This is a genomic window from Halomonas sp. KAO (assembly GCF_015595025.1).
GTDB lineage: Bacteria > Pseudomonadota > Gammaproteobacteria > Pseudomonadales > Halomonadaceae > Halomonas.
In genome coordinates, this window is record NZ_JADNRL010000024.1 from 1 (window position 1) to 43488 (window position 43488).

At 62.2% G+C, this 43488-nt stretch carries 44 protein-coding genes, 3 pseudogenes and 1 other annotated feature; of the genes and pseudogenes, 16 read left to right on the plus strand and 31 right to left on the minus strand.

Annotation, left to right across the window (positions count from 1 at the left end):
- Positions 1-111 precede the first annotated feature (111 nt).
- From IOC61_RS10945 to IOC61_RS10970, 6 genes are all read right to left on the minus strand, one after another.
- Entirely contained in the window at positions 112-498 is a 387-nt protein-coding gene (locus tag IOC61_RS10945; protein ID WP_195688889.1) for a copper chaperone PCu(A)C, read from the minus strand.
- Complete coding sequence (locus IOC61_RS10950; RefSeq protein WP_229333092.1) at positions 476-1360, minus strand: cytochrome c oxidase assembly protein; 885 nt, start codon at positions 1358-1360, stop codon at positions 476-478. Before IOC61_RS10950 ends, IOC61_RS10945 begins: the two co-directional genes overlap by 23 nt.
- A gap of 147 nt (positions 1361-1507) precedes the next feature.
- Complete coding sequence (locus IOC61_RS10955) at positions 1508-2569, minus strand: L,D-transpeptidase family protein (protein WP_195688890.1); 1062 nt, start codon at positions 2567-2569, stop codon at positions 1508-1510.
- Between the two features lie 29 nt (positions 2570-2598).
- Positions 2599-4101, minus strand: coding sequence for an apolipoprotein N-acyltransferase (lnt, locus tag IOC61_RS10960; RefSeq protein WP_229333093.1), 1503 nt, complete (start codon positions 4099-4101; stop codon positions 2599-2601).
- Positions 4102-4105: 4 nt separating this feature from the next.
- The gene (lspA, locus tag IOC61_RS10965) at positions 4106-4588 is read right to left on the minus strand and encodes a signal peptidase II (RefSeq protein ID WP_023007119.1); all 483 of its coding nucleotides are present in this window, start codon (positions 4586-4588) and stop codon (positions 4106-4108) included.
- A 17-nt stretch (positions 4589-4605) separates the two neighbouring features.
- Positions 4606-6801, minus strand: a complete 2196-nt coding sequence (locus IOC61_RS10970) for a heavy metal translocating P-type ATPase (RefSeq protein WP_195688891.1) — start codon at positions 6799-6801, stop codon at positions 4606-4608.
- Between the two features lie 84 nt (positions 6802-6885).
- On the opposite strand from IOC61_RS10970, the gene IOC61_RS10975 reads away from it, so the two are divergent.
- Positions 6886-7344 carry a MerR family transcriptional regulator gene (locus IOC61_RS10975; protein ID WP_089680911.1) on the plus strand — a complete coding sequence of 153 codons (459 nt, stop codon included), beginning with the start codon at positions 6886-6888 and terminating at the stop codon, positions 7342-7344.
- A 21-nt stretch (positions 7345-7365) separates the two neighbouring features.
- Here IOC61_RS10975 and IOC61_RS10980 read toward each other — a convergent pair whose 3' ends face one another.
- The 4 genes from IOC61_RS10980 to IOC61_RS10995 form a co-directional block, all read right to left on the minus strand.
- A complete protein-coding gene (locus IOC61_RS10980; RefSeq protein ID WP_089680909.1) occupies positions 7366-8148 on the minus strand; it encodes a ZIP family metal transporter in 783 nt (260 codons plus the stop codon).
- Between the two features lie 107 nt (positions 8149-8255).
- Entirely contained in the window at positions 8256-9329 is a 1074-nt protein-coding gene (locus tag IOC61_RS17900) for a M23 family metallopeptidase (protein WP_176475857.1), read from the minus strand.
- Between the two features lie 182 nt (positions 9330-9511).
- Positions 9512-10189: a DsbA family protein gene (locus IOC61_RS10990; RefSeq protein WP_195688892.1), complete on the minus strand. Its 678-nt coding sequence runs from the start codon at positions 10187-10189 to the stop codon at positions 9512-9514.
- A gap of 101 nt (positions 10190-10290) precedes the next feature.
- Entirely contained in the window at positions 10291-11205 is a 915-nt protein-coding gene (locus IOC61_RS10995) for a cation diffusion facilitator family transporter (protein WP_195688893.1), read from the minus strand.
- A 152-nt stretch (positions 11206-11357) separates the two neighbouring features.
- Here IOC61_RS10995 and IOC61_RS11000 point away from each other — a divergent pair, with 152 nt between their 5' ends.
- The 3 genes from IOC61_RS11000 to IOC61_RS11010 all read left to right on the plus strand — a co-directional run bounded on the left by IOC61_RS11000 (position 11358) and on the right by IOC61_RS11010 (position 15828).
- Positions 11358-12794, plus strand: coding sequence for a DegQ family serine endoprotease (locus tag IOC61_RS11000; protein ID WP_420706338.1), 1437 nt, complete (start codon positions 11358-11360; stop codon positions 12792-12794).
- Positions 12795-13744: 950 nt separating this feature from the next.
- Positions 13745-14671 carry a multicopper oxidase domain-containing protein gene (locus IOC61_RS11005; protein ID WP_229333094.1) on the plus strand — a complete coding sequence of 309 codons (927 nt, stop codon included), beginning with the start codon at positions 13745-13747 and terminating at the stop codon, positions 14669-14671.
- Positions 14671-15828: a ZIP family metal transporter gene (locus IOC61_RS11010; protein ID WP_133483786.1), complete on the plus strand. Its 1158-nt coding sequence runs from the start codon at positions 14671-14673 to the stop codon at positions 15826-15828. Before IOC61_RS11005 ends, IOC61_RS11010 begins: the two co-directional genes overlap by 1 nt.
- A 509-nt stretch (positions 15829-16337) precedes the next feature.
- Here the strand turns inward: IOC61_RS11010 and IOC61_RS11015 are convergent.
- The 7 genes and pseudogenes from IOC61_RS11015 to merT form a co-directional block, all read right to left on the minus strand.
- Positions 16338-16898, minus strand: coding sequence for a manganese efflux pump MntP family protein (locus IOC61_RS11015; RefSeq protein WP_133483785.1), 561 nt, complete (start codon positions 16896-16898; stop codon positions 16338-16340).
- A gap of 281 nt (positions 16899-17179) precedes the next feature.
- The gene (locus IOC61_RS11020) at positions 17180-17377 is read right to left on the minus strand and encodes a hypothetical protein (protein ID WP_166637557.1); all 198 of its coding nucleotides are present in this window, start codon (positions 17375-17377) and stop codon (positions 17180-17182) included.
- Positions 17378-17541: 164 nt separating this feature from the next.
- A pseudogene (locus IOC61_RS11025) lies at positions 17542-17914 on the minus strand (transposase); the annotation flags it as partial.
- Positions 17572-17688, minus strand: a sequence feature (AL1L pseudoknot). (Overlaps the previous pseudogene by 117 nt.)
- A gap of 117 nt (positions 17915-18031) precedes the next feature.
- Positions 18032-19681 carry a mercury(II) reductase gene (gene merA / locus IOC61_RS11030; RefSeq protein ID WP_081712102.1) on the minus strand — a complete coding sequence of 550 codons (1650 nt, stop codon included), beginning with the start codon at positions 19679-19681 and terminating at the stop codon, positions 18032-18034.
- Positions 19674-19925, minus strand: a complete 252-nt coding sequence (gene merF, locus IOC61_RS11035; protein ID WP_031218777.1) for a mercury resistance system transport protein MerF — start codon at positions 19923-19925, stop codon at positions 19674-19676. Before merF ends, merA begins: the two co-directional genes overlap by 8 nt.
- 2 nt (positions 19926-19927) lie before the next feature.
- A complete protein-coding gene (merP, locus tag IOC61_RS11040; RefSeq protein WP_023007333.1) occupies positions 19928-20206 on the minus strand; it encodes a mercury resistance system periplasmic binding protein MerP in 279 nt (92 codons plus the stop codon).
- Between the two features lie 13 nt (positions 20207-20219).
- A complete protein-coding gene (gene merT, locus IOC61_RS11045) occupies positions 20220-20570 on the minus strand; it encodes a mercuric ion transporter MerT (RefSeq protein WP_023007334.1) in 351 nt (116 codons plus the stop codon).
- Between the two features lie 73 nt (positions 20571-20643).
- Here merT and merR point away from each other — a divergent pair, with 73 nt between their 5' ends.
- Complete coding sequence (gene merR, locus IOC61_RS11050; RefSeq protein ID WP_195688896.1) at positions 20644-21138, plus strand: Hg(II)-responsive transcriptional regulator; 495 nt, start codon at positions 20644-20646, stop codon at positions 21136-21138.
- Positions 21139-21448: 310 nt separating this feature from the next.
- Here merR and IOC61_RS11055 read toward each other — a convergent pair whose 3' ends face one another.
- The 9 genes and pseudogenes from IOC61_RS11055 to IOC61_RS11095 form a co-directional block, all read right to left on the minus strand.
- Complete coding sequence (locus IOC61_RS11055; protein ID WP_195688897.1) at positions 21449-21685, minus strand: thioredoxin family protein; 237 nt, start codon at positions 21683-21685, stop codon at positions 21449-21451.
- 18 nt (positions 21686-21703) lie between these two features.
- Positions 21704-22714: a permease gene (locus tag IOC61_RS11060; protein WP_195688898.1), complete on the minus strand. Its 1011-nt coding sequence runs from the start codon at positions 22712-22714 to the stop codon at positions 21704-21706.
- 91 nt (positions 22715-22805) lie between these two features.
- Positions 22806-23060 (minus strand): sigma factor-like helix-turn-helix DNA-binding protein, encoded by a 255-nt coding sequence (locus tag IOC61_RS11065; RefSeq protein ID WP_195688899.1) that lies wholly within the window; start codon positions 23058-23060, stop codon positions 22806-22808.
- A gap of 118 nt (positions 23061-23178) precedes the next feature.
- A pseudogene (locus IOC61_RS17950) lies at positions 23179-23358 on the minus strand (hypothetical protein); the annotation flags it as partial.
- 174 nt (positions 23359-23532) lie between these two features.
- A complete protein-coding gene (locus IOC61_RS11075) occupies positions 23533-23826 on the minus strand; it encodes a CC/Se motif family (seleno)protein (RefSeq protein ID WP_195688900.1) in 294 nt (97 codons plus the stop codon).
- Between the two features lie 3 nt (positions 23827-23829).
- Complete coding sequence (gene arsB / locus IOC61_RS11080) at positions 23830-24930, minus strand: ACR3 family arsenite efflux transporter (RefSeq protein ID WP_195688901.1); 1101 nt, start codon at positions 24928-24930, stop codon at positions 23830-23832.
- Positions 24931-24943: 13 nt separating this feature from the next.
- A complete protein-coding gene (gene arsH / locus IOC61_RS11085; RefSeq protein WP_025733932.1) occupies positions 24944-25657 on the minus strand; it encodes an arsenical resistance protein ArsH in 714 nt (237 codons plus the stop codon).
- 11 nt (positions 25658-25668) lie between these two features.
- Entirely contained in the window at positions 25669-26082 is a 414-nt protein-coding gene (gene arsC / locus IOC61_RS11090) for an arsenate reductase (glutaredoxin) (protein ID WP_008958327.1), read from the minus strand.
- Positions 26083-26088: 6 nt separating this feature from the next.
- Positions 26089-26439 carry an ArsR/SmtB family transcription factor gene (locus tag IOC61_RS11095; protein WP_008958326.1) on the minus strand — a complete coding sequence of 117 codons (351 nt, stop codon included), beginning with the start codon at positions 26437-26439 and terminating at the stop codon, positions 26089-26091.
- A gap of 131 nt (positions 26440-26570) precedes the next feature.
- Here IOC61_RS11095 and IOC61_RS11100 point away from each other — a divergent pair, with 131 nt between their 5' ends.
- The 4 genes from IOC61_RS11100 to IOC61_RS11115 all read left to right on the plus strand — a co-directional run bounded on the left by IOC61_RS11100 (position 26571) and on the right by IOC61_RS11115 (position 30915).
- Entirely contained in the window at positions 26571-26996 is a 426-nt protein-coding gene (locus IOC61_RS11100; RefSeq protein WP_008958325.1) for an arsenate reductase ArsC, read from the plus strand.
- A 46-nt stretch (positions 26997-27042) separates the two neighbouring features.
- Positions 27043-28074: an ArsJ-associated glyceraldehyde-3-phosphate dehydrogenase gene (locus tag IOC61_RS11105; RefSeq protein WP_008958324.1), complete on the plus strand. Its 1032-nt coding sequence runs from the start codon at positions 27043-27045 to the stop codon at positions 28072-28074.
- Positions 28067-29302: an organoarsenical effux MFS transporter ArsJ gene (arsJ, locus tag IOC61_RS11110; protein ID WP_008958323.1), complete on the plus strand. Its 1236-nt coding sequence runs from the start codon at positions 28067-28069 to the stop codon at positions 29300-29302. Before IOC61_RS11105 ends, arsJ begins: the two co-directional genes overlap by 8 nt.
- Positions 29303-29613: 311 nt before the next feature.
- Positions 29614-30915 carry an ISL3 family transposase gene (locus tag IOC61_RS11115; RefSeq protein WP_195688902.1) on the plus strand — a complete coding sequence of 434 codons (1302 nt, stop codon included), beginning with the start codon at positions 29614-29616 and terminating at the stop codon, positions 30913-30915.
- 25 nt (positions 30916-30940) lie between these two features.
- Here the strand turns inward: IOC61_RS11115 and IOC61_RS11120 are convergent, their stop codons facing one another.
- The 4 genes from IOC61_RS11120 to IOC61_RS11135 form a co-directional block, all read right to left on the minus strand.
- Positions 30941-31576, minus strand: a complete 636-nt coding sequence (locus tag IOC61_RS11120) for a class I SAM-dependent methyltransferase (protein ID WP_229333096.1) — start codon at positions 31574-31576, stop codon at positions 30941-30943.
- Positions 31577-31631: 55 nt separating this feature from the next.
- Positions 31632-33284 (minus strand): multicopper oxidase family protein, encoded by a 1653-nt coding sequence (locus IOC61_RS11125; RefSeq protein WP_023007337.1) that lies wholly within the window; start codon positions 33282-33284, stop codon positions 31632-31634.
- 38 nt (positions 33285-33322) lie between these two features.
- Complete coding sequence (locus tag IOC61_RS11130) at positions 33323-35722, minus strand: heavy metal translocating P-type ATPase (RefSeq protein WP_133483784.1); 2400 nt, start codon at positions 35720-35722, stop codon at positions 33323-33325.
- 100 nt (positions 35723-35822) lie between these two features.
- Positions 35823-36545 (minus strand): cytochrome c biogenesis CcdA family protein, encoded by a 723-nt coding sequence (locus IOC61_RS11135; protein WP_133483783.1) that lies wholly within the window; start codon positions 36543-36545, stop codon positions 35823-35825.
- Positions 36546-36795: 250 nt separating this feature from the next.
- Between IOC61_RS11135 and IOC61_RS11140 the strand changes: the two genes are divergently transcribed.
- From IOC61_RS11140 to IOC61_RS11160, 6 genes are all read left to right on the plus strand, one after another.
- Positions 36796-37428 (plus strand): peroxiredoxin, encoded by a 633-nt coding sequence (locus IOC61_RS11140; RefSeq protein WP_023007340.1) that lies wholly within the window; start codon positions 36796-36798, stop codon positions 37426-37428.
- A gap of 82 nt (positions 37429-37510) precedes the next feature.
- A complete protein-coding gene (locus tag IOC61_RS11145; protein ID WP_087720525.1) occupies positions 37511-37918 on the plus strand; it encodes a heavy metal-responsive transcriptional regulator in 408 nt (135 codons plus the stop codon).
- Positions 37919-38006: 88 nt separating this feature from the next.
- On the plus strand, positions 38007-40496 hold the full coding sequence (locus IOC61_RS11150; protein WP_195688903.1) for a heavy metal translocating P-type ATPase: 2490 nt from the start codon (positions 38007-38009) through the stop codon (positions 40494-40496).
- Between the two features lie 26 nt (positions 40497-40522).
- Positions 40523-40657: a hypothetical protein gene (locus tag IOC61_RS17810; RefSeq protein WP_023005305.1), complete on the plus strand. Its 135-nt coding sequence runs from the start codon at positions 40523-40525 to the stop codon at positions 40655-40657.
- 63 nt (positions 40658-40720) lie between these two features.
- Positions 40721-41551, plus strand: a complete 831-nt coding sequence (gene dsbG, locus IOC61_RS11155; RefSeq protein WP_161629668.1) for a thiol:disulfide interchange protein DsbG — start codon at positions 40721-40723, stop codon at positions 41549-41551.
- Between the two features lie 105 nt (positions 41552-41656).
- Complete coding sequence (locus IOC61_RS11160; protein WP_299241265.1) at positions 41657-42307, plus strand: TVP38/TMEM64 family protein; 651 nt, start codon at positions 41657-41659, stop codon at positions 42305-42307.
- 114 nt (positions 42308-42421) lie between these two features.
- On the opposite strand, the gene cadR is transcribed toward IOC61_RS11160, so the two are convergent.
- On the minus strand, positions 42422-42829 hold the full coding sequence (gene cadR / locus IOC61_RS11165; RefSeq protein WP_004364961.1) for a Cd(II)/Pb(II)-responsive transcriptional regulator: 408 nt from the start codon (positions 42827-42829) through the stop codon (positions 42422-42424).
- Positions 42830-42924: 95 nt separating this feature from the next.
- On the opposite strand from cadR, the pseudogene IOC61_RS11170 reads away from it, so the two are divergent.
- Positions 42925-43488 (plus strand): annotated as a pseudogene (locus IOC61_RS11170) (sodium:proton antiporter); the annotation flags it as partial.

Here is a 43488-nt window from a genome sequence, read left to right on the forward strand (position 1 = left end):
CAGCCCGATGACGACGACCCGGCCCCCTACAGCGTGGTGAACTTCCCGACGCTATCGGCGGCAGGTGCCACCGCGACGAAATCGACACTAATTTTTAACGATCTGTCCGAATCAGGTTGACAGGTTCCGGGGGCGAACCCGCTTCATGAGCATGAGATGGTAGCCACCCGGGGCGAATTCGACCTGCTCCCCCGCCGCCAGCTCCAGTTGGGCGACGGGCTCCATGCGGGTGACGCCATCCTGATTGACACTGCGGTGCATCATGACATTACCGAAAGCGGGGCTATCCGCTCCTGTCAGGGTGACGCCCTTCTCGCTGGTATTGGTGAGGGTGAAATAGCCTGCCGCGGGCAGGTCCCCGGGTAGGAGCCGCAGACGCGCCTCGCTGACCTCCAGTTCGGCAGCCGCCAGCGTGCCGGACGTCGCGATCAGCAGCAGGAAGGTCGAGCACCAGCCCTTCGCTAGTCGCGGCAGACTAGGGTGTGGCGTGAGAGACATCAGCGGCATCCTCCTTGCGGGCATCACGGAACAGAAAGCTGAGAATGATCAGAACCCCGATGGCACTCATCATCGTGGCCGGTACCCAAGTCAACAGGCCACCGAGGAGCTGGTCAGTCAGAGGGTCCAGCGGCCAGGCGCGCCCGCATACCTCATAGACATCGAAAATGACACTCCGGCTGAAGACGATATAGGCCCCCAGCACGATCTGCGGCGGAATCACCACCAGCAGGATGGCGATGCGCTTGCCGTAACCGAGGCCGCCCTGCTGCGGCGTGCGGCGATCCAGGATCAACCACCAGAACAGCAACCCATCCAGCGCCATGCTCCAGTTCATCACTTGATACAGGTCGGTACTCAGCATCGCATCGAAGTGGACCTCGGGAATCAACCAGAAATAGATCAGCCCGACGAACAGTACGGGAGCGATCAGTGGATGCTGAAGCGTCCGGTATACAGGGCGCAGCAGGCGCGCGACCGGCCTCCATCCTGAAAAGTGTCTGATTCGGGTCGGCAAGCCGTCCGTCAGTACCGGCAGGGGGGCGGCCAGGGCAATCAGGAAGGGACCGGCGTGATGCAATACCAGATGCTGAGCCCGATGGGTAAAGAACATGTACTGGGCGAGGTAGTCGTAATGGGTCTGAGTGACGCCATAGATGGTGGCGACACCCAGCAGGTAGGCAAGGACTCGACCTGCGCCGGTGGCCTCGCCTCGCCGTCGGCACTGCCGGAGGCCACGCAGATAGAGCACGATGGCCAGCAGGCAGGCCCCCGACCAGGCCAGCGAGAACTCCCACGGCAGCAGGTAGCCCAGAGCAACGTCGAGGTCGATAGCCCGTCCCTCCCCAGAATCGGCATGCAAACGGTGAGACTAGGAGCCCACCGCGCCATGCGGCAAGGTGGGGCTATAAACGCAACGCCAATGGTCATGTAGAGCGCTATAGATCCTGGATCATCCGCGACCGACGTCAACATCACGAGACTGACAGGACCCGCCATGTTGTCGTCGTCATGGCCTGCGCAGCGCAATTTCTGCGTAGATACCCTGGTAGTCAGGGTCAGGTGTTTTATCCGGCTCCGGCTTCGGATTCAGGGCTACCATGCGACCGCTGGGGTCATCCAACAGGCCGCGAAGCTGTTCATAATCGAAGCTCCAGCCCTCGGCCTTGCGCTGGTTGAGACGGGTGACGGTCTCTACCAACGTGGACATGCTGTGCCCCTCCCCCTCCAGGGGCGGGAATGCCTGAACCAGCGGTTGCCCTTCATGCCAGCCGATCTTGATGGGCTGGTTGACGATTCGGACCTGGGTGCCGGCGGGCACGCGGTCGAAGATCGACTCGATGTCCCCAGGGAACATGCGAATACAGCCACGACTGGCACGCATGCCGATACCATCCGGCTGGTTGGTCCCATGGATCAAGTAGCCATCGAATCCAAGGATAATGGCATGGTCTCCCAGCGGATTGTCCGGGCCTGGGGGCACCACGCTGGGTGCCTCTTCACCACGTGCCCTGGCTTCACGCTGGACCGACTCGGGTGGGTACCAGGCGGGGTTCTTGATGTTCATGGTGGTCTTGGTCACACCGAGGGGCGTATCGAAGCCCTCGCGACCGATGCCGATAGGATAGGTCTCGACACGTGGCGTCTCGTCGTCATCCACCTCGGGATAATAATAAAGGCGCAGCTCGGCGATGTTGATGACGATGCCAGTGCGCTCTGCAGGGGGCAGGATGAAGCGTCCGGGTATGGTCACCTCGGCACCCTCGCCGGGAATCCAGATGCTCACGTCCGGGTTGGCGCGCACGATCTCCCTGTACCCCAGGTTGTGCCGCCTGGCGATATCGAGCAGGGTATCTTCTCGATCCTCCACCGTTATGCGGTAGGTGTCGCCGATCACATTGCCTTGTTCAGGCAGCGGATAGTGGCCGAGGGGCCACTTGTTTTCCTCCTGGGCCTGAGCAACGCCGATGAACGCAAGCCAGCCTGCCAGCGCTCCCACCAGTGTGCGTGTTCGAAGCTGCCACCATGGAGATTTCCTTGCTGTGCCAGAGTGGGATTCGGATAACGCCATCATTCTCTCCCTTTTCGGCTGGACCCTTATCATCCAGACCGACGTGTGTTGAATCGCCATCCAGGCAGCACCAGTAAGGCGGCCAACAGCCAGGTGGGCCAGCTACCGGTTCGGGTGAACGGCGTGTTTCCCACCATGGGCAGCACCTCGCCGCGAAGGCTCGTCGCCTGGAACTGCGGTGCGCGGGCCGTGACACGGCCCTGAGGATCGACGATGGCGGTCACGCCGTTGCTGGTGGCGCGGATCAGGTACCGGCCGTTCTCCAGCGCACGCAGGCGGGCCATCTGCAGATGCTGCAGGGGGCCGATGGAGCGGCCGAACCAGGTGTCGTTGGAGACCGTCAGCAACAGCTCAGCATCGCGCGCCTGCTCGGCGACACGATCGGCATAGATGATCTCGTAGCAGATGGCGTTACCGATGGTGGTTCCGGCGGCGTGGATCGGCCCCTGAGCCTCGGCCCCGGGGGTCATGACCGGCATGGGCAAGTCGAAGAAAGCGATAGTGCCGGCGAGCAGGCGCTTCAGCGGCAGGTACTCGCCGAAAGGCACCAGACGCACCTTACGATACTGGCCCTCGGCGTTACCCAGGCCGATCACGCCGTTGTAGTTAGCGCCGCCGTCGCGCTGCAGGATGCCTGTGAGCAGGGCGGTGTCGGGCGACAGTTTGGACTGCACCCGCTCCAGTATGGGCCGCGCGTTCTCCTCGAACATCGGCAAGGCCGCCTCGGGCCAGACAATCAGGTCGAGGTCGTTGGACTGGGCAAGGGTCAACACCGTGTAGATACTGGCCGCCTCACGCTGGCCCTCGGGCGTCCACTTGATCGACTGGTCCAGGTTGCCCTGCAGCAGGGCGACTCCCAGCGGCTCGCCGGCCGGGAAGGTCCACTGGGCCGGCAGGGCCAGGGGAGTCAGCCAGAGAGCGGCGATGGGCGCCGCGGCCCACCAGCGGCGGCGCAGGAGCTCCACGCCCAGGGTGCCGGTCAGGGCGGTGATCAGCGACAGGAGATAGACGCCGCCTACCGGGGCCCAGGCCGCCAGCGGCGAGTCCACCTGAGAGGTGCCCAGCAGCAGCCAGGGAAACCCGGTAAACAGCCAGGTGCGCAGCCACTCGCTGAGTACCCAGGCGCCGGCGAAGCTGAGGAAGGCCAGGCGTGGGCCCGCGACGCGGCGATAGAGCCAGAAGGGCACGGCATAGAACAGCGCCAGGCCGGCCACGAACAGACCAGTGAGGAAGAGCGCCAGGGGGACCCCGGTATCACCATAGTCGTGGATTGCGACAAAGACCCAGGAGGTCCCCGAGCCGAACAGGCCCACGCCATAGCACCAGCCGCGGAGGGCGGCCTGAGCAGATGTCAGGGCATGGAGGCCGACATAGACCAGAGCCACCGCTATCGGGCCCAGCCACCACAGCGTGAAGGGCGCGGCGCTAAGGGTGGTCAACCCTCCGGCGGTCAGGGCCAACAAACAGCCGAGGACCGGAGAGAGCCGTCCGAAAAGCGTCATGTCCCGGACTGGCGGGTTCTGTGCATCCATGCCGTCACTCGGACAACCTGGGGGAGGGACGTTCATGCAAGGCCGCCATCGCAAAGGTAATGACACCCAGGAACAGGGCGATATCCGCCAGGTTGAAGGCGGGCCAGTGCCACTCTCGCCAGTAGATGTCCAGGTAGTCGACCACATACCCTCGCGCCAGGCGGTCGATGCCATTACCCAGCGCGCCACCCAGCATCAAGCTGTACCCCAGCGCCTCCAGGCGGGGCCTGGGCCTGCACAACAGGAACGTCAGCACGATAGCCGCTATTCCTGTCAGGCAGAGGAAGAGGTAGCGCTGCCAGCCACCTGAATCGGCGAGGAAGCTGAAGGCCGCCCCCGTGTTCCACCAGTGACCCCAGTTGAAGAATGGGGTCAGCGGGATGGTCTGGCCATACGGCATCAGCGCCTGCACCAGTCCCTTGATGACCTGGTCGGCCAGGCCGACCATAACGGCCAGTGCCAACCAGTAGCGGCTCTGCGGCGCCATCGCTATCCGTTTCGTTCTCATGACGTGGCTGCCTGGTAGCGCGGGCTTGCCGAGCCGCTCATGGCGGTCCCTGGTGAGAAGCGATAGCCCAGCAGCCGCATGGCGTTCAGGGTCACCAGCACGGTGGCACCGGTATCCGCCATCACCGCGATCCACATGCCGGTGATGCCCAGCGCCGTGGTCACCAGGAAGATAGCCTTCAGGCCCAGCGCCAGGGCGACGTTGGTCTTGACGTTGCGCAGCGTGGCCCTAGACAGGTCGATCAGCTCGGCGATGCCGGTGACGCGGTTCTTGAGCAGGGCCGCATCCGCCGTTTCCAGTGCCACGTCGGTGCCGCCGCCCATGGCGATGCCGACATCGGCCGCCGCCAGTGCCGGGGCATCGTTGATCCCGTCGCCCACCTTGCCGACCGGCCCGCGTCCGGTGGCCTGCCATTGCTGCACGCGCCGGGCCTTGTCCTCGGGCATCAGCTCGCCATGGGCCTCGATGCCCAGCGAGCCACCGATGGCAGCGGCGGTACGCGCATTGTCACCACTGAGCATGACGGCCTCGACGCCGAGACGTGACAGGGCGGCGAGCCCCTCCCGGGCGTCCTCACGCGGCTCATCGCGAACGGCGATCAGTCCCAGGGGACGCTCGCTCTCGACCAGCAGGGCGAGACTCTTGCCGGCACCCTCCAGCTCGGCGATCCGGACGTTCAGGTCATGATCCAGCGTGACTCGCTCGGCCAGGTGGCGAGGCGTGACCAGGCCCAGCTCGCGCCCCTCGACCCGACCGGCGACGCCCAAGCCCGACAGGGCGCGGCTCTCGCTGGCCAGGGGAAGCGACAGGCCCTGTTGCTGCGCATGGGCGAGGATGGCCGTGGCGATGGGATGGCTAGAATCACGTTCCATCGCGGCTGCCAGCCTCAGGATCTCGTTTTCGCCCTGGCCGGTGGCCCAGTCATCCACGTCGGTGACACGGGGAGTGCCGGCGGTGAGGGTGCCGGTCTTGTCCAACGCCACCGTGCGCAGCTTGCCCAGCTGTTCGAGTACCGCGCCGCCCTTGATCAGCAGGCCCCGCCGGGCGCCCGCCGAGAGGCCGGCAGCGATCGCCGCGGGGGTCGAGATCACCAGGGCACAGGGGCAGGCGATCAACAGCAAGGCCAGGGCGCGATAGACCGATTCCGACCAGGCCATGGTCGAGACCAGCGGCGGCACCACCGCCATCAGCAGGGCGAGCCCCACCACCGCCGGCATGTAGTAGAACGCGAAGCGATCGATGAAGCGCGCCACTGGCGCCTTGGCGGCCTGGGCCTCTTCCACCAGGCGGATCACACGGGCGATGGTGTTGTCCTCGGCGCCGCGGGTTACCTCCACCTCCAGGGCGGCATCGAGGTTGACCGTGCCGGCAAAGACGTCGTCCCCCGGGGCACGCGAGCGGGGCACCGACTCCCCGTTGATCGGTGACTCATCCAGGTCGGATTCGCCGGTCAGAATACGCCCATCGCAGGGCACGCGGTCGCCCGGTCGCACCAGGACTCGCTGCCCAGGCGTGAGCGAGGCGGCCGAGACCTCACGAGTATCCCCATCCTCCATCAGCCTCGCCGTGGACGGCGTCAGGTCCGCCAGGGCCGAGATGCTGCGTCGCGCCCGTGAGGCGGCCACGCCCTCCAGCAGTTCGCCCACGGCGAACAGGAAGACCACCACCGCCGCTTCGGCGGCGGCGTCGATAGCCAGGGCGCCCAGGGCGGCGATGCTCATCAGCATCTCGATGGTGAAGGGGTTGCGCATCTTCAGTGCGCCCCAGGCGCCCTGTGCGATGGGCACCAGTCCCACCAGGGTGGCGGCGACGAAGGGCCAGCCTCCCAGTACCGGCCAGGTCATGCGAAGGACCAAGGCCAGAGCCAGCAGGCCCCCCGTGACGAGCACCAGGCGTCCTTTCGCGGTCTGCCACCAGGGCGCTGGGGGGGTATCTGACCCATCCTTCTCGGTATCGGCGGCAAGCCGGTAGCCAAGCTCGTTAAGGATCCGTTCGATCGTCTGGTGAGACGGGGCCGAGTGTGGTTGGGGGTGTACGGTGACCGACCCGGTCACCGAACTGGCCGATACCGCCTCGATGCCCTCCAGGCGGCCCAGCGCGGCTTCGACCTTGCGCTCGCAGCCACCACAGTCCATGCCTTCGACTCGTAGCGTGAAGCCCACTGACGTTGCCGTGGATGTCGAATTTTCCATGGTGACACTCCTGGCGATGGGTTATCTTCTGAAGGATAAACCTTGTAGCAACTATAGATTCAAGCCATTCAGGAGGGCTTCAGGATGGCGAAGACGAGCGATGCAATCGGCATTGGCGAACTGGCCCGGCGTGCCGGCTGCAAGCCCGAAACGGTTCGCTACTACGAGAGCATCGGGCTGGTGAGCGACGCGACACGTACCGAGGGCGGTCAACGCCGCTACGGAGAGGAAGCGGTCAGGCGGTTGACCTTCATCCGCCATGCCCGGGACTTCGGCTTCTCGGTGGAAGCGGTGCGTGAACTGCTGGCCATGTCAGACCAGCCCGACATGCCGTGTCAGGAGGTCGACGCCATTGCCAAGCACCACCTGGAGGAGGTCGAGTCGCGGTTGCAGCGGCTCTCCGCACTGCGTAACGAGCTCAAACGGATGGTCAGCCAGTGTGCCGGGGGGAAGGTCGAAAGCTGCCGGATCATCGAAGTGTTGAGCGATCATCAGCTTTGTATCAGCGACCAGGCCCACGGAGGCGCTCACGACCTGGGATAGGCATCTGGACGGATCGGTATGCTAGCCCAGCGAGACATCCAGAAACAGCATGAGCACCAATCCCACCGAGAGCCCCAGCGTTGCCTTGTTCTGGTGGCCGCTTCGGTGGGTCTCGGGAATGATCTCATGGCTGATGACATAGAGCATGGCGCCGGCGGCGAAGGCCAGCCCCCAGGGGAGCAGCACTTGTGACATGCTGACGACTCCCGCACCCAGCAGGCCACCTAACGGCTCGACCAGTCCGGTGAGAGAGGCAATGGTCCAGGACCGCCAGCGGGAATAGCCCTCACCGAGCAGTGCCACCGCCACCGCCAGGCCTTCCGGTGCATTCTGCAGGCCGATACCAATGGCGAGAGGAAGGCCACCCTCACGCCCCCCAGCGCCAAAGGCCACGCCAACCGCCAGACCCTCTGGCAGGTTGTGGATCGTGATGGCAATGATGAACAACCAGATTCGGCGCAGCGATGCCGCCTGTGGCCCTTCACGTCCCTGCTCGAAATGCTCGTGGGGGAGTCGCTCATTCAGCAGGGCGACCAGCCCAATCCCCATCAGTATCGACGCGCAGGCAATGGCGGCAGGCAAGACGCTACCGCCATAGCGCAGTCCAGAAGCTTCCAGGGAGGGAATGATCAGTGAAAAGAAGGACGCTGCCAGCATGACACCGGCGGCGAACCCGAGTGCCAGGTCGCGAACGGCACGATCGGGCGCCTTGCTGATCAGGATAGGTAGCGCTCCGATCGCGGTCATCGAACCAGCGGCAAGACTACCCAAAAACCCCAGCGTGACTGGAGAGACACCTTCCATAGACCCTTCCACTTTGGAGGATTGGTACTGCAGGGAATGTTGAGACACACGACGATAGCCATCACATGGCCACCGATGCGTGTCATACAACAAGTCAGCCTGGCGGCCTATCGATTATCCAAGGCGACCAGACCGGACGTACCGATGGCTTTTTGCAGACGCCCACGAGCCTCGAAGAGCACGCTTCGATAATCCTGGGGTGTCGGTGACTCCCCCAGAATGATGCGCTGCCCCTCCTCCAGGGGATCGACAGGACGGTCACCCACTCTCACTTCGTAGTGCAGGTTAGGCCCCGTGGTGAGTCCGGAGGCCCCGACTTCACCCAGCGTGTCGCCGGCATTGATGGCGTCCCCGACCGACAGGCCGGAGGCGAAGCGACTGAGATGCGTATAGCGACTGAGAGTGCCCATCTCGTGCTCTACCTCCACGACACGACCATAACCTCCCCGGCGACCGACGAAGGAGACCCGCCCCGGCGCCGTCGCCATGACTGGGGTGCCGCGAGGGGCGGCAAGGTCGACGCCGTCATGACGACGTACCCCACCGTAAACGGGATGGCGTCGATTGCCGAAGGCGGACGTCAGGCGTGCGCCGAGCACCGGGAACCGCTTCGTCTCCACAAGGCTACCGTCCTTGAAAAGCATCACGGTGGCTCTCTGGTCCGTCGGCCATACCATCTCCAGTCGTGCCGACGGGTCAGCCAATCCCATATAGGTCAGACGGGGAGGCCCGACTCGCGTGCCATCCTCTCGGCGATCCTCTTCCCACAGTAACTGCAGGCGCTCCGCGCCCGAGATATCTCGGGCTGTGTCCATGAGTCCGCCTAGCAGCACCTCGAGGTCCATGGCGAAACGCGTGGGTATCCCCTCTGCCGCCAAGGCGGCATAAAGTGACGTTTCGATGTCCACTTCACGGCCCAGAGTCAGGGTGTCGAGACGAGGCGGGACAATCCGCGTCGACGGCCGCTCCCCCAGCGTAACGACGTATTGAATACCCGAGTCACGCTCGATGGCCACCGACACCGGCTGTCCGGTCGTCAGAGAGGTGACAGTGAGACGGTCTCCAGGCCGCAAGCGTCTTGGGTCGAACCTCTCCGCCAGCGATGTCGACGCTTGGGTGCGCGTCTCGGCATTCACGCCAAGCTGCTGCAGCAGTGCGTTCAGGGTATCCCCAGGCGCCACGGTTAGCTCCTGGGCGACGCTCTCGGGTGGCTGAACGGCCAAGGGCGCTGAGCCCCTCTGTGTGAGAGCCTGTGCCCTGGTCGATGCCGGTTCGCTCGGGGATAGCAAGGTGTTCTCTTGCCAATGGGCCTCGGCCAGCAGAGGGCCCAGACCCACCAATCCTAGCAGCAACCAGCGCCGTGTCATGACGCATCGTCCTCGCCAGCGACCTCGGTCACCTCACGATTGACGGCGTCGACCAGTTCCTGCATGCCGAAGGGGTCCAACAGCTCACCATTGACGAAAAAGGTCGGCGTCTGGCGGATCTGGTTGGCCTTGACGTCTTCCTTGTCCTGGTCAATGACCGCTTGTACCTCGGGGGAGTCAAGTTGTTCCTCTGCTGCAGCCCTGTCCAGACCGGCCTCGCTGGCGATATCCAGAATAGCGGCCTCATCGAAGCTGCCATGAGCCGCCCACTGGCTCTGCCGGGCCAGCAACGCCTCCAGCACCGGCTGGAAGACGTCCTGGCGCCTGGCGACTTCCAGCACGCGAATGGCGGTATCGGACACGTCTCCGTGGAAGGGCGTGTAGCGCACCACCAACCGCACCTGGTCGGGATACTCTTCCTGGATGCGCTTGGTCAGCGGATAGAAGGCACGGCAGGCCTCACAGGCCGGGTCGAAGAACTCCACGATGGTCACCGGCGCTTCTTCCGGCCCCAGAACAGGCGAGTGTGAGCGCACCAGAGAGTTTTCGGCCTGAGCGCCATCCTGGCTGGCCGCCTCGGCGCCCATGCCCAACAACGAGGGTCTCGCTACGATCACGATGAGGGCGGTCAGCATCAACGCGCCAACCAGGATAAACGTCGCTTTTTTGTACATTGACTTCTCCAATTCAAGTGGTTAAACGGAAAGCAAGACCAGAGGACTGCTGAGTGGATCTCAACCGCTGTTGGGTGCCTAAGTCGGCGAATAGTGGCGTGTTATCCATGCCCATAAAGATTGGCTGCCTGATGCGCATGATCAATATGCTCGAATTCCAAGCTGGAGTGGCCAATGTCAAAGCGCGCTTTCAGTTGCGCCTTGATATCCGCCTTGATCGCCTCGAGCTGCTGCCAGCCTGCTTCCGTCGTCACCACGTGGCAATCAAGTGCGGCGGTATTCTCCTGCATTTGCCATAGGTGAACATGATGCACATCCTCAACCCCTTCGACGCTGCGCAGGAGATCAATGACTGATTGACCATCGACATCGGGAGGCGAGCCCAGCATCAGTATCCGGATAGGGGTACCTATTTCCGTAAAGGCAAGATAGAGAATATAGAGTGCAATACCGATCGTGATCGCGGGGTCTACCCAGCGCATATCGTATAGCAGAATCAGCGAGCCCCCAATGATCACAGCGATGGACGCAAACGCATCAGACAGGTTGTGCAGGAAGAGAGCCCGAATGTTGACACTATGTTTTTGCATCGACCAGGTGAGCAAGGCCGTTAGCGCATCGACAAGAAGAGCGACAATCCCGATGATGACGACTATCCAGCCTTGAATCTCTGGCGGGTCGATCATGCGCATCACGCCTTCATAAATTAGATAAAACCCAACAAGAATGAGAGTAGTGTAGTTGATCAGCGCTGCGACAATCTCGATTCGTCCATAGCCAAACGTCATCTGAGAGTCAGGTGGTCGCCTCGCGATCTTGCGGGCAGCAAAGGCAATGACAAGGGCAGCCATGTCGGAAAAATTATGCAGCGCATCCGCGATCAGCGCGAGACTTCCGGCCAGGATGCCCCCAACAATCTGAGCAACGGTCAATATCCCGTTGGCCCAGATGGCGATGCTCACCCGACGGTCACCAGAGGTGGGGTCAAGGTGGGGATGATCGTGATGATGTCCCATGCGTCATCCTTGTGGTGTCACCTGATGACCCGGCAGTATAAAACCTATAGCAACTCAAGCTTCAAGCCCGAATTCTAATGAAGACCGAGCCAAGGCTAAGCGTATGGAACTTTGCATAGTGGGCGCTGTACCAGACATGGTTACCATCTCCCATGCCCCGGAAGGAGCCCATTGTGATACCTAAGCCTCACCCGCACACCTGGCTGATGAGCCTAGCCTTACTCTTGATGCTGGCGACGCCAGCCCTCGCCGAGCCACGGCTGCCAGACTTCACAGAGTTGGTCGACAAGGCCGCGCCAGCCGTCGTCAACATCTCCACCTCACGGGAGATCGAGAGGTCCATGACATCCTCTCGGCAGTTTGGGGGGCAGGAGGTGCCGGAGATCTTTCGAGAGTTCTTCGGCGACCGCATCCCGATGCCACCCGGCGGTGCGCCCAATCGCAATGAGGAGCCACGGCAGTCACTGGGATCGGGCTTTATCTTCGATGAAGACGGCTACATCATGACCAACGCCCACGTGGTCAAGGACGCCGATAAGATCCTGGTGCGCCTGAATGGCCGGCGTGAGCTCGAGGCTGAGCTGGTCGGTGCTGATGAAAAGACCGACGTGGCGGTCCTCAAAGTCGAGGCGGACAATCTGCCGACCCTGGAGCTCGGTGAGTCCACCGATCTCAAGGTCGGCCAGTGGGTCGCCGCCATCGGCTCCCCCTTCGGCTTCGATCACTCGGTGACATCCGGGATCATCAGCGCCATCAACCGCACCCTGCCACAGGACGTCTATGTCCCCTTCATCCAGACCGACGTGGCGATCAATCCGGGTAACTCCGGAGGACCGCTCTTCAACCTGGATGGTGAAGTCGTGGGCATCAACTCCCAGATCTTGACCCGCAGCGGTGGCTACATGGGCCTCTCCTTCGCCATCCCCATCGATGTAGCACTGGATGTCGCCAACCAGCTGCGCGAAGAGGGTTACGTGAGCCGCGGCTGGCTGGGGGTCAGCATCCAGCCGGTGTCCAAGGACCTGGCGGAGTCCTTCGGCATGGAACAGGCCGAGGGTGCCTTGATCGCCCAGCTTGAGCCCGGCAGCCCTGGGGCGGAAGGCGGCCTCAAGGCCGGTGATGTCATCCTTGAGGTGAACGGCCAGGAAGTGGACCACTCCACCACGCTGCCGCGCCTGGTCGGTCAAACGAGTCCGGGGGAAGAGGTCGAGCTCAGGGTGCTGCGCGATGGTCAGCAGGAGACCATCACGGTGGAAGTTGGCGAGTGGCCGGATGCCGGTGCCGATCAGGCCGAGGGCGACCCGGTGCGCCTCGGGATCGTGGTTCAGCCGCTGAGTAGCATGGAGAAGCGCCGGCTTGGCATTGATCACGGGGTGCGCATCGCCAAGGTCGATCCGACCGGCCATGCCGCTGCCGCCGGCATTCGCCCCGGCGATGTGCTGGTCAGCCTGGGCCAGCAACCGATAGAGAGCCCGGAACAGCTGACGGAGTTGCTTACCAACCTGCCGGACGACCAAACGGTGCCGGTTCTGCTCAACCGCGACGGCCGTGCCTATTTCGTGGCCCTGCGAGTGGGCAATGGTGACTGACCGCGACTGAGTAGCGTTCAATACATCAGCACAGCGGCGCCCTGGCGAGTAGGATCGCTGGGGCGCTTCTTCAGAATCTCGTGCATTCTAATGTGCAGCTAGGTGGCCTACTCATTAAAAGAGTACCGCCAACCATCCGGCGGTGTTTCAGTTCAATTTTTTGTGCCCCAATGGCTGATTTCTTGTCAAGCTCCCACGCCACAGGGCACGTTCCCGCAAAGCCATGGTTCAAGCAACATCGAGGCCTTCCCAGGGCCCAATGTAGGCGTGATTTTGCTATGCTGTTGCCGTTGTGATCTCTCCCTTTTGGTAAAGATCAACCCCGACTATGTGCTGGATGAGTGGTTATAAAAAAAACCTTAAACCATGACTGATAAGATGCGTACTCTCGGGGCATTTAGCCGATGATGCCGCGCTTTATTTGAAAAATGAAGCCGATATCTTCAAGGTGCTTTAGGTACTCCCCAGGCGTTTCTCGCTACGGCTTTACTTTTCATATAACCCAGTTCTGGCCGCGACCGGGCAACATGCGATCCCACCAGAAGTTCCTGTATCGGTTGCGGCTGGTGCGGGTGAAGTGGCTGAGATGCCGTCCCAGCGAGCCTACGCCTCGTGGGCAAAACCGGACCAGCTGTTCCAGCTACTGCTCTTACCTGCTGCGCGGATCATGCAGCCGTGCTGAGCCTTCAGCGAAAGTGAAGTGATGATTGAAGAGCCGAGTGCGCTAATCCGAGCGCGATAAACTACAATGCTTATCAGAAGCATCCTTGTTCACCTTAGAGCGATAAGCGATGACAGGACGGCGTTTCGACCGCCGGGGTTTCCTCAAGGCGGGGGGCTGGGGCCTGATGTCAGCGATAGGCCTGTCGTCGGCCCGCGCAGCCACCGTTTCGGCACCAGTGACGACCTCTTCCTCCCCTGCCGGAAGCCACGGGGCTATGACGGGCAACATGATCACCCAAGGCGAGGTCGACCATGCACGCAATGGCTTCGATCCGACCGCCATGCTCACCGACTGGGATACCGGCAGGGTCAGCCGGCTGGCGAACGGGCAACGGCTGCGCGAGTACACGATCACCGCCATCGACAAGGAGATCGAGATCGCACCAGGGCTCTTCTTCCCGGCCTGGACCTACAATGGTCGGGTGCCGGGGCCGTCGCTGAGGGCCACCGAGGGCGACCGGATACGCATTCGCTTCGTCAACGCCGGCAGCCATGCCCACACCCTGCATTTCCATGGCATCCACTCGGCGCGGATGGATGGCGTGCCAGGCGCCGGCGAGGTAGCACCTGGGGAAGCCTTCACCTACGAGTTCGATGCCGAGCCATTCGGCTGCCACCTGTACCACTGCCATTCATTGCCGCTGAAGCGCCATATCCACAAGGGCCTGTACGGTGCCTTTATCGTCGACCCGGATCCGCAGCGGCATCCCGAGAATGAGCAAGCAGCTCGCTCGCGCCTCCTCGGCAGTGAGGAGAACGCGCGCTGGCAGGAGTTCGTGATGGTGATGAATGGCTTCGACACCAATTTCGACGAGGAGAACGAGATCTACGCGGTCAACACGGTGGCGCATGCCTATGTGAATCGTCCGATTCGCCTCGAGCGGGCTCGCCCGGTACGGATATACCTGATTAACGTCACCGAATTCGACCCAGTGAACTCCCTGCACCTGCATGCCAACTTCTTCGATTACTACGATCATGGCACGACCCTGACCCCGACCCTCAGGACAGTGGATACGGTGATGCAGTGCCAGGCGCAGCGGGGCATCCTGGAGTTCTCCTTCGCCGACCACGAGCCGGGGCAGTACATGTTCCATGCCCACCAGAGCGAATTCGTGGAACTCGGCTGGATGAGTCTGTTCGAGGTGGTCTGATGCACCCGCGACTGTGGTTCTCGTTGCTGCTCCCCCCGCTGATGCTCGGCTTGGCGCTCCTGTGGTTCCAGATGACGCAGCCACTCGAATGGCTCGGCGTATCGCCACCGCCGCTCGAGGAACTGACCGTCGAGCGCACCATCATCGACGACGACGGCCTCGCCCTGAAGGTACGCGCGGGGGGATCGGAACCCATGCGCATCGCCCAGGTGCAGGTCGATGGTGCCTACTGGCGCTTCCACCAGGAGCCAGCTGGTGAGCTGTCCAGGGGGCAGGCCGCATGGCTGCAGATCCCCTATCCCTGGGTGGAGGACGAACTGCACGAGGTCACCCTGGTCACCGGCACAGGGGTCACCTTCGGGCACACCATCGAGGTGGCGGAGCCAACCCCACAGCCGAGCATCGAGCAGTTGTCCGGCTATGGCGTGCTCGGCCTCTTTGTGGGGGTCCTGCCGGTGGCGCTGGGCATGTGCCTGTTGCCGGCGCTACAGCATGCCGGCGCGAAGGGGTTCCAGTTCACCTTGGCCCTGACCTTGGGGCTGCTGGCCTTCCTGCTGGTGGACACCCTCGAGGCCGGGCTCGAACTCGCGGCCGAGGCGGCGTCGCTGTTCCAAGGGCCGGCCCTGGTCTGGCTGACGGCGCTGGTCGCCTTCCTGGCGCTGCTGGGGGTGGGGCGGCGCCACGGCCTGCCTCCGGAGGGTCGCATTCTGGCGTGGTATATCGCGCTGGGCATCGGGCTGCACAACCTGGGCGAGGGCCTCGCCATCGGTGGCGCCTTCGCCGCTGGTGCCGGGGCGCTGGGCACCTTCCTGGTGATCGGTTTTACGCTGCATAACCTGACCGAAGGCGTCGCCATCGCTGCTCCCCTGACGCGCCTGTCCATACCTGCCTGGATGTGGGTCGGACTAGTGGCCCTGGCCGGCTTGCCCGCGGTACTCGGCACTTGGCTGGGGGCCTATGCCTTCGCACCGCATTGGTCGGCGCTGTTCCTGGGGCTGGGAGCCGGCGCCATTCTACAGGTCTGCGTCGAAGTCGCAGATTATCTACGGCGAACCGCCGTGGCTGAGGCGATGTCGCCAGTCTCCGGCATTTCAGTGCTGGGTGTCACGGCCGGGGTCGGGATCATGTACGCCACGGCACTGCTCGTGCAGGTGTGACCTCGGGGCCACCTGTCCACTGATCGCCTCATTACACGAGGCTCGATCAACGGGGAGCAGCGACTCCCCAGAAATTGAAGGGTATAAGGAATACCTGGTTGATGTATTTTTTATTGCAAAAAAAAGGGTATCCGGATTAATTGGTTGATAGCTGCTTGGTTTACAAGGTATATCCACAGAGCACCACGGAATAGAGGAGCAAGGGCCTCACCCCGCCGCGAGCCGATGTGCCGTTTCTTTGAGGTGGCTTCCAATCTCATCAATCGCCCTTCTACCTCGCCTGTTATGACGCCCCGACGCCGGCCTCGCTCACCGGGTCATGAACAGCAGCAGAATCAAGTGACCGAGGCGATGGCTTAGCCGATGGACCATGACAAGCAAACCAGCATGACAGCGAAAACCGTGGGAAGCCCCAAAATTCGGAAAAAACGTATTCTAAGCTCCGGTCGATTCTCAGCGTTCTGCGGGCGTAGGTAGTTAGGGTGATCGCTGGGAATGTACTGGTTTTATCAAGCTAAATGCTCATAGAGAACGATCGCACCCACAAAGACTAACACTGTGCCGCCTACAATCTCTGCCCAGCGCCCGACGAGCGTGCCGATAGCCCTTCCAAGCAGCACGCCGACAGTCACCATGGTCATTGTGGCCAAGCCAATGGCCAGCGAAGCGACAAGAATGTTGATCTCAATAAATGCCAAACTCACACCCACTGCTAGAGCATCGATGCTGGTGGCAATGGCGGTGACCATCAGGAGTAACAGGGAATGCTGTTTGGTTTTCTCGGCCTCTTCCTCAGGCACCTTGAAACCGTTGTACATCATGTATAAACCGAGGATTAGCAGCAGCGTGAAGGCAATCCAATGGTCCCAGTTCTCGATAAATTGCGAAGCGGCCTGGCCGACCAGCCAGCCGATGACGGGCGTAGTTGCTTCGACAATTCCGAAGATCATACCCATGCGCAGAGCTTCGGTAATGTGTGGCTTGTCTAGGCTCGATCCTTTACCGACAGCGGCGGCAAAGGCATCTGTAGACATGGCAATAGCGAGCATTACCAGTGAGAACGGATTCATAAACACTTCCAGCCGGGCATAGAGTCCATGGCATCTCCACACGCCCGGCTTTGACGTGGGTATACCGATGGTCTCGCCAACCGAAAGGTGTCCGTACCACGGCAAGTTACCGAGTATGTTGATACGGACGCTTCTGAGCGGTTCAGAAGCAGGCTACTCCCCAAAGGGTGCGAACATTATCAGGTCGAGATAAGGCGAATCAAGCGGCGCCACTGTTAGCAGGGCTGCTCAGCGCAGCCCTGTGAACCGCCTTGGCTTTCTCGGAGACCCGTTGGTTTCAGTCAGGCCGCCTTCTTGGCCTGACCCTGCTGCTCATAATACAGATCTTCTCGCTCGGCCGGTGGCATGTTGCCCGGCTCCAGGAGCCGCCGGTGGTTGAACCAGTCGACGGCATATTCAATCGGCCGTTGCAACATCTCGATATTGGAGGTGTTGCATGGGACGATCACCTGGCTGGGGCGCTGAACAGACGGGGGCACCGATGCGTTCGCCTGGCGGTCCGGACGTCAATCTGCGGGATACCAAGCGCGCGTTCTGGAGACGAATTACCAAGAGGCTATCGAGTGAGGAGGCAGCCGTGTAGTTTATCGCAGCCAACAGTCCCGCTGGACGCGGGGCGGTGCACGGTCAGGTTGAGTCTCGTCTCACGGCCTTTATGCTCGTAGTACCTCAATGGGGTAAACAGCAGCATCCGGTAGATCGGCTCGACCATGTACGACGCCCGGTGACCAACGATGAAGTCGAGCATCTCTTGCCGCGGCGATCGAACTCCACCTAGGCAAAATAGGCAGACGCCTCGCGAAGTATCCCGTTGGCTTGCCCCAACTCTCGGTTCTCACGCTCCAGCGCCTCGATTCGCTCACGCTCTGACGTCGTGGTGCCTTCACGGCGACCCGAATCACACTCGGTCTGCCGGGCCAGCTACGCAGCGTTTCCGGTGTCCAGCCGATCTTGGGGGCGATAATACCGATGGCCACCCACTGGCAGGGGTAGTCGGCCTCGTGATCGAAGACCATGCGGACCGCGCGCTCACGGACTTCAGGGGAGTATCGCTTTCATGTGCTTATGGTTCCATTCTCTCAAGGTTTGGAGTCTCCGGGAATCCCGGTACGGTTCGCTCAATCTCAGCCCGTTCACCCGGCACAGCATGACAACTGCGTCACGTCTTTGGTAAAAGTCTGGGCACAGAGCTTGATGCCTTCCACCATGGTGAGGTAGGGGAACAGTTCGTCGCCGATGGCCTGCACCGTCATGCGCGCGCGCAGCGCCAGAACCGCCGTCTGGATCAGCTCGCCGGCTTCGCCGGCCACCGCCTGTACCCCCAGCAACCGCCCCGTGTCGCGTTCGGCCACCAGCTTGATGAACCCACCGGTGTCGAAATTGACCAGCGCACGTGGCACGTTCGCCAGCTCGAGCACGCGGGACTCTACGCTGAAGCCCTGCTCCAGTGCTTCGGCTTCCGTCAGGCCGACGGTGGCCACCTGGGGGTCGGTGAAGATCACCGCCGGCATGGCACTGAGGTCCAGGGTGGCCTCGCCGCCGGTCATGTTGATCGCGGCGCGGCTACCCCCGGCGGCGGCGACGTAGACATACTCCGGCTGATCGGTGCAGTCACCGGCGGCATACAGGCCCGGTACGGTGGTCTGCAGATGCTCATCCACCAGAATCGCGCCACGCGCGGTCTCCACGCCGATGCTCGCCAGGTTCAGGGCCTCGGTGTTGGGTGTGCGGCCACTGGCCACCAGCAATTGCTCCGCCTGCAGGGTCCCGGCGTGGGTCTGCAGGGTGAACAGCTGGCCGTCGTGGCTCACTTCGCTGGCCTGTGTCTGCTTGAGGACCTCGATGCCCTCACGGCGAAACGCCGCTTCCACGGCCTCACCCACCGCCGGGTCTTCCTGGGACAGCACTCGGCTGCGGGCCAGCACAGTGACCCGGCTGCCCAGACGGGCGAAAGCCTGGGCCAGTTCCAGGGCCACCACCGAGGCCCCGATCACGATCAGCCGCTCGGGAAGGGTGTCCAGTTCCAGCGCACTGGTGGACGTGAGATAGGGGGTCTCGGCCAGCCCCGGCACCGGCGGTTCTGTCGGACGAGCGCCGGTGCCGATGAAGGCGCGATCGAAGCGGACGGTCTGCGCGCCGCCCTCATTCAGCTCGACCGTCAGGCTGCGGGCATCGACGAACCGGGCCTCGCCATGCAGGACCGTGATGGCCGGGTGGTCGCGCAGAATCCCCGCGTACTTGGCATCACGCAGTTCCTCGACACGCCCCAGCTGTTGCCTGAGCAGCTGTGCCCGGTCCACCACCGGTGCCTGGGCGCTCAAGCCGGCATCGAAGGGGCTCTCCTTTCGCAGATGCGCAATATGCGCCGCGCGGATCATGATCTTCGAGGGCACACAGCCGGTATTGACACAGGTACCGCCGAGAGTGCCGCGTTCGATCAGGGTGATCCGGGCGCCGCGTTCGGCGGCCTTCAGGGCCGCCGCCATGGCAGCGCCGCCACTGCCGATCACCGCGATGTGCGGGGCGTCTTCATCACGGCCCTTGGAAACCGATGCGCCTGTCGGGGAGGGTGTTTCACTGTTGGCCAGTCGGGCCTGATAGCCAAGTCGGGTCACGGCGAACGTCAACGCCGAGGCCGGTGTGCCCGGATCAACGGCTACCGATGCCGTCCCCTGAGGATAGGAGACCTCCACCGACTGTACGCCGGGCAGCTTCTCCAAGGCTTCCCTGACATGATCCGCACAGCGGTCACAGGTCATGCCACTCACGTTGAGTTCAATCATCACGTTTCTCCGAGTCTTTATGAGTAAAGCCGGCATCCTGCTTCCGCTTGTGGTGTCGCGCGTAGAGAGGCAAGCCGATGACGATGGCCAGGGCCAGGGCAGCGAAGAGCACGTAGTCGAGATAGCCTGTCAGCGCGGCCAGGCCCGCCGTGCCGGACAGAATCAGGACTATTGGCACGGCGCAACACAATCCCATCAGCATGCTGCCAAGCACGACGTTTGAAAATTTCCTCGGACCTTTCACACTTATTCCTTCACCGTCGAGGGATAACCTACATTGGCCGTGGCCTGGAGCAGGGCCTCAACCGTGGTCTTGGCATCATCGAAGGTGACCACGGCCTCACGATCCGGATAGCTCACGTCGATTTGCGAGACGCCGTCCACCTTGTTGAGTGCAGCCTTGACGGTGATCGGACAGGCGGCGCAGGTCATGCCCGGTACTGAGAGCGTCACGGTCTGCAGGGCCGCCATGGCGGGAGAGCTGAGCAGGGCGAGTATCGCGATGAGGGCGAAACGAGCTTTCATGGAGAACCTCCTCTCAATAGAACCAGGGCAAGGTGTAGGGAAAGACCAGCGCAGTCAGTACCAGTAGCGACACAATCCAGAACATGACCTTGTAGCCCGTCCTGACGCGTGGCACGGCACAAAGCTCACCTGGCTGGCACTTTTCCACTGGCCGGAAGATCCGGCGCCAGGCGAAGAACAGTGCCACCAGCGCCATACCGACGAAGAGTGGGCGGTAGGGTTCCAGGGCCGTCAGGTTGCCGATCCAGGCGCCGGAAATCCCCAGCATGATCAGCACCAGCGGGCCGAGGCAGCAGACCGAGGCAAGGAGGGCAGCAAGCCCACCGGCAGCCAGAGGCCCTTTCCCCGTTTTCGATGTAGACATTGCGCTTGCACCTTTCATGACCTTGTTTACTGGGATAAGGTTACATCCGTAGTCAGATACGGAGTCAAGCGTCATGAAGAGACAGGGGGATAGAGTAGCGGGCACTATGACCATTGGTGGCCTGGCCAAGGCGGTTGGCGTCAATGTCGAGACCATCCGGTATTATCAGCGCCGTGGGCTACTCTCAGAGCCCGAACGTCCTGCCGGCAGTATTCGCCGCTATGGCACAGCCGACGTCGCGCGGCTGACCTTCGTCAAAACCGGGCAGCGGCTGGGCTTCAGCCTGGACGAGATTGCCGAGCTGTTGCGATTGGAGGATGGCACTCATTGCCAGGAGGCCAGCACCCTCGCCGAGCATAAACTGCGGGATGTCCGTGAGAAGGTCGCCAGCCTCCAGCGTATCGAGCGGACACTGGACGAACTTGTACAGGCGTGTCATGAACAGGAGGGAAGTATCACCTGCCCGCTGATTGCGTCCTTACATGAGGGCTCGATCACAGGGGAACAGCGGCTCCCCAGAAAGGGTATCCGGATTAAGTGGTGTATCAGGCCTAGTACCATTACGTGATCCCACTTTGTTCTCTCCGGATTATCTGGTTGCCATGCTCGAAAGCACAGCACTTTCAATGAAGCTGTCGCTTCATTTCCCGGCGGCTCTCAAAGGGCTAAAGAATGAAATGGTCAACATCGGCATTGCCGGCACGCCACCCAGCGTGGCGACCTGTCGTCTGGCCGTCAGCCTGTGCCAAGAACTTCCGGCTTCCCGAGGGCTGACGCTATCAGGGGTCGCTCAGCGAGGCGTTGGGTACGGAAGGCATTGGTAGCAATGAAGCCCCGCGGTGTCGCCCGGATGCCGGGTCGCTACCGCGGGGAGGGAGTCAGCCCTTCAGCAGGCTCTCGATCTTTTCGCGATTCGGCACGCTGCCACTGTGAACGAGGTTGCCGTCGATGGCCACGGCGGGTGTCGACATGACCTGATAGCCCATGATGGCAGCCGGGTCGGTGACCTTCTCCACCTCGACCTCGATACCCAGCTCGCCGGCCACGGCCTCTATCTGCTCGGCGGTGGTGACGCATTTCTTGCAGCCGGTACCCAGCACTTCGATCTTCTTCATGGTCTTGCTCCTTTGCGCTTAGAGAAGCCCGCTGAACAGCCAGGGGCTCAGCAGGTTGATCAGCCAGCCAACGATCATGAAGTTGACCAGCAGGATGACGAAGATGGTGGCCAGCAGTCGCCACTGCATGACCTGCTTGAGCATGATGAACTCGGGGAAGCTGGCCGCCACGGTGCTCATGCAGAAGGCCAGGGTGGTGCCCACCGGCAGCCCCTTGAGGATCAGGCTCTCCATCACCGGGATGACACCGGTGGCGTTGGAGTAGAGCGGAAGCCCCGCCAGCACGGCGGCGGGCACGTTCCACCACTGGCCGCTGCCCAGGTTGTCGGCGAACCAGCCGTCCGGCACGAAGCCATGCAGGCCGGCACCCAGGCCGACGCCGATGATCACCCACTTCCATATCCGCCCGACAATCTCCTTGAGTTCGTCCCGTGCAAACTCATGGCGGTCCTTCAGTGTGAGGGAGGGCGCCTCGGGAGTGGGCTCTTCGCCATGAGGCGTCGCAGCGGCCTGTTGGTAGGCCTTGGCCGCGAAGTCCTTCAGCCAGCGCTCGCCCTTCAGGGCATCGAGGAGCATCCCGCCGCCGATGCCCACCGCCATGCCGATGGCGATGTAGACCAGGGTGAACTCCCAGCCCAGCAGGCTCCACAGCATGATCACCGCCACCTCGTTGATGATCGGCGAGGTGAACAGGAAGGCCATGGTGATGCCCAGCGGGATCCCGGCGCTGGTGAAGCCCAGGAACAGCGGGATGCTCGAGCAGGAGCAGAAGGGGGTGATAGCACCGAAGCCGGCGCCCAGGCCGTAGCCTGACAAACGATGCTTCTGCTGGATGTAGTGGCGCACCCGCTCCAGATTCAGCGAGGCGCGCATCAAGGCGATGACGTAGATCATCACCACCAGCAGCGCGAAGATCTTGGTGGTGTCTTCAACGAAGAAGTGCAGCGAGTCGCCGAGCTTGCTCTCGGAGTCCAGGCCCGCGACGCCATAGATCAGCCAGTCGGCCAGCCGGGTAAAAGCCTCCAGCATGTTCATCCTCTCCCTGTGGATTTAGTTCGGTGTCACCCAGGAAGACGCAGCAGGAGGCAAAAGGATACCGGCGCGATGCAAAAAATCTCGCTTATCCTTGATGGGCGCGATGGCAGCAGATGCCGCCCTGCTCGTCGAAGACGATGCCGCACTGGGCAATGAGACGCTTGCGCAGTCGCTGCCGGGCCCGACGCAGCCGCGCCTTGGTGGCCGGCAGGCCCAGACCATGGTCGTCGGCATAGTCCGCCTGGCGGCGTCCTTCCAGGTCGCAGCGACGCAGAATGTCCCGGTCCTGCGGCTCGAGATGGGGCAGCGCACGTTCGATGCAGTCGACGAGGCTCTCCATGGGTGAGGCCGTCGGCGATTCTGTAGCGATCTCGGGGGGGGGCCTCGTCCGTCCAGTGTTTCGCACGCCGCTGCTGATCGATCCACTGATGGCGGGCCACACGAAACAGCCAGGCACGCGGAGAATCCAGTTCGCAGAACTGACGTCGGTGGGTCAGCGCCTTGGCATAGACGGTCTGCAGGAGGTCATCGGCGGCATCGCGATCACCGCTGTGCCGGATCAGGAAACCGCGGAGCTCGTCCCGGTGGTTTTGCCAGGCAGACTCGATGCAGGGCTGATGATCGGGATCGACCGTCATACGATTCTCTTTGGGCGGCGCTTGGTGCGGGGAGCAGGATAACGCCGCTGGCACGCCATGGCGTGCCAGCGTCCTGTCATCAGAGGCTTTCCAGCGCCAGGGCGATGCCCTGCCCGCCGCCGATGCACAGGGTGACGATGCCGCGACGCTCCCACGATGTGCTTTAAAATGGTGTTACTCCTTCGAACGGGTGGGAGAGGCACCCTCCACAAAGAGATGACTCAAGCCCAGAAAGCCCTCGACGTCGAGCCTCAGGCCCTGGTCGAGCAACTTCGGATCGATATAGAGCACAAGGCCATCGCGCTCGAGGCGGGTATAGCGCTCTGGGATATCCGGTGCTCTGGTCTCCGCCACGGCGATATCGGCTCCACCACCACAGCAGCCGTGCCGGGGTGAGAGACGCACCGTGGCTACGCCGCCCTTCTTCTTCAACCATTCCCGGGCGCGTTCACTGACCTCGATGGCCATGGGTCAGCCCCTGGCCTCGGCGTGGACCTGCGTCTCGGCGCCGGGGAAGTGGTGGCGGGTCTTGTTGGCAATGCCCACCAGGGCGAGCATCAGCGGGACCTCCACCAGTACGCCCACCACCGTGGCCAGCGCCGCACCGGACTGTAGCCCAAACAACGCGATGGCGGCGGCCACCGCCAGCTCGAAGAAGTTGCTGGCACCGATCATCGCGCCGGGCGCCGCCACGTTGTGGGGCACTTTCCACGCCTTGGCCCAGCCATAGGCGATGAAGAAGATCAGGAAGGTCTGGATGATCAGCGGGATGGCGATCAGCACGATGTGCAGCGGGTTGTTGAGTATGACATCGCCCTGGAAGGCGAATAACAGCACCAGGGTGATAATCAGGCCGATGGGCGTGATCGGTCCTACCTTTTTCATGAAGACGTTGTCGTACCACTCGATGCCGCGACGGGCGATCAGGGTGCGCCGGGTCAGGTAACCGGCGGCCAGCGGGATGACGATGTAGAGCACCACCGACAGCGCCACCGTGTCGTAGGGTACCTGGATGTTCGACACGCCGAGCAGCAGGATCACGATGGGGGCGAAGGCGAACAGCATGATCAGGTCGTTGACCGCCACCTGGACAAGAGTGTAAGCAGCATCGCCGCGGGTCAGGTAACTCCACACGAAGACCATAGCGGTACATGGCGCGGTCCCCAGCAGGATGGCACCGGCAAGGTACTGGCTGGCCAGCTCTTCGGGAATGAAGGGCCTGAACAGCACCATCAGGAAAAACCAGGCGATGGCGAACATGGTGAAGGGCTTGATCAGCCAGTTCACCGTGGTAGTGATGACAAGCCCCTTGGGCTGGCGGCGCACACCGAGCACAGCGGTAAAGTCGATCTGCGCCATCATCGGGAAGATCATCGCCCAGATGAGGATGGCTACTGGGATCGACACCTGGGCGACTTCGAAGCGCGAGAGGGTTTCGGGCACCGCCGGGGCGAACTGGCCCAGCAGTACGCCGGCGACGATGGCCATCGCCACCCATACCGAAAGATAACGCTCGAAACGACCCATGCCCTCGGTGGCGCTTGGGGCTTGGGATTCTTGGAGTGCGGTCATGGTGTGACTCCTATCAGATGGCACATTGATTCACGCGCCGAGAAACGTCTTCCGCGCTTTCCACTCGCTCAGAGTAGCGGTCTGTCAAGTAGTCGCTTCGTCCTCGGATCATCAGGGTGAACTTGGTCAGTTCCTCGCAAACATCCACTATGCGGAGGTACAGAGGAGAGGGCTTCATGCGGCCATCTTCGTCGAATTCATTGAAAGCTTTCGGTACCGAAGACTGATTGGGGATCGTCACCATGCGCATCCAACGACCGAGGATGCGCATTTGGTTAACCGCGTTAAAGCTCTGGCTCCCGCCTGATACCTGTATCACGGCCAGGGTCTTCCCCTGAGTGGGACGAATGCCGCCTAGTGACAACGGAATCCAGTCGATCTGGGCCTTCATGATGGCCGTCATGGCACCATGGCGTTCGGGACTGACCCACAGCATGCCTTCCGACCACTCGGCCAACTCGCGTAACTCCTGAACCTTGGGGTGGTCAGCCCCCGCATCATCCGGCAAGGGCAGGCCGCTAGGGTTGTAAGTCCGCACCTCGCATCCGAACCAACGCAGCAGTCGCCCGGCTTCCTCGGCAACGAAACGTGAGTAGGATCGTTCTCGCAGGGATCCGTAGAGCACCAAAATACGTGGCGCATGCTGGGGGGCCTCGGGGCCTGCCAACAGTGTCGTGTCGATGGAACGCAACTGGGAAGGATCAATATTGGGGAGGTCTGCCGGCATCTTGATGTCTTTCATGGCGCGATTCCTGGGTAATGGATGACTTCACCATCTTCCTTGATGAAGTGCGCTACTGGGTGGTCAAGGAGATCCAGCACCGTCTCCGATGGTCGGCATAGCCTGGCACCCTTCAGTGTCACCACGATCGGTCGATTGATCAGAATCGGTTCCGCCAGCATGGCATCGATCAGCTGATCATCCGTCAACGCCGGGTCGTCCAGCCCCAATGCCTCGTAGGGGGTTCCCTTGCGCCGCAGTAGATCCCGAGGGCAGATACCCATCTTCGCCAGCAGCTCCACGATGCGTTCCCGGCTTGGGGGCGTATTGAGATATTCGATGATCTCGGGAGGTTCACCAGAGGCCCTCATCATCGCCAAGGTATTGCGTGATGTGCCGCAGTTCGGGTTGTGATAGATCTGGGGAAGCATACTGTTTCATTCCTTATCTTGATTCGGAGTGTAACCGATCAGGGACTCCGCTAAGGGGCCACACACCTCCGGATGCCCCGCGCAGCAGTCGCGCACCAGGAAGCGGATGGCTTCCTGCATGTGGTTTAGATTCGCCCGATAGATGATCGAGCGCCCCTGACGACGGGATACCACCAGACCTGCCCGCGACAGCACAGACAGGTGCGCCGACATCGTGGCATGGGGCACCGATAGCTGCCGTGCGAGCTCGCCGGCGGCGAGCCCATCCGGTTCCTGGCGTACCAGCAGGCGAAAGACCGCCAGGCGTGTCTCCTGGGCAAGAGCGGAAAAGCTCTCGATTACGTTTGATGTTTCCATATTTCCAAAATTATGGAATTATTGGGGGCGTGTCAAGTCGTTCACTCAAGGTAGAAGCGTAGAACGTCCTAGCAGCACGCAACATCTTTCTATCCGCACATATGCAAGCCCGCATCAATGAGGGTCAACTGATGAGACTGCGACGTGTTCTGTTCCTGTGCAATGCCAACTCGGCCAGGTCCCTGATGGGCGAAGCCCTGTTACGTCACCTGGCGGGAGACCGCTTTGAGGCGTTCAGCGCTGGTTCCGAGCCGGATCGCCCCCATGAGATCACCTTGGCTACCTTGAGCAAGCTAGGTATCGACACTCAGGGGCTCGCCAGCAAGTCCCTGGGCGATTTCGCCGGTGAGCATTTCGATTCGGTGATCGTGCTTTGTGACAAGGCCCAGCAGGCATGCCGTGACTGGCAGGGCAGCAGTGATGAGTATCTCTACTGGGATATCCGCGATCCTCGCCTTATCGAGCGGTGGGATGCCTACGAGCAGGCGCTGGCCGAAATCCGTCATCGGCTATTGCTCTGGCTGGAGATCCAGGAGCGCGACGACATCGAGCGCTGAACCTCGATCCATCGAGACCCACGACTAAATTCAAAGCGAGGTAACTATGACTCTGCGTATTGGTATCAATGGCTTCGGACGCATTGGCAGATTGACGCTGCGCAGCCTCTGGCGCTCCGTCGAATCGGGCGAGGTCGAGATCGGCTTGATCAACGATCCGGGCGGTGACGCTGCCACCTTCGCCCACCTGCTGGAGTTCGACTCGGTGCATGGCCACTGGGCACCGGGAAAGGGAATCGACGCCACCGAGGCGGACATCCTCATCGACGGTCGGCGCCTAGCTTTTACCTCCAAGGTCGCCACGGCCGACAGCGACTGGTCGGGCTGCGACGTTGTCATCGAGTGTTCGGGCAAGATCAAGACCCGCGAGAAACTGCAGGCCTACCTGGACCAGGGCGTCGGTCGGGTGGTGGTAAGCGCGCCGGTGAAGGAAGAGGGCGTGCTGAACGTGGTGATGGGGGTCAATGACGACCGCTACGATCCTGAGACACACCGCATCGTCACCGCGGCGAGCTGCACCACCAACTGCCTGGCGCCGGTGGTCAAGGTTATCCACGAGACCTATGGCATCCGCCACGGCTCCATGACCACCGTCCACGATATCACCAATACCCAGACCATCCTCGACGCCCCCCACAAGGACTTGCGCCGAGCCCGTGCCTGCGGCATGAGCCTGATTCCCACCACCACCGGCTCGGCCAAGGCGATCACCGCCATCTTTCCCGAGCTCGAGGGCAAGCTGAACGGCCACGCCGTGCGGGTGCCCCTGGCCAACGCCTCGCTCACCGACATGGTCTTCGAACTCGAACGCGAGGTGACGGTGGACGAGGTCAATGCTGCTCTGAAGGCCGCCGCCGAGGGCCCGCTAGCCGGCATCCTGGGCTACGAGGAGCGCCCGCTGGTCTCCATCGACTACCGTACCGATCCGCGCAGCTCGATCATCGACGCGCTTTCGACCATGGTGGTCAACGGCACCCAGCTCAAGCTCTACGCCTGGTATGACAACGAGTGGGGCTACGCCAACCGGACCGCCGAGCTGGCGATGAAGGTGGGGAGTGAGCAGGTGGGCCATGTCTGAGGCAGGGAAGCTCGGGATCCGCTTGAAGGGGCTGCCCTTCGAGGTGCGCCAGTACCTGCTGATCACCGGCAACTACTGGGCCTTCACCCTCACCGACGGTGCCCTGCGCATGTTGGTGGTGCTCTACTTCCATCAGTTGGGCTACTCACCGCTGGAGGTGGCGCTGCTGTTCCTCTTCTACGAGGCCTTCGGCGTAGTCACCAACCTGGTGGGGGGCTGGCTGGGGGCACGCCTGGGCCTCAACCGCACCATGAACGTGGGCCTCGGCCTGCAGATCGTCGCGCTGGTCATGCTGATGGTGCCCGCCGCGGCGCTAACCGTGCCCTGGGTGATGGCCGCCCAAGCGCTCTCGGGCATCGCCAAGGACCTCAACAAGATGAGCGCCAAGAGCGCGGTCAAGGTGCTGGTGCCCAAGGACAGCCCTAGTGCCGGCAGTGCCCTCTACCGCTGGGTAGCGATCCTCACCGGTTCCAAGAACGCGCTGAAGGGGGCCGGTTTCTTCCTCGGCGGCCTGCTGCTGACTCTGATCGGCTTCCGCGGTGCGGTCATCGCCATGGCATTGATGCTCGTCGCGGTGTTGACGCTGTCGCTGATAAGGCTCAAGGCTGACCTGGGTCGCCAGAAGCGCAAGCCCAAGTTCACCGAGGTGTTCTCCAAGTCCCGGGCCATCAACGTGCTCTCGGCGGCGCGGCTATGCCTGTTCGCCTCCCGGGACGTGTGGTTCGTGGTGGCGTTGCCGGTGTTCCTCTACGACCAGCACGGCTGGAGCCATTGGACGGTGGGCGGCCTGCTGGCTATCTGGGTGATCGGCTATGGTGGGGTGCAGACCCAGGCGCCGCGCCTCACCGGCCTGGTCAAGGGCGGGGCGCGGGCCGTCACCGTGTTCTGGGCGTTGGCCCTGGCCGGCTTGCCAGCGCTGCTGGCCCTGCTGCCCCTGGCCGAAGTGGGCTGGTTGGTGACGGGGCTTTTGGCCTTCGGCGTGCTCTTCGCCGTCAACTCCAGCTGGCACAGCTACCTGATCGTGCACTATGCCCGCGCCGATGGCGTCTCCATGGACGTGGGCTTCTATTACATGGCCAACGCCATGGGCCGCCTCGCCGGCACACTACTCTCCGGTTGGGTGTACCAGGTGTATGGCCTGGCCGCCTGTCTGTGGATCTCGGCCGCTCTGGTGGCGGCCAGCGCCCTGATGGCTCTTGCGCTGCCACAGGAGGCGTCTGGGGAATGATGTGGGGCTACCCGACGCTGACCTTGCCCCACGGCTATCGACTGAGCCCCAGGACCCTCTACCCCATGCTGCATTCGATGGAGCGCAAGGGGGCCTGCCCTCCGTGATTAGTACAAGGGAAGCACACGACGCAGGCTCTACCGTCGCTGTTCGCGCTGGGCGCCGCCGTGCTCAACGGTCCCCTCAACCAGGGGATCATCCACGGCCTCAAGGTCAGTGGCGGCATTCTCGTCACCATGTAGCTGGCATCGTCCTCAATGCCAAACAGGCACTATCCCGATAAACATACTTGCCACGAAAACGCCCAAGATATGACGCACTTTTCTGACAACATTCTCCACCTGCCGGAATACCACGTCCTGGGCACCAAGGTGGAAGAGCATGATCTCCACTACCAGATCGAAGCTCCTGAGCCTCTAGCTTGCGAGGAATGCGGCGTTGAGAATGAGTTTGTCAGGTTCGGCAAGCGCGATGTGGCCTATCGTGACCTACCCATCCACGGCAAGCGGGTCACCCTCTGGGTGGTCCGTCGCCGGTACACATGTCGAGCCTGCGGAAAGACATTCCGTCCGACGCTCCCCGAGATGGTGGACACTCATCGCATGACGCGGAGGCTTTACAGCCATGTTGAAAAGGAGGCCTTCAACCACCCCTACGCCTATGTAGCCGATACCACGGGCCTCGATGAGAAGACCATACGCGAAATCTTCAAGAAAAAGGCTGAGTTCCTGGCGATTTGGCACCGCTTCGAGACTCCTCGTTGCCTGGGCATCGACGAGCTGTACCTGAATCGCCGCTACCGCTGCATCCTGACCAACTTGGAGGAGCGTACTCTGTTAGACCTGCTGCCCGGTCGTCAGCAGGACGCGGTGACGAAGCGGCTCATGAGCATGACTGAGCGCGACAAGGTCGAGATCGTCAGCATGGACATGTGGAAGCCCTACCGCCGTGCCGTTCAGGCGGTGCTGCCACAGGCCCGCATTGTGGTCGATAAGTTCCATGTGGTGCGTATGGCCAACGAAGCCCTGGAGAAGGTCCGCAAGGGGCTCAGGAAGGAGTTGACGGCCAACCAGCGACGAACCCTTAAGGGCGACCGGAAGATCCTGCTGAAGCGGGCTCACGACGTCTCAGACCGCGAGCGTCTCATCATGGAAACCTGGACAGGGGCCTTCCCCCAGCTCCTGGCAGCCTATGAGCACAAGGAGCGGTTCTACCACATCTGGGACTGTGCCACCCGGCGGGATGCTGAGAAGTCGTTCGCTGCCTGGATTGACGGCATCCCGCAGGGGCAGAAGGAGGTATGGAAGGATCTCGTCAGCGCTGTCAGTGGCTGGCGTGAGGAGATGCTGACCTACTTCGAGACCGACATCCCGATCACCAATGCCTTCACGGAGTCGATCAACCGGCTGGCCAAGGACAAGAACCGCGATGGCCGGGGTTACTCATTCGAGGTCATGCGGGCCCGGATGCTCTACACCGCCAAGCACAAGAAGAAGGCGCCGCGGACCAAGGAGTCTCCGTTCCTGGGCAAGGCCACCATGACCTACAGCATGGGTCTCCCCGAGGCCGAGAAGAACTACGGCGTCGATCTATCAACCTTCTGGGAGGATTAAGGTTTTGGTGGGTCAAAGGGGATCATCAACCACTTAATCCGGATACCCCCCAGAAATTGAAGCCAGCGAACCGCGGAACTTTCGGTAGATAGCCCGTCTCCATTCGCTGGATACGGAAGCCAGCGTGCTCGATGAGCTCGGGGATGGCACGGTTGAGATGGCAGCCCCCCGCCACCTTGCGCCACAGGGGGTTGACGCGATCCTGCCACTGGCGCACGGCCTCATCAGGTGCCGTGCCGTGTTCGCAGAACAGCAGTTGGCCACCCGGCTTGAGCACGCGACGCATCTGCTCCAGCGCCCGGTGCCAGTCCGGAATCGTGCAAAGGGTGTAGGTGAGCACCACGGTATCGACACTGTTGTCGTCGAGAGGAACCTCCTCGCCCGGCAGGTCCAGCCAGCGCACCTCGAACGGTGCGCCGATGACGTTGTGGCGGGCCTTGCGTCGCATGCCTTCGGAAGGCTCGAGCCCCCAGACCAGCTCGACCCGGTCCGGATCGTAGTGGGGAATATTGAGCCCGGACCCCATACCCACCTCCAGAACACGGCCCCGGGCTTGCGGCACCACGGCCGCCCGCTGACGATCGACCACCGTGTTGCCACACGCCAGGTGGAGGAAATGCGGCAGAACACGATTCTCGTAGAAGGACATCTGTATCGTCATCCCGTGTGGTTGCCAGGTGATCGAAATACGGTGTGATCGAAACCAGACCGGTTCGTTATGCCACCACCTTGAAGTAGCGCATCATACCGGCATCCTCATGCTCCATGTTGTGGCAGTGGTACATGTAGAACCCCTCGAAGTCCTTGAAGGTCAGAGCGATGCGCACCCGTTCCTCTGGGAACACCAGCACCGTGTCATGCAATCCCGCGTCGATGATCCCATCGTGCAGGTCCGTCTTGCCGCCCGCCGATATCCGCTCCTGAACCAGGAATTGCAGTCCATGAACGTGCATGGGGTGCGGCATCATGGTGTTGTTGACGAACTCCCAGATCTCCGTCTGCGCCAGCCGGACGATCTCGTCATCTGCCACCGTCGCGCCCTCCATCTGCCGGCCGTTGATCGTGAACCCCTGCATCATGCGCATGCCCAGCTCGAAGCGGCGTACTGGCGTATCGGCCTGAACCGGGGAGGCCGGCAGGTCTTGAGCCAAGCGTTCCGGCAGGGTTTCCGCATCGTTCGCCCGTGCGACGACGGCGAAGGTAACTAGCGAGAGCCGCTCGCTTCCCATCATGTCGCGCATCATGCCTCGATCCATCATCTCGCCCATTCGATCACCCATCATCCCTCGATCCATCATGCCGCCCATTCGATCGCCCATCATGCCCCGGTCCATCATGTCGCCCATTCGCTCGCCCATCATGCCGAGTTGGTACTCCTCGCTCACCAGCTGTACGGACTCTCCCGGCTCGGTGTCGCCAAAATCGACCCACAGATCGATCCGTTGGGCCGGCGCCAGTGTGACCGAGCGGCGCCGCTCGGGCTTGGCGAGCAGGCCACCGTCGGTGCCGATGACGGTCACCGCCCGGCCATCGCTCCAGGCCAGCTTGTAGATGCGCGAGTTGGAGCCGTTGAGCAGGCGCAATCGATATGGCTGCGTGGACACCTCGCGTCGCGCGTCCGGGTGGCCGTTCACCAGTACCCGCTCCCCGCGAAAGCCCTGCATGCGGGTCATCATCGCCCCCATGCCACCATCGTCGATGTACTGAAGCTCATTGCCATTGCTAAAGGTGCGATCCTGCAGGATGAGGACCAGTTCCCGCTCTCCGTCGGGGAGCTCCAAGGCACGCTCGGCGTCGTCGTTGATGATCAGTGGACCGGCAAGGCCGGCGTAACTCTGAAAGCCGACCCGGCCACCGTTGGGGCCGTGAGGATGGGGGTGGTACCAGTACAGACCGGCGCGATCCACGACATCGAAGGCGAGCGTCGTGCTCGTCGCCGGAGCGATCGGCAGGCGCGGCTGACCGTCCATTTCTGGCGGCACGTGCAGCCCATGCCAGTGCACGGTGGTGTCTTCGGGGAGATCGTTGTCGATGCGTACCCGCAAGCGCTGACCACGACGCAGGCGAATCAATGGCCCCGTATAACTCTCACCCACGGGCGTCAGGGTATCTTCAGGCCCGACGATTCGCTCGGCCGTGTAGCGCCAGACGTCGCTGGGCGCACCGGGCAGGATAGCCACCTTGTCCGGGTGGGCTCGCACACGCAGGTCGACGTCGAAGGGCCCCTCCATGGCCGTCGACGCGGACGCCGCCCGCAGAGCGGGGCGATATCCCCCGAGCCATACCCCGGCCCCCACCAGGGTCGACAACGCCGCCACACCGCCGATGCGGCGCAATACGCTACGTCGCTGCAGGTCGACATAAGCCATGATGCTCCCCCTCTTCTATGGTTGTCGGCGGCCCCGGCTCATAGCTTGGCGGCGCGTAGCCTCAGTGCGTTGGCGATGACCGAGACCGAGCTCAGGCTCATCGCGGCGGCGGCGTAGATGGGACTGAGCAGCCAGCCGGTGAACGGAAACAGCACCCCGGCGGCCAGAGGCACCCCCAGGCTGTTGTAGACGAAGGCGAAAAACAGGTTCTGGCGGATATTGCGCATCACCCGGCGACTGAGATGGCGGGAGCGAACAATGCCGGAGAGATCCCCTCTCACCAGGGTCACCCCCGCGCTCTGGATGGCGACATCGGTCCCCGTGCCCATGGCGATACCGACGTCAGCCTCGGCCAGGGCGGGGGCGTCATTGACGCCGTCGCCGGCCATGGCGACCACGCGCCCGGCCTCGCGATGCTCGCGCACGATACGCCCCTTATCTTCCGGCAGTACGTCCGCTTCAATTTCGTCGATACCAAGTTGGCGCGCCACGGCTTCGGCGGTGGTACGGTTGTCGCCGGTGAGCATAACCAGGCGCAGGCCATCCTCTTTGAGCGTCCGGATCGCCTGTGCGGTGGTTTCCTTGATCGGGTCCGCGACACCGATGAGTCCCATGACCTGATCATCGGCCACCAGGAACATCACGGTTTGCCCTTCGGCTTGCAGCGTCTCGGCACGCTGCGTCCATTCCCGCGCCTCCACACCACGTGTTTCGAGCAGCCGGGCATTGCCAAGCGCAAGCTCGCGTCCTTCGACCCGACCGGTGACCCCCATGCCGGTCACCGCCTCGAAATCGCTGGCATCGCTCAGCTCGACATGATGCTCTTGCGCAGCACTGACAATGGCCTCGGCCAACGGATGTTCGCTGCCTCGCTCGAGGCTGCCGGCAAGTTGCAGCAACTGCGTTTCATCGCTGCCGGAAACGGGCTCGAGGGATACGACCCGGGGTTTACCCTCGGTGAGGGTGCCGGTCTTGTCGACGACCAGGGTGTCGACTTTCTCGAAACGTTCCAGTGCCTCGGCATTCTTGATCAACACGCCCGCCCGGGCCCCGCGACCGACCCCAACCTGGATCGACATCGGCGTCGCCAAGCCGAGCGCACAGGGACACGCGATGATCAGCACCGATACCGCGGCGATCACCGCGTAGGCCATCGCCGGCGGTGGCCCCCAGATCCCCCAGGCAATAAATGCCAGGATCGCCACGGTAACCACCGCGGGGACGAAATAGCCGGCGACCACGTCGGCAAGCCGCTGCACGGGCGGCTGCGAACGCTGCGCTTCGGCCACCATCTCCGCGATCTTCGAAAGCACCGTGTCCTCGCCGACCTTGTCGGCGCGCATGACGAAGCTGCCCTGACCATTCACGGTGCCGCCGATGACCGTGTCGCCCTCGCGCTTCTCGACGGGAAGGGACTCCCCGGTCACCATCGACTCGTCCAGCGTGCTGTGGCCCTCGAGCACCTCGCCATCGACCGGCACCTTGTCACCGGGGCGTACCCGTAGACGGTCACCGGTACACAGCTCGTCGAGCGAGACCTCCTCGTCATTGCCCTCGGCATCGATGCGTCGTGCGGTCGGCGGCGCGAGATCGAGGATCGCGCGCAGCGCACTGCCGGTCTTCTCGCGGGCGCGGGCCTCGATCACTTGACCGAGCAGGATCAGCACGACGATCACCGCCGCCGCCTCGAAATACACGCCGACCGAGCCATCGGCGTCACGGAAAGTGGCCGGGAAGACCGCCGGGGCGAGCGTGGCGACGACACTGTAGCCATAGGCCGCCCCCACACCGAGGGCGATCAGCGTGAACATGTTGAGGTTGCGGGAGACGAGAGACCTCCAGCCACGCAGGAAGAATGGCCATCCGGCCCATAGCACCACGGGCGTAGCAAAGATCAGTTCGATCCAGTGCCCGCCGCCGGCGGGCAGCACCTCGTCCAACCCAGGGCCGATGCCGGGCAGCATACTGCCCATGGCGACGAACAGTACCGGCAGCGTCAGCAGGCCGCCCACCCAGAAACGTCGGAACATGTCGAGGAACTCGGCGCTGCGTTCCTCTCCGGAAACGCGGGTGGGCTCGAGTGCCATGCCACACTTGGGGCAGTCGCCGGGCTCATCCTGCCGCACCTCCGGATGCATGGGGCAGGTATACTGGACCCTCGACGGTGGTTGCGGCTTGACGGGTTCCAGCGCCATGCCGCACTTGGGACACTCCCCCGGCTCGTCGCTCTCCACGCCAGAACACATGGGGCAGAAATAATTGGCCTTGCCACTGGGCTTCGACGCAGCCGCCGAGGTGGCGGCAAGCACGACGCCCGGATCCCCGCGAAAGTGCTCGGCGCACTGCTTGCTACAGAAATGGTAACGCTCACCGCGATGCTCGACGCTCTCCGTCGAGGCGGGATCGACGCTCATGCCACAAACGGGGTCTTTTTCCATGACGAACCCTCCATTGTACAAAAGGTTCCTGTTGCGTGGTCGGTGGCCTTTCTCCTCGCTGATATGAACAGGTTACACCTTGCCACCGCCGCCGACCCGACTACCCCAGTGTCGCCAGCGAGGGAAACCAGTCGACCATGATGCTGGAAAGCCGCGTCATGGTGCCCGAGACGATGGCGATGCCCATCAGGATCACGATCGTGCCGGCAACTGGGCGAGCATAGGCGCTCCACCTACCCAGACTTTGCCGATGCAGGGCGAATCGATTGATCAGCAGGGTGCTGGCGAGAAAAGGCAGCGCCAGGCCCGCCGAGTAGGCGCTGAGATAGAGCATGCCGGCCTGGGCACTGGCGGCGCTGGAGGTGGCCATCAGGATGGCGCCCAGGATGGGGCCGATACAGGGCGTCCAGCCGATGGCGAAGGAGACCCCGAACACCGTCGCCGACAGCGGGGAGCCACCCTGGACCTTCGGTGTGAACTGAAGGGTGCGCTGGAACAGCGGCAACCGGAACACACCGGTCATGAACAGGCCCAGCACGATCACCGCCGAGCCGGCGACCCAGTTGAATTCCTGGCGATACCCCCGCATCAGCTGGCCGATACCACTGGCGCCGAGTCCCAACAGGATGAACACGATGCTGAAGCCGAAGACGAAGAAGGCACTGAGGATCAATGCCTCCAGGCGTCTATCGGCCTTGCCGGCACTCCCGCCCGTGACCACCGACAGGTAGGCCGGCAACAGCGGCAAGGTGCAGGGCGAGAAGAAGGAGACCAACCCGCCGGCGAAGGCACCGATCAGACCGATAGAAGAGAGAGATTCCAAGGCGTTACGCTTCCTGGGGGGCAAGGTGCTGGGCGCGAAGCAGCCTGGGGCCAGCCGCCTGCTTCGCATTTGGTTCGGCGGATGATTCTAAAGGTTGTGTCTACCTCAAGGTCAATCACGAATAAATGACTATCGATATAATCTAAAGAGATAACCCACCTTCCTTCGAAAGCCCTTGACCTTAAAGTTGACTTCAAGGTTATCGTGCGTAGTGCATCATCCGACACTTGCCATAGATAAGGATAGCGAGATGACCCTACAGCTAGGGGAGATAGCTCCCGATTTCACGGTCGAATCCACCGAAGGCACGCTTGGCTTTCATCAGTGGCTGGGCAAGGACTGGGCCGTGCTGTTCTCGCACCCCGCCGATTATACGCCAGTCTGCACCACGGAACTGGGCGCATTTGCCAGGCGCAAGGACGAGTTCGCCGCGCGTGGTGTCAAGCTGGTGGGGGTGTCGGTCGACCCCCTCGCTTCTCACCACGACTGGGCGGAGGATATCGAGCAGACCCAGGGCGCGGCCCTGAACTACCCCCTGCTGGCGGACGCGGACCAGGTGGTGGCTCAGTTGTATGGAATGATCCATCCGAAAGCCGACCCCAAGGTGACGGTGCGTACCGTCTTCATTATCGATTCCGACAAGAAAATCCGCCTGACCTTGACCTACCCGCCCAGCACCGGGCGTAACGTCGACGAGATCCTGCGGGTCATCGACTCGCTCCAGCTAACCGACAAGCACAAGGTGGCCACACCCGTCGACTGGCAAAACGGTGACGATGTCATCATCTTGCCGTCGCTCTCGGATGACGACGCTAAAGAACGTTTCCCCGAGGGTTGGAACGCCAAGACGTCCTACCTGCGAGTCGTGCGTCAACCGGACTAACGGAGCCACGGCTCGTGAATCAGGCCGCCTGTCCCAGACGGCCTGTCGGAAGCTCCGATTCACAGTGTCGTGAGGTGAAGCCATGCAAACACTCAGTATCGGCGAGCTTGCCGAACGCAGCGGGGTCGCCAGCCAGGCGATTCGTTTCTACGAGAAAGAGAAACTCATGCCCGCCCCCCAGCGGACGGACGCCAATTATCGGCGTTATCCCCTGGATGCCGTGGCCAGGCTGCAATTCATCGTCCATGCCAAGCAGTGGGGCTTCACGCTCGAGGAAATCCGTGAGCTGTTGATCCTCCAGGATGCCAACGGCGACCGGGCGCAGGCCAAGCGCATCGCCGGAGAGAAACTGCACAAGATCCGCGAGCAAATTCGACATCTCTCGCGGATCGAGGCCGTGTTGTCGAAAACACTCGACGAATGTGCGGGCGAAGGGCCGATGCAGGAAGGCTGCCCGATCGTCGAGGCCATCGCCGAGAAGGCCGAATGAGCGACATCGTCGCCTCCGGCAGTGTAACGCCGGAGTCCCGAAGCGCGCACGCCGGGCCGGCAGGTAACTAAGCCAGGAGACCACAGTAATGACGGAAAACGTCGATATCGAGATTCGGGGTATGTCCTGTGCGTCCTGCGTCGGACGGGTGGAGCGGGCCCTCGGCCAGCAGCCGGGCGTGATTAACGCTCAGGTGAACCTGGCCACCCAGAAGGCGACGATCCAGATGGAGGGAGGCTCCACGACGGCCAGCCTGCTCGACGCTATCGAAACGGCGGGCTATCAGCCGGTGGTGGAGAGCCTCGAGATTCCCGTCACCGGCATGAGCTGCGGATCCTGCGTCTCGCGGATAGAACGAGCGCTCGGCAAGCTGCCCGGCATGGTGGAGGTGAGTGTCAATCTCGCCACCCAGAAGGCCTTCGTCCGTTTCCTGCCGGGGACCGTATCGCTGGCACGCATTCAGCATGCCATCCGCGAGGCGGGCTATGAACCGCAGGAAACCGAGTCGCAGCAGCAGGCGGACGACGAGGATCGCGAGGGACGACAGCTTCTCCACCGGGTCATGCTCGCGGCAGTGCTCACCATCCCGGTGGTCATCATCGCCATGGGAAAAGTGATTCCCGCCTTTGATGCGCTCTTGGCGAGCATGATGCCGCATCGCGGCTGGATGGGCGTCGAGTGGCTGCTGACCACGCCCGTGCAGTTCTATGCCGGGGCACGCTTCTATCGCGGTGGCTATGCCGAACTCCGGCATCTCAACCCGGGCATGAACAGTCTGGTCATGATCGGCTCGAGCGCCGCCTACTTCTATTCGGTCGCCGCCCTGCTGGTGCCCGGCTTTTTCCCGGCTGGTACCGCCGTGAGCTACTTCGAGGCGGCAGCGGTGATCGTGACGCTGATCCTGTTGGGACGCTACTTCGAGCACATCGCCAAAGGCCGCACCTCCGAGGCGATCAAGAAGCTCCTGCAGTTGCAGGCAAAAACCGCCCGCGTCATTCGCGATGGTGAAGCGGTCGAGGTGCCGATCGAGGCCGTCGTGCCCGGTGATCGCATCCTGGCCCGCCCGGGCGAGCGCATCCCGGTGGATGGCATCGTTGAGGAAGGCCATTCCTTCGTCGACGAGTCGATGATCAGTGGCGAACCGGTACCGGTTGCCAAGCAGCAGGATGCCGAAGTCGTCGGCGGCACCATCAACAAGAACGGCGCGCTTACCTTCCGCGCCACGCGGGTCGGTGCCGACACCGTGCTGTCGCAGATCGTCAAGATGGTGGAAGCGGCCCAGGCCGAGAAGCCCCCGATCCAGCAACTGGCCGACAAGATCGCCGGGGTGTTCGTGCCCGCAGTGATCGTCATCGCCCTGATCACTTTCGGGGTGTGGTTCGCCTTCGGGCCGGCCCCGGCGCTGTCCTTCGCCTTCGTTACCACGGTGAGCGTGCTGCTGATCGCCTGCCCCTGCGCGATGGGCCTGGCCACCCCGACCGCGATCATGGTCAGTACCGGCAAGGGGGCCGAGATAGGAGTGCTGTTTCGCAAGGGCGCGGCGCTTGAGACGTTGGCCAAGATGGATACCGTCGTGCTCGACAAGACCGGCACCCTGACTCAGGGGCGACCCGAGCTGACCGACTTCGAAGTGATCGAGGGGCACGAGAACGAGGTGCTTCGCCTTGTCGCGGCGGTGGAAGCCCAGAGCGAACACCCCATCGCCGAGGCCATCGTGCGTGGTGCCCGAGCACGTGGACTCGAGCTGCCGGCCGTCAGCCATTTCAGCGCCGAGCCGGGCTACGGCATCGAAGCCGACGTCGCCGGTCACCGGCTTCACATAGGGGCCGATCGCTACATGAACCGGCTCGGGATTGGGCTCGGCAAGGCGGAAGAGCGCGCCAAGGCGCTTGCCGAGGATGCCAAGAGCCCCCTCTATGCCGCGGTGGACGGCCGACTCGCCGCGGTCATCGCGGTGGCCGATCCGCTCAAGGAGGGCTCGGTCGAAGCCATTTCAGCACTCAAGGCGCAGGGGCTGGAGGTGGCCATGCTCACCGGCGACAACCGTGGTACGGCCGACGCCATCGCTCGTCAAGTTGGCATTCAGCGCGTACTCGCCGAGGTGTTGCCTGACCAGAAGGCGGACGAGATCAAGCGACTACAGGCCGAGGGCGGCAAGGTCGCCTTCGTGGGCGACGGGATCAACGATGCCCCGGCGTTGGCGCAGGCCGACGTGGGCATCGCCATCGGTACCGGGACGGATATCGCCATCGAGGCCGGCGACGTAGTGCTGATGCGTGGCGACCTGAGGGGAATCGTCAATGCCGTGGCGCTCTCCAAGCGTACCCACCGGACCATCATCGGGAATTTCGTCTGGGCCTATGGCTACAACGTGGCGCTGATCCCCGTGGCGGCGGGCGTGCTCTATCCGTTCATCGGCGTATTGCTCAGCCCCATGCTGGCGGCAGCCGCCATGAGCGTCTCCAGCGTCTTCGTGTTGACCAACTCGTTGCGGCTACGCCGCTTCACGCCGGATATCGATGACGCTTCGCCGGTGACGAGCGGTGAACCCCAGACAGGTCAAGTCCACCAGGCCTAAGCAGCGAAAGTCAACAGGAGACCAGGATGATGGGAAGCGAAGCATGCACGTGGGGGATGGCGGGGATGGGGCTCATTTCCATCCTGCTGATTATTGCGTTGGTGCTTGGCGTCGCCGCGCTCGCCAAGTATCTGTTCTTCGGAAAGAAGCGTGATAGCTGACAACCAATCGCTACGACAGGTTCGATTCCCCGGGTTGATCAGAGAGCGATGAAGAGGCCGTTCATGAAGAAAATCATCTACTCCACTTATTGCCTTGCTGTTGTAGGGCTGTTCGGTCTCATTACGCTCCCCGCTCTGGCGGAGGAAACGGGGGGCGATTCTCTTGAAGGCCACCAGGCCATTAGTACAGCCGATACTGGAACACCCCTGCCCGCATCGATTACGGCATTATTGGATCAAGGACTCAAATTCCACGGAACCTTTAATGCCCCGGGAGATATACAAGGTTATGCCTTGTCCTATGATAATGAGCCCGTGGCGGCTTATATTCCCTCCACTTCCGACCACGCCATCATCGGTACCTTAATTGATCCTCAGGGCAACGCTGTAATGGAAAATCAACTTCAAGCTCTGGTGCTGGAACCGATGCTGGAAGCTACCTGGAGCGCGTTCGAGGACACTCGCTTTATTCCGGAAGGACCTGATAGTGCGTCACATATCGTGTATACGCTGACCGACCCCAATTGTCCCTACTGCAATGCGCTGTGGAAGAGCTCACGGTCTCTAATCGATCAAGGTGAGCTTCAGCTTCGTCATGTGCTGGTCGGCGTTCTGTCAGAGGACAGTCTCCGCAAGGCGGCCGCGATCCTTGAGTCGAATGACCCAACCAAAGCCCTCGAAACCCATGAATTGAACTTCCGCAATGGCGGCATCAGTCCGGTGGTGCCGTCGGAGGAGAGTCGAGCGCTTCTTAGGCGGCATGCCCAGCTCATGCGCGAGGCCGGCGCCACGGGAACGCCGACCAGCTATTACCGCGATGAAGAAGGTAATGTGCAGCGCATCAATGGTGCGGTGTCGACCGACCGGCTTCGCAACATATTGGGTGTCGAATGACACGCCATAACGGCACAGGGGTGACATGAGATGTCATCTCACACAACTGAGATGAGTATGGCAAGCACGCTCGGTGTAAAGCACAGGCTCATATTGGGAGCTTCTGTGCTGATTGGCTTGGTGACCCTCTATTGGATCCTGATGGAGACCGGTGCCTTATCGACGCTCACCAATAAGCAGGCTCTGCGTGAGTGGGTTGGCCAGTTGGGGGGCTGGGGGCCATTGACCATTATCGCCATGATGATAGCGGCCATTGTCATGAGCCCGATACCCAGTGGGCCGATCGCCATGGTGGCCGGTGCGATCTACGGCCCTCTATGGGGGACGGCGTATGTGGTCATCGGTGCCGAGGCCGGCGCGTTGCTCGCCTTCGGCATCGCCCGCCTGCTCGGCTATGAGGTGATCCATCGCTGGTCGCGTACTCGTCCCATCCTCGACTGGCTGGGCAGAGAACGCTCTCAAACCGGGTTGATGCTCGTCGTATTCGCATCGCGATTGGTGCCATTCATTTCGTTCGATGCCGTCAGCTACGCGGCGGGCCTGACACCGCTGGCCTTCTGGCGTTTCTTGATTGCCACGCTGGCCGGGGTGGTTCCGACGGCTTACTTGATCGTCATATTCGGCGAAGTCCTGATTACCGCCGACTCCCGTGGCCTCACGGTCGCGCTGATCCTCGCGAGTGGGGTCACGCTCCTGCCGCTCCTGGCGAGAGTTGTGTGGACTCGGCATCGAAAGCGACGGACTAGCTCCAATTGACGGCTGCCGATGCCGATTGCCTCGCCCGGGTAAGCGGATTAAATGGTTGATCTTACCTTTGCATGAGAGTGAGACAGACCGGCATCTCATCGGATTATCTGGTTGATGCTTCACCTACTGCTGGTGCATGTTTCCTTCGCTAATTCCAGCAAGAACCCCACACGCCTCAACTTCCCGGTCATCGTTGCAACTCGCTCTCAGTGAAACGAGTTGTTTCTCAAGCGCTTGCAGAGCGGTTATCTGCGACCGCACATGAGAGATGTGATCATCGAGCAAGGCGTTGACGGCGGTACAAGGCTGATGAGGGTCGTCCTGATAGCTCTGTAGTTCGTGAATCTCAGCCAGTGACAGGCCCAGGATTCTGCAGCGACGGATGAAGGCCAGCCCCTCACCATGCTTCTCGGTATAGACACGGTAACCGTTGTCCTGCCGATCAGGCGGCGGCAACAAGCCCTGCTGTTCATAGAAGCGGATCGTCTGTGTTTCGACCCCTACCAACTGCGCCAACTGACCAATGCGCATCAGCCTCCTCCCCAACGGATTCTTTACTCTATTGACCTTATAGTAGCTTTATAGTTTTAAATGGTACCACAACATTGTTCAAGTGGAGTCGTATCATGAGCAAATCCTGTGGTGGCGCCTGTGGCGGTGATGCAACGTCCGCAGCGGATACCGATATACAGGCCTCCTCCGAGGCGCCAGGGAGATGGGTCAGTGTTTATGCCGTGCCGAAGATGGACTGTCCATCAGAAGAACGAATGATTCGCCTAGCCCTGAACGGCTTTGAGGAGATTCGGGCGCTGTCCTTCGACTTGTCGAACCGCCGGCTGAAGGTCGTGCATGACGGCGAGGTCGAGCCCGTCACCTCGAAACTGAAGACCTTGGGGCTAGGCGCCTCGCTTCAGGAAACCGTCGCTGCAAATCCGGAGACCATCAAGGCCGCCGAGTTTTCGGCAGCTTCTGCTAAGCAAGAATCCGGGACCCTGCGCTGGTTGCTCGGCATCAATGCACTTCTGTTCGTGGTGGAAATGACTGCCGGTCTGATCGCCCGGTCCACCGGCCTGATTGGAGAATCCCTGGACAATTTTGCCGATGCGGCGGTGTACGGGCTTGCCCTTTATGCGGTTGGACATAGCGTGAAAATGCAGGTACGTGCCGCGCATCTTGCTGGTGTACTGCAA

Coding starts and splice junctions, on each gene's coding strand:
- IOC61_RS10945 (WP_195688889.1), bottom strand. CDS start 498: ATGTCTCTCACGCCACACCCTAGTCTGCCGCGACTAGCGAAGGGCTGG.
- IOC61_RS10955 (WP_195688890.1), bottom strand. CDS start 2,569: ATGGCGTTATCCGAATCCCACTCTGGCACAGCAAGGAAATCTCCATGG.
- lnt (WP_229333093.1), bottom strand. CDS start 4,101: ATGGATGCACAGAACCCGCCAGTCCGGGACATGACGCTTTTCGGACGG.
- lspA (WP_023007119.1), bottom strand. CDS start 4,588: ATGGCGCCGCAGAGCCGCTACTGGTTGGCACTGGCCGTTATGGTCGGC.
- IOC61_RS10970 (WP_195688891.1), bottom strand. CDS start 6,801: ATGGAAAATTCGACATCCACGGCAACGTCAGTGGGCTTCACGCTACGA.
- IOC61_RS10975 (WP_089680911.1), top strand. CDS start 6,886: ATGGCGAAGACGAGCGATGCAATCGGCATTGGCGAACTGGCCCGGCGT.
- IOC61_RS10980 (WP_089680909.1), bottom strand. CDS start 8,148: ATGGAAGGTGTCTCTCCAGTCACGCTGGGGTTTTTGGGTAGTCTTGCC.
- IOC61_RS10990 (WP_195688892.1), bottom strand. CDS start 10,189: ATGTACAAAAAAGCGACGTTTATCCTGGTTGGCGCGTTGATGCTGACC.
- IOC61_RS10995 (WP_195688893.1), bottom strand. CDS start 11,205: ATGGGACATCATCACGATCATCCCCACCTTGACCCCACCTCTGGTGAC.
- IOC61_RS11000 (WP_420706338.1), top strand. CDS start 11,358: ATGCCCCGGAAGGAGCCCATTGTGATACCTAAGCCTCACCCGCACACC.
- IOC61_RS11005 (WP_229333094.1), top strand. CDS start 13,745: ATGATCACCCAAGGCGAGGTCGACCATGCACGCAATGGCTTCGATCCG.
- IOC61_RS11010 (WP_133483786.1), top strand. CDS start 14,671: ATGCACCCGCGACTGTGGTTCTCGTTGCTGCTCCCCCCGCTGATGCTC.
- IOC61_RS11015 (WP_133483785.1), bottom strand. CDS start 16,898: ATGAATCCGTTCTCACTGGTAATGCTCGCTATTGCCATGTCTACAGAT.
- merA (WP_081712102.1), bottom strand. CDS start 19,681: ATGATTGAACTCAACGTGAGTGGCATGACCTGTGACCGCTGTGCGGAT.
- merP (WP_023007333.1), bottom strand. CDS start 20,206: ATGAAAGCTCGTTTCGCCCTCATCGCGATACTCGCCCTGCTCAGCTCT.
- merT (WP_023007334.1), bottom strand. CDS start 20,570: ATGTCTACATCGAAAACGGGGAAAGGGCCTCTGGCTGCCGGTGGGCTT.
- merR (WP_195688896.1), top strand. CDS start 20,644: ATGAAGAGACAGGGGGATAGAGTAGCGGGCACTATGACCATTGGTGGC.
- IOC61_RS11055 (WP_195688897.1), bottom strand. CDS start 21,685: ATGAAGAAGATCGAAGTGCTGGGTACCGGCTGCAAGAAATGCGTCACC.
- IOC61_RS11060 (WP_195688898.1), bottom strand. CDS start 22,714: ATGCTGGAGGCTTTTACCCGGCTGGCCGACTGGCTGATCTATGGCGTC.
- IOC61_RS11065 (WP_195688899.1), bottom strand. CDS start 23,060: ATGGAGAGCCTCGTCGACTGCATCGAACGTGCGCTGCCCCATCTCGAG.
- IOC61_RS11075 (WP_195688900.1), bottom strand. CDS start 23,826: ATGGCCATCGAGGTCAGTGAACGCGCCCGGGAATGGTTGAAGAAGAAG.
- arsB (WP_195688901.1), bottom strand. CDS start 24,930: ATGACCGCACTCCAAGAATCCCAAGCCCCAAGCGCCACCGAGGGCATG.
- arsH (WP_025733932.1), bottom strand. CDS start 25,657: ATGCCGGCAGACCTCCCCAATATTGATCCTTCCCAGTTGCGTTCCATC.
- arsC (WP_008958327.1), bottom strand. CDS start 26,082: ATGCTTCCCCAGATCTATCACAACCCGAACTGCGGCACATCACGCAAT.
- IOC61_RS11095 (WP_008958326.1), bottom strand. CDS start 26,439: ATGGAAACATCAAACGTAATCGAGAGCTTTTCCGCTCTTGCCCAGGAG.
- IOC61_RS11100 (WP_008958325.1), top strand. CDS start 26,571: ATGAGACTGCGACGTGTTCTGTTCCTGTGCAATGCCAACTCGGCCAGG.
- IOC61_RS11105 (WP_008958324.1), top strand. CDS start 27,043: ATGACTCTGCGTATTGGTATCAATGGCTTCGGACGCATTGGCAGATTG.
- arsJ (WP_008958323.1), top strand. CDS start 28,067: ATGTCTGAGGCAGGGAAGCTCGGGATCCGCTTGAAGGGGCTGCCCTTC.
- IOC61_RS11115 (WP_195688902.1), top strand. CDS start 29,614: ATGACGCACTTTTCTGACAACATTCTCCACCTGCCGGAATACCACGTC.
- IOC61_RS11120 (WP_229333096.1), bottom strand. CDS start 31,576: ATGACGATACAGATGTCCTTCTACGAGAATCGTGTTCTGCCGCATTTC.
- IOC61_RS11125 (WP_023007337.1), bottom strand. CDS start 33,284: ATGGCTTATGTCGACCTGCAGCGACGTAGCGTATTGCGCCGCATCGGC.
- IOC61_RS11130 (WP_133483784.1), bottom strand. CDS start 35,722: ATGGAAAAAGACCCCGTTTGTGGCATGAGCGTCGATCCCGCCTCGACG.
- IOC61_RS11140 (WP_023007340.1), top strand. CDS start 36,796: ATGACCCTACAGCTAGGGGAGATAGCTCCCGATTTCACGGTCGAATCC.
- IOC61_RS11145 (WP_087720525.1), top strand. CDS start 37,511: ATGCAAACACTCAGTATCGGCGAGCTTGCCGAACGCAGCGGGGTCGCC.
- IOC61_RS11150 (WP_195688903.1), top strand. CDS start 38,007: ATGACGGAAAACGTCGATATCGAGATTCGGGGTATGTCCTGTGCGTCC.
- IOC61_RS17810 (WP_023005305.1), top strand. CDS start 40,523: ATGATGGGAAGCGAAGCATGCACGTGGGGGATGGCGGGGATGGGGCTC.
- dsbG (WP_161629668.1), top strand. CDS start 40,721: ATGAAGAAAATCATCTACTCCACTTATTGCCTTGCTGTTGTAGGGCTG.
- cadR (WP_004364961.1), bottom strand. CDS start 42,829: ATGCGCATTGGTCAGTTGGCGCAGTTGGTAGGGGTCGAAACACAGACG.